This window comes from Mesorhizobium sp. M2D.F.Ca.ET.226.01.1.1 (assembly GCF_004022705.2).
GTDB lineage: Bacteria > Pseudomonadota > Alphaproteobacteria > Rhizobiales > Rhizobiaceae > Mesorhizobium.
The window spans coordinates 1-55,095 of record NZ_RZOY02000019.1 but is presented as its reverse complement, the minus strand read 5'-3'; the positions used below and the strand labels follow the sequence as shown (position 1 = coordinate 55,095).

Genomic DNA, 55,095 nt, shown 5'->3' with positions numbered 1-55,095 from the left:
CGACGCCAATTCGGAGGCGACCGAGCCGCAAATCGTCCAGACGGCCAATTTCAAGACCATCGACGAGGCGATCCAGGCGGCGGTGCTCAACCGCTCTTCCATCCAGCCGAATTCGGCGGTGCTGGCGATCGCAGGGCCGGTCGACGGCGACGAGATCCCGCTCACCAACTGCCCTTGGGTGGTGAAGCCGAGGCAGATGTTTCGCACGCTCGGCCTGAGCGAGGTCGTGGTGCTCAATGATTTCGAGGCGCAGGCGCTGGCCGTGGTGGCGCTCGGCGAGGAGCATATGGAGAAGATCGGCGGCGGCACGCCCGAGCCCAATGCCGGCCGCGTCGTGCTCGGCCCGGGAACCGGGCTCGGCGTCGCCGGGCTGATCTACGCGCTCAACCACTGGATCCCGGTGCCGGGCGAGGGCGGGCATATGGATATCGGCCCGCGCACGCCGCGCGACTTCGAAGTGTTCCCGCATATCGACAAGCTGGAGGGCCGCATTTCCGGCGAGCAGATCCTGTGCGGCCGCGGGCTGGTCAATGTCTATCGCGCCGTGGCCAAGGCCGACGCCAGGCCGGCGCCCTTCGCCACGCCGGCCGAGGTTACCGCGGCAGCGCTTTCGAAATCCGATCCGGTGGCTGAAGAGGCGCTGGCGCTGTTCGTCACCTGCCTCGGCCGCACCGCGGGCGACCTGGCGCTGGTGTTCATGAGCCGCGGCGGCGTCTTCCTCACCGGCGGCATCGCGCAGAAAATCGTGCCGGCGCTGAAGGCCGGCAATTTCCGCGCCGCCTTCGAGGACAAGGCGCCGCACAGCGCGCTGATGCGCGAAATGCCGGTCTATGTCATTACCCATCCGCTGGCGGCGCTGCTCGGGTTGGCCGCCTATGCCAGGATGCCGTCGCTGTTCGGCGTCAACACGGCGGGGCGGCACTGGCGGGCGTGATCGCGCCCGGTTTCGGGACGACGATCGGCCGCCGCGACGAAGTTTCGCCATAGGCAAGCCGTAGCCGGGGCGCTAAGAGGATGCCGGAATGCGGCCCATCCGACACGCGGATAATCACGAAGCGCCCCTGATTTGACTGTTCAAACTTCGCTCAAACTGAAAGTCCAGCCCACCGAGGTCAGCGCCGTGCTGCGCCGCATCCTGGCCGAGAACGGCAAGGAATACCGCTGGACCTATGTCGTTGCCGTCGCCTGCCTGCTGATTGTTTCCGGCACCACCGCCTTCACGGCGTGGATCATGGCCCCGATGATCAACCAGATCTTCTACGAACGGCGCGGCGACATGATCGTGTGGATCTGCGCCGGTTTCCTGGGAGCCTCCGTCCTGCGCGGCTTCGCCGGCTACGGCCAGGCCGTGGCGCTGGCCAGGATCGGCAACAACCTGGTCGCCCGCTACCAGAAGCGCAGCTTCGACCATCTGATGAAGCTCGGCGTCGACTTCTTCAACGAGACGCGTTCCGGCCGGCTGGCGGCACAGGTCAACGAGAATGTCGGCGGCATCCGCGACCTGCTGTCGCTGACGCTGACCTCCATCAGCCGCGACGCGGTCTCGCTGGTCGCTCTCGTCGGCGTAATGATCTACCAGGATCCGGTGCTGTCGCTGAGCTCGCTGCTGATCGGACCGCCGTTGATCTGGGCCGTCGTCTACATCACCGGCCGCCTGCGCAAGATCAACCGGGAATCGGTGCTCATCAACTCGCGGCTGAACGGGTCGGTGCAGGAAGCCACGCAAGGCATCGCCATCGTCAAGGCCTTCACGCTGGAGGACGAGCTGGCGCGCCGCATCGGCATCATGGCCGACATGGCCGAGCAACGTAACAACAAGATCGCCCGGGTCTCTGAGCGGCTGTCGCCGATTTCCGAAATTCTCGGCGGTCTCGCCGTCACCGCCGTGCTTGCTTATTCCGGCTATCGGGCGCTGGTGCTTGGACAGCCGCCGGGCGCGGTGTTTTCCTTCATCACCGCGCTGATCCTGGCCTATGACCCGGCAAGGCGCCTGGCGCGCACACAGGTCGGTATGGAACGTGCCCTGGTCAACGCGCGCATGATCTACGAGCTGCTCGACCTCGAGCCGAAGCAGAGCGACGCCCCCGATGCGGTCGAGGCCAGGATCACCACCGGCGAGGTGCGCTTCAACAATGTGACGTTCGGCTACAGCGCCGACACGCCGGTGCTCCGGGATTTGAGCTTTACCGCCGCGGCCGGCAAGGTCACGGCCATCGTCGGCGCATCGGGTGCCGGCAAGTCGACGATGGTGGCGCTGCTGCAGCGCTTCTACGACGTCGACCAGGGCTCGATCGAGGTCGACGGCCAGGATATCGCCAAGGTGACCAAGCATTCGCTGCGCCAATCGATCGCCTATGTGGCGCAGGCGCCCTATCTGTTCGAAGGCACGATCCGCGACAACATCCGCTACGGCCGGTTGTCTGCCACTGACGCCGAAATCGAGCAGGCGGCGAAGCTGGCTGCCGCCGACGAGTTCATCCGCCAGCAGCCGCAAGGTTACGACACGCCGGTCGGCGAAGGCGGCTCGACGCTGTCCGGCGGCCAGCGCCAGCGCGTCTCGATCGCGCGCGCCATCGTGCGCCAGGCGCCGATCCTGTTGCTCGACGAGGCGACCTCGGCGCTCGACAACGAGGCGGAAGCGCGCGTCCAGGAAGCGCTCGCCCATGTCATGGAAGGCCGCACCACCATCGTCATCGCGCACCGGCTGTCGACCGTGGTCAATGCCGACCATATCATCGTGCTTGAAGAGGGTCGGCTGGTCGAAGAGGGCACGCACGCCTCGCTGATGGCCGATCCGAATAGCATCTATGCCCGCTTCCACCGGATCCAGGGCAAGAAGGGGTTGGGGCTTGTCGACGACGTCAAGGCAAGCCAAACTTCGGCCCAGACCCCGGCGCCGCGTATGCGCGCAAAGAAGACCGTCAGGAGAAGCGCATGAGTGAAGCCGGCGATATGGGCCTGGTGGTGGTGGGCGCCGCCGGCCGCATGGGCCAGACGCTGATCCGCGCCATCCATACCATGCCCGGCGCGCGCGTCGCCGCTGCCGTCGAGCGGCCGGATTCGCCGCATCTCGGCAAGGATGCCGGCGAGCTCGCCGGTGTCGGCATCATCAACGTGCCGATCGTAGACGACCCGCTGCCGGCCTTCGCCAAGGCCGACGGCGTGCTCGATTTCACCGCGCCCGCGGCAAGCGTCGAATTCGCCGGCTATGCCGCGCAGGCGCGCATCGTGCACGTCATCGGCACCACCGGCTGCTCGGCCGACGACAATGCGAGGATCGCCGCCGCCGCGCGCCATGCCACGATCGTCAAATCCGGCAATATGAGCCTCGGCGTCAATCTTCTGGCGGTGCTGGTCGAACAGGCCGCGAAGGCACTCGACCCGGAGGATTTCGACATCGAGATCCTGGAAATGCACCACCGCCACAAGGTCGACGCGCCGTCCGGCACGGCGCTGCTGCTCGGCGAGGCGGCGGCGAAAGGGCGCGGCATCGACCTTGCCGCCAACAGCGTGCGGGTGCGCGACGGCCATACCGGCGTGCGCAAGGCGGGCTCGATCGGCTTCGCCACGCTGCGCGGCGGCTCCGTCGTGGGCGACCACAGCGTGATCCTGGCCGGCACCGGCGAGCGCATCACGCTCTCCCATCATGCCGAGGACCGAGCGATCTTCGCGCGCGGCGCGGTTAAGGCGGCGCTCTGGGCCCGCGGCAAGAAGCCGGGACTCTATTCCATGCGGGACGTGCTCGGCCTCAGCTGAGAGCGGCCCTTCCACAAAATCTCTAAGGAGCAAACATGTCGGGAACTCTCGTGCTCGTGCGCCACGGCCAGAGCGAATGGAACCTGAAGAACCTGTTCACCGGCTGGCGCGACGTCGACCTGACCGAGCAGGGCAATGCGGAAGCGCTCGCCGCCGGCGAGAAGCTCAAGGCGCGCGGCCTGAAATTCGACATCGCCTACACCTCGGCGCTGAAGCGGGCGCAAAGGACCTGCCAGCATATTCTCGACGTGGTCGGCCAGAGCGAGCTAACGACGATCCGCGACCAGGCGCTCAACGAGCGCGACTATGGCGACCTCTCCGGCCTCAACAAGGACGACGCGCGCAAGAAATGGGGCGAGGAGCAGGTGCATATCTGGCGCCGCTCCTACGACATCGCGCCGCCCGGCGGCGAAAGCCTGAAGGACACCGGCGCGCGCGTGTGGCCCTATTACCTGCACGAGGTGCAGCCGCATGTGCTGCGCGGCGAGACCGTGCTGGTCGCCGCGCACGGCAATTCACTGCGCGCGCTGATCATGGCGCTGGACGGCAAGAGCGGCGAGGAGATCGTCAAGCTCGAGCTCGGCACCGGCGTGCCGGTGATCTACAAGCTCAACGCCGATTCCACCGTGGCGAAGAAGGACGTGCTGGAGGGGTGAGGCCATTCGGCCACCCAAGGCGACCCACGAAAAAAGCGCGTTGACACATATCGTTTGCCCGCTTACATGAGCGCCCACCAGCCCAGATGGCGGAATTGGTAGACGCGCACGGTTCAGGTCCGTGTTCCGCAAGGAGTGGAGGTTCGAGTCCTCTTCTGGGCACCAAATTCCCGTTCGGACCACGTCGCGGTTCCAGAACGCAAAGAAGAAGCCCGGTTCGTCCGGGCTTTCTTTTTGAGCCACCCTCCCCTTCCGGCCAGTTCGCGAACAAACCGCTTCAAACCCGGCGTCCCTGACGCTACGGTCGCGCCATGGCCCCTTTCGTCAGCCCGACCATCGCCGCCCGGCGCGACCAGATGTTCCCCATCCTCACCGATGCGGACATTAACCGAATGCGCCGCTTCGGCGAGGCGCGCGCCTATGCCGCCGGCGAGCATATCGTGACGGCCGGCGCGGTTTCGCCAGGCTTGATCCTCATCCTGTCGGGCAAGGTCGACATCACGCAGGCCGGCGGGCTCGGCCAGCGCGAGACGATCGTCACCCATGGCGCCGGCAATTTCATCGGCGAGCTGGCGCAGTTGTCGAACCGGCCGTCGCTGGTCAACGCCGAGGCGATCGAGCCGGTCGAGGCTGTCGTCATTCCCTCGCCACGACTGCGCGACCTGATGGTGCAGGAGGCCAACCTCGGCGAGCGCGTCATGCGGGCGCTGATCCTGCGCCGCGTCGGCCTGCTCGAAAGCGGCGCCAGCGGGCCGGTGGTCATCGGCCCTCCGGGCAATGGCGACGTGCTGCGGCTGCAGGGTTTTCTGCGCCGCAGCGGGCTTCCTCATCGTGCTCTCGATTCCGACACCGACCCTTGCGCCAAGACGCTGATCGAGCGGTTCCATGTCGACCCGCACCATCTGCCGATCGTGCTCTGCCCGAACGGCAAGCTGATGCACAATCCGGGCGAGAACGAGCTTGCCCGCTGCATCGGCCTGCTGCGGCCGGTCGATGCCGACAAGGTCTATGACGTGGCGATCGTCGGCGCCGGACCCGCCGGGCTGGCCGCGGCGGTCTATGCGGCTTCCGAAGGCCTTTCGACCATCGTGCTCGACTGCCGCGCCTTCGGCGGGCAGGCGGGCGCCTCGGCGCGCATCGAGAACTATCTCGGCTTCCCAACGGGCATCACCGGCATGGCGCTGATGGCGCGCGCCTACAACCAGGCCCAAAAATTCGGCGTCGAGATGGTGATCCCCGACGAGGCGAAGCTGCTCGGCGCCGCTGAGGATACCTCCGGCGCCCGCTACCAGTTAGCCATCGGCGACGGCGAGAGCGTGCGCTCACGCGCGGTGGTGATTGCCAGCGGCGCGCGCTACCGCCGCCTCGACGTCGCCAATCTGGCGCAGTTCGAGGGCACGTCAGTGCATTACTGGGCCTCGCCGATCGAGGCGCGGCTTTGCCAGGAGCAGGAGGTGGCGCTGGTCGGCGCCGGCAATTCGGCCGGACAGGCGGCCGTCTATCTGGCGAGCCAGGTGCGCAAGGTGACGCTTCTGGCGCGCCGCGACAGCCTCGATGACACCATGTCGCGCTATCTGGTCGACCGCATCAAGGCACAGCCGAACATCGAGGTGCTGACCGAGACCGAAGTTGCGGCGCTGGAGGGCCATGAGGGCAATCTCGAGCGGCTGCGCTGGCGCAACCGGGTGACCGGCGAGGAGACGGAGCGCGCGATCCAGCACCTCTTCCTGTTCATCGGCGCCGATCCGAACACCGACTGGCTGGCAAACTGCAACGTGGCGCTGGACGCCAAGGGCTTTGTCCGCACCGGGCCGGACACGACCCCGGGACATGGGCTGATGGAAACCAGCCGCAGCGGCGTGTTCGCGATCGGCGACGTGCGCTGCGGCTCGACCAAGCGGGTCGCGGCCGCCGTCGGCGAAGGCGCGCAGGTGGTCGCGGCGTTGCATGCCTATCTGGCGCGGAGCGGCGCCGCCGCCGCCAACGAATAAATCAGCCCGAACCGGTAAGGAACCCGCGATGGACGAATGCAGGCACACCAAGGACATCAGAAAGGTCACGCCGAGCGCGCTAGGCTGCGAGGAATGCCTGAAGAACGGATCCTGGTGGGTGCATCTCAGGCTCTGCCGCACCTGCGGCCATGTCGGCTGCTGCGACGACTCGCCCAACCGCCACGCGACAAAACATTTCCACGCCACGCAGCATCCGATCATCGAAGGCTACGACCCGCCGGAAGGCTGGGCCTGGTGCTTCGTCGACGAGGTTTTTGTCGACCTCGAGGGCGATACGACGCCGCAGAACGGGCCGATCCCGAAGTTTGTCTGAGGCTGCCGACCGGGGGGCGCTTGGTCAGCGCACCGAACTCGTCACCGTCGGGTCGACGGGGTCCGGCACGGATTTGCGCTCATTGCCGGCGAAGATGCCGATGAGGAGAAGGCTGAGCACAACCGGCACAAACAGGATGGCGACGCGGGCCTGCACGTAAAAGATCGCACGCCATTCATTTCGCTTTTCGGGGCTGTCGTTCATCATGCTCGCTCTGTCTGCGCCTCCCGGGGCGGGAGAAAGAGACGAAGCGTTAAACATCTCCTTCCGATTCCGTTAACGGGGGCGATCTCGTTAATGGCAGAGGCAGCGCCGCCCCCTCTCCGGCCGCTACGTGGTCATCTCTCTCCCTATGTTCATCTACGCTATGCACACATCTTCTATGACTGGCGTGACTGATCGGGCCGAGGCTTGATGGCCAGGTGGTTCCCCCAATCCGTCGCTGCTTCGCAGCGCCACCTTTCCCCCCTCCGGAGGGAAAGGAAGGGAGACGAGCGTTGAGGCCAAAAAGCTCGGCGCCTTTCCTCTACCCCGTCGATCGGGGGAGAGGTGGCTCGGCGAAGCCGAGACGGAGTGGGGGTCGATCAGCGCTGCATTGGACAATGCATGACGGTCGCCTGAAAGTTCGCCGCGCTGATTACCGTGCAGGCAGCGCGAACAGCCTCCCACCCGCCGGCACGACGTCGTCGATGCCGGCGAGCCGCAGGCAGTGCCAGGCCATGGCGTGGTTGGAGGAGGTGACGGGAATGCCGATGCGCCGCTCCAGCTCCGCCACCGCCTCGGCAACCCGCAGGCTGGTGCAGGAGATGAAGATCGCCTCCACTCCCGGCACTTTTGCCATGTGTTCGGCCGCCGCCTCGATCGAGGCGAGCGAGATGCGGGCGGCCTCGCGGTCGTCGCGGCGGTCGAAAGTGGCGACGGCCGCGATGTCGAGGCCGCGTCCGGTGAAATAGCGCACCAGGCCCTGGTTGATCTCGGGCGCATAGGGCGTCAGCAGGCCGATGCCCCTGGCGCCGAGCGCCTTGAAGGCGGCCAAGGCGCCGGTGACCGGCGTGGTGCAGGCGACGCCCGGCCGCGCCTTCCTGATCTCGGCGAAGACGGCCTCCTCGCCGAGCGTCATGGTGGCCGAGGTGCAGCCGAAGCCGACAACGTCGAGCGGGATGCTGGGCAGGATGAGATCCACCGTCGGCGCGATGCGCGGGCCGATGGCGCGCAGCGTTTCCGGGGTGATGTCGTTGTCGTTGAAGAGGCGCGCCTCGTAGAAGGCGACGCCCGGAATGCGCACCAGCGCGCGGAACTCATGCTCCAGTGTCTGGTCGGTGGCGAGGATCGCCAGGCCGATCGCCGCGCGCGAGGCGAGGCCGCCGTCGATCTCGGATGGAAGGACGCCAAGATCCACGGGTCCGGAGGCGGGAAGGGGTGCAGCGGCAAGACTGGCGGACATGGCATTCCCTTTCTCGATCGGAGCGAGGACAGGTCTCGCTCAACAGGATCCTGCTCTCAGTTCAGAAGTCCATCCATTGAAATCGCCGGCTTGCGGCCGGCGATCAGGTCGGCGGTAATGCGGGCCGAGCCGTGCGACATGGTCCAGCCGATATGGCCGTGCCCGGTGTTGAGGTAGAGATTGCGCAGCCGCCGCTGGCCGAATTCAGGCAGGTTGTTCGGCGTCATGGGTCGCAGGCCCGCCCACATCTCGGCGCGGTCGTAATCGGCGCCTTCGGGATAAAGCTCCTCGGTCACGCCCTTCATGAAGGCGAAATCGGCCGGCTTGTGGCTGGTGTCGTAGCCTGCGAATTCCGCCGTGGCGGTGACGCGCAGCCGGTCGCCAAAGCGCGACACGGCGACCAGATTGTGCTCGTCGATCGCGGCGATGGTCGGCGGCGCCGGCCGGTTGCCGATCGGAATGGTTAGCGAATAGCCCTTGATCGGATAGATCGGCAGGCTGATGCCGACCGTCTTCGCGATCAGCGGGCTGTAGGAGCCGAGCGCCAGCACATAGGCGTCGCCCTTAACTGCCCCCTTGTCCGTCATCACCTGCGCGACGCCGTCGCCGGACGTCTCGATGCCGGTGATGGTGGTGCCGGTCCGGATCTCGCCGCCGCGCCCGATGACCTTGGCGGCCAGCGCCCGGGTGAACTTCGCCGGGTCGCCGGTCTCGTCGGTCGGGCAATGGATGCCGCCCGCGATCTTGTCCTTGGCCGAGGCCAGCGACGGATCGAGCGCGACGATGGCGTCGCGGTCGAGCACCTTGATCAGCTGGCCGTCGGATTCCAGCAGCCGCATATGCTCGACGCCTTTGTCGAGCGCCTGCTGGCTGCGGTAGAAATAGAGGATGCCGCGATCGTTGCGGTCGTATTCTATTGCCTCATCGGCAACCACCTCTTGCAGCACCGATTGCGAATAGACGGCGAGCCGATGCTTGAGCAGCGTGTTCCGCCGGGCCTTCTCGGCCGTGCATTCCATCAGGAACAGCCACGACCAGCTGTAGAGTCGGGGATCGGCCGACAGCCTGAAGCGCAGCGCCTGGTCCTTCAGCACCAGCGATTTCAACAGGATCATCGGCGCCCGGGGCGAGGACCAGACGAAGGAATGCCCCGGCGCAATCATGCCGGCATTGCCCCAGCTGGTCTCGGCGGCAACTTGAGGCTGCCGCTCGAGGACGACGACCTCGTGCCCGTCCTTCCGCAGCTGGTAGGCCGTGGTGACGCCGACCACGCCGCCACCCAACACGATCACGCGCATGACGCCTCCGGAGATCGCAAGCTGGCTCACTGTAAGGTGTAAGCTGCAGTGTGCAATGGCACACATGCAGAGATGTCGGCGGGACAGCACCCGCTCTGCCCTGCCGGGCATCTCCCCCGCAAGGGGGGAGATTAGCAGGTCCGCTGGCGGCGCCCTTCCTGCAACGTCGATGATTGGCGAAAGCGGTCGCGACATCCGATCTCCCCCCTTGCGGGGGAGATGGCCGGCAGGCCAGAGGGGGTGTGACGGAACTCGACGCCTGCCCCAAAAGCCTCACCCCGCCAGCGCCTGCTCCAGATCCGCAATCAGATCATCGCCGTCCTCTATCCCGCAGGACAGCCGCACCAAGGAATCGGTGATGCCGATCGCGCCGCGCTTCTCGGCCGGGATCGAGCCATGCGTCATCAGCGCCGGATGCTCGATCAGGCTTTCAACGCCGCCGAGGCTTTCGGCCAGCGTGAAAAGCTGGGTGCGTTCGAGGAAGCGCTTTGTCCCCGCAAGGTCGCGGTCGAGGTCGACCGAGATCATGCCGCCGAAGGCGTGCATCTGCTGGACGGCGATGGCATGCTGCGGGTGGCTGGCGAGGCCGGGATAGATGACGCGGCGGACATCTTTTCGCGTTTCCAGCCATTGCGCTATTTTCAAGCCGTTGGCCGAGTGACGCTCCATCCTGAGCGCCAGGGTCTTGATGCCGCGCAGGGCGAGAAAACTGTCGAACGGGCCGGAGATGCCGCCGATGGCGTTCTGCAGGAATTTCAATTGCGCGGTGAGGTCCTTGTTGTCGCCGACCACCGCCACGCCGCCGACCATGTCGGAATGGCCGTTGAGATATTTCGTCGTCGAATGCACGACGATATCGATGCCGAGCTCCAGCGGACGCTGGATATAGGGGCTGCAAAAAGTATTGTCGGCAACGGTAAGCAGACCCTTACGCTTTGCAAGCGCCGCAAGACCTTCGAGATCGACGATGCGCAGCAGCGGGTTGGTCGGCGTCTCGACCCAGAGCAGTTTCGTTTCCGGCCGGATCGCTGCCTCGACCTCCGCAAGGTCTGTGAAATCGGCGAAGCTCACCTGCAAGCCGGCCGAGCGCTTGCGCACCCGCTCCATCAGGCGGAACGAGCCGCCATAGATATCGTCGGTGGCGACGATATGGGCGCCGGCATCGAGCAGCTCGAGCACCGTCGAGATCGCGGCCAGGCCGGAGGCGAAGGCGAAGGCGGCCGAGCCGCTTTCGAGGTCGGCCACGGCGCGCTCGAAGGCGAAGCGCGTCGGGTTCTGGCTGCGGGCGTATTCAAAACCCTTGTGCACGCCGGGCGACTGCTGGCCATAGGTGGAGGTGGCGTAGATCGGCACCATCACCGCGCCGGTCAGCGGATCGTGGCTCTGGCCGCCATGGATGGTGCGGGTGGAAAAGGCCAGGCGGTTCTTGCCCAATTCGGGTCTTGGCGAAGTCATTTTGCGCGGCGCCTCAGATGGTTGATCAGGTCGATACGGGTTATCAGGCCGATGAATTCTTCGCCATCGAAGACGATGGCGACCTCGTTGCGGTCGAAGACCGGCAGCAGCGCATCCAGCGTCTGATTGGCCTGCAGCGTGTGCAGGTTCGAGGTCATGGCCGTGCGCACCGGCGCGTTGAAACGGTCCCAGCGGCCGTCATAGGGCCCGTCGACCTTGGCCAGGATGTCGCTCTCGTCGACGATGCCGATCAGCTTGCCGCCGTCCAGCACCGGCAGTTGCGAGACATCGGAACGGCGCATGCGGCCATAGGCATTGAGCAGGCTCTCGTCCGGGCCAACGGTGACGATGTCGCCGGTGCGCGGCGATCGCATGACGAGATCGCGCAGGTCGCCATGCTGTTCCTGGTCGGCGAGGCCCTGCTCGGCCAGCCAGATATCGTCGAACACTTTCGACAGATATTTGTTTCCGCTGTCGCAGACGAAGGTGACGACGCGTTTCGGCACCGTCTGCTCGCGGCAGTAGCGAAGCGCCGCCGACAACAGCGTGCCGGAGGACGAGCCGGCCAGGATGCCTTCACGCGACAACAGATCGCGCACCGCCAGCATGCTCTGCTTGTCGGGGATGGAATAGGCCTTCTTGACCAGCGAGAGATCGGCGTTGGGCGGCACGAAATCCTCGCCGATGCCTTCGACGGTCCAGCTGCCGGCCTCTTCCATCTTGCCGGTCTTGATCAGCGGCGCCAGCACCGAGCCGACCGGATCGGCCAGCACCATCTCGGTCTTCGGCGAATGTTTCGCGAAAAAGCGGCCGAGCCCAGTCAGCGTGCCGCCGGAGCCGACGCCGACCACCACCGCGTCGACGTGACCTTCGAGCTGCGAGAAGATTTCCGGCCCGGTCGTCGTCTCATGCGCCAGCGGGTTGGCCGGGTTGGCGAACTGGTTGGCGTAGAAGGCGCCGGGCAATTCTGCGGCGATCTTCTCGGCCATGTCCTGGTAATATTCGGGATGGCCCTTGCCGACATCGGAGCGGGTCATGCGCACTTCAGCACCGAGCGCGCGCAGATGCTGGATCTTCTCGCGCGACATCTTGTCGGGCACGACCAGGATGATGCGATAGCCCTTGGGAATGCCGACCTGAGCGAGGCCGAGGCCGGTGTTGCCGGCGGTGGCCTCGACGATGGTGCCGCCACGCTTCAGCCGGCCATCCTTCTCCGCCGCCGCGATCATCGACAGCGCGATGCGGTCCTTGATCGAGCCGCCGGGATTCTGGCTTTCGAGCTTGATGAACAGCCGGCATTTGCCGGTGTCGAATTTGGTCAGCTCGACGATCGGCGTCTGGCCGATCAGGTCGAGCACCGAGGCGTAAGGCGGGCGCAGTCTCGACAGATTGATGTCCGCGCCGCCGGGCGCCGGTTGTCTCTGCTCGCTCATCTGAGATGCTCCATGGAAGCAGACGCGGTTGTTGGCAATCTCGCGCATCGAGCCGCCGGAAGCCATTCCGGTTTCGCGGATCGCGCGATCCGTCTTTTCCAGCCCTTTGCCTTCGGAAAGAAGATAGATCGTGCCAATCCGGCGGCGAGTCGGGGAATGGAATTTCGCGAAGGGTCGCTGCACAGCGTCTCAATATTGAAGCCCGGCGCGAGGCCCCCCTCTCTGTCCTGCCGGACATCTCCCCCTCAAGGGGGGAGATCAGATGTCATCACCGCTTTCGCCAATCGCCAACGTTGCAGGAGAAGCGCCGGCGATCAAACCGCTCATCTCAACGAACCATCTCGTTCGTTGCCGCTGCCTTTTCCACCATGATAGCCAAACGTTGCGCGGGGCGAACAAGCAATCTCAAGGAGCGGCCGATGAAGATCCTTGCCTATGACAATTTCAAGTCCGGCGTCACGCTCGACGATCTCAGACCCTATCTGCGCGACGAGGTTTCCAATGTCTGGCGGCTGTGGAAGGCGGGCATCGTGCGCGAGAATTATGCGCGCGCCGATATCGGCGGCGTCATCATCGTCTTCGAGCTCGACAGCGTCGAGGAGGCGATGAGCTACACCGACGATTTCCCGCTTTCCAAGGCCGGGCTGCTGGAGTGGCACTTCATTGCCTTCGACGCGCCGCTGCCGCTCGAATTCCTGTTCGACCCGACGGTCGACATCGCCAAACCCTGGGATCGGACGGCGGCATGATCCGGTCGAGCGACGGCATCGAAATCCCCGCCACCTTGAAGGAATGGTGCGACCCGCGCCACATGGCGCTTATCGTCTACGACATGCAGGTCGGCATCTGCCGCCAGGTCGAGGGCGCGGCGGCGATCGTCGAGCGCACCGGCACGGCGCTGGAAGCGGCGCGGTCGGCCGGCATGCGGGTGGCCTTCACGCGCCATCTCTCGCTGCCGAAAAAATGGATGGGTACTACCCAACTACGCACCGCCATGGCCTGGCAGCGCCGCAACGATCCGGATGCGGTGCAGCCCTGGTTCCCGCGCGACGCCGAAGCAACGCGGATCGTCCCTGAACTCGCACCGCGCGCGGACGAGGCGGTGTTCGACAAGCTGACCATGTCGGCCTTCGATTCGACATCGCTTGGCTTCGCGCTGCGCGATTGCGGCGTGCGCGCAGTGGCGTTCGCCGGCATCGCCATGGAGATCGGCATCGAGCCGACCGCGCGCCAGGCGACCGACAACGGCTTTGTGGCCGTCGTTATCGAGGACGCCTGCGGCTTCGGCAACAAGGAAGCGCGTGATCGGTCGATGGCGACGCTTCGCTTCCTTGGCGAAGCAGTGGTCATCGATGTCGCCGGCTTCTGTGGCGCGCTTGCCGATGCCGGCTAATACTCTTTGTTTTTACACAATTCCGGACGGAAAACGGCTTAACACTTTTCCTGGAATTGCTTTAGGCAGCCGCCTCGATGTCGGTGCGGAAGCGCACGCCTTCGGTGCGGCCATGGATGCTGCCCCAGTCGTAAAGCGCCTGGAGCGCTGTGGCCAGATCGCGGCCGCGCTCGGTCACGGCATAGCGATCCTTGCCGTCGGGCGAGTTTTCGAGCGTGACGAAGCCGATCTCGACGAGATCGGCGAGGCGCTGCGTCAGCATCTTGTCGGAGAGCGAAGGGATCTGCCGGCGCAGCTCGGAATAGCGCAGCGGCTTTTGCTTGATGCGCGCCAGGATGACCGTCTTCCACTTGCCGCCCAAAGCGTCGAGCGCGAACTCGACCGGGCAGCCATAAAGTCTACCGCGTTGTGTCATGCGCCGATCCTAGGCAAGGGGCAGGCGCGGCGAAAGCGGAAATTGCCCCGCCATGTGGCGAGGCGACGGGCGACGGCGCCCGGCATAGACTTCACCAAGGAGGAGCGATCATGAGTGTGCGGGACCCGAATCCAGTCGACCGGCGCGAGCCGAAGCGCGTCGCGATCGTCATCGCCAATCCGGCCATCTCGACGACGACAGGGTGGCCGGTCGGCTTCTGGTGGAGCGAGCTTACCCATCCCTGGTTCGCCTTCACCGAGCGCGGCTACGAGGTGGAAATCTTTTCGCCCGAGGGCGGCAAATGCGAGGCCGACGCGCTGAGCGATCCGCGCGATCCGTCAGGCTATTCGGAGGCCGACCTCATATCGCTCGGCTTCATCTCGAGCCCGAAACTCAAGGTGCTTGTCGACGAGACGCGGCCGGTGGCCGAGATCGACATCGATCGCTTCGACGCCATCGTCGTCGCCGGCGGCCAATCGCCGATGTTCACCTACGAAGGCGCGACCGGTCTTCAGCAGGTGTTCGCCGCTTTTCACGAGGCGGGCAAGGTGGCCGCCGCGCTATGCCACGGCACCGCCATTCTGCGCTATGCCAAGCGCGCCGACGGAACGCTGCTTGCGGCCGGCAAGACGGTGACCGGCTTTGCCAACGTCGAGGAGGATTTCGCCGACAACGCCAGCTGGGCAATGGGCGCGCTCGAGCGCGGCAAGCACCTGATGCCGTGGCGGATCGAGGACGAGCTGAAGGCGGTCGGCGCCAACTATATCCAGGCCGGACTATGGCGCGGCTTTGCCGTGCGCGACGGCAACCTGATCACCGGGCAGCAGAATTTTTCCGGCGCCGAGACCGCGCGCGTGGTGTGCGAAGCGCTTGGCGGCTGAGCTTTAGCCGAGTAATTGCTTGCTCAGCTTGGCGCATTGCACGCGGATGTCGGGAATGGCGTCGATCTCGAAAAAGGTGCCGCGCGTCAGCGGTCCAACGGCGAGAAGCTTCGACGACACCGTGCCGTCGGCCGCGATCAGCTCGCATTTGGCGGTGACATCGAGGCCGAGGCGCAGCGGATCGGGCCGGGCCAGGCTACGCTCGATCAGCGAGCGCACGACGCCGTTCGACGTCCTCGAAATGTCGCGGGCAATGCCCATGCAATCATAGAGGCGGGCGACGTCGAGGGTCTCGACTTCCTGCGTGCCGCGCGGCTGGATCTTTACCACGAGGCCGTCGTTCGGCTCGACACTCACGACCCGGCCGGCGACGAGCCGCAGGCGGCCTGACCCGACCGCCTCGTTGACCCGCGCATAGACTTCCGGCGCCATGCGGTGGCGGTGGATGTCCCACCAGGCCTTGGTGTGCTCAACGAAGCGGCGTTTTGCCGAGGACGGCCAGTTCTGCCAGATCGTCTGGTTGAAGGGCCTCAAGCCGTCGACGACGTCGCGCCAGTCGCCGCCGGCCTTCTGGATCTCGCGAATCAGATTGCGGAACCAGCCGACGAAATAGGAAAGCTCGGTGCCGAGCGGAATGTCGGCGACATCGAGCTTGATCGGGTTGCCCTTGCGGTGCGGCGACGGCAGCAGGCCGCGCCGCGACACCGCGACGATTGGGCCGCGATGGCCACGCTGTTCCAGCGACAGGAAGGCATCGACCATGCTCAAGCCTGTGCCAAGCAAGAGGACACCGGCTTGCGGATCGAGCGCGGTGTCGGCCTCCGACCCCATGCGGATGGCATGACCCTGGAAGGCGCCGGGCTGCTCGTCATGGCCGGTGGCAAGCACGGCCAGATGGCCAACGACGCTGGTGCCGTTGGCGAGCACCACCTCGACACCAGCCGGCGTCGGCGAGATCGACAGGCTCTCCTCGGCAATCAGGCGCAACCGGCCGGTCTCCCGCTCACGTTCGACGAGATCGTCGAGCAGCTCCTTCAGGTAGCGCGCATAGAGGCTGCGCGGCGCATAGAATGGCCCCTGGTCGGGTTTGGCGAAGCCGCGCTCCAGCACCCAGCGTGCGAAATGGGTGGGGTCGTCGGCATAGGCGCTCATCCCGGAGGCTTTGACGTTGAGCACATGCGCCGACAGCAGAGTGGAATAGGCCATGCCCTGCCCGAAATGCGGACGCTTCTCGATCAGCGTGACGCGCAGATCGGGGTTTGATGACATCAGCAGATGCGCGGCCAACACGACGCCGCTGGCGCCGCCGCCGACAATGATGATGGAGTTGCCGCGTCCAACCATGGTTGCGAGCCGGAATTTCTGTCGAGCGATCAGTGCGCGGCGGTCGCCGCGGGCGGCCTCGGCCGCGGGCCACGAACGATCGCCGGAACGGTTTTTAGAAGGTTGCGCATCGTTCCCTCACTCCCAATGTTGATAAGATTACTATACTAAGCGAGCCAGGCACGAAACGGGCTTTTCAATTCGCCCGCGCTTTGAAGCATGAATTTGCCTGGATGAGCCGACTGGAGAATTTTCGTTCGCTGCGCGCATCCACGCGGTCGTCATTCTAGGGCGGAGCGACGCAAAGCGTCGCGCAGACTCTAGAATCCATTCCGTGACCTTGGCCGAGGGATGCGGCGGAGCAGAATTCTGCACGGTAGCAACGCCTTAGCGTAACGGAATGGATTCCAGGGTCTGCGCGCGTCGCTTCGCTCCTTGCTCCGCCCTGGAATGACGACGGACGGGGACGGCTTCGCCAGCCGGCAAGCGGCCGAGGCGCTGCGGGCGTCCGCCAGCCGGCGCCTATCCGCAACCATTCCTTTGCGCCCGTCCTGCCGTTACCCGGCGACACTTTTCCAACAAAGCCCGCTTGCTTGGAAGGATTTAACTCTACAAACCCGATAGAATTAACGGACGATAGAAAGGCAATCCGGTTTTCAGGGATTTATGGAGCCTTTCAATGTCAATCCTTTCACGACGCATTCTGCTGCTTTCGTCGGCCGCCGCTCTTGCTGGCGCAGCCCTGCTCGGCCCGGCCAGCGCCGAGGATCTCAAGATTACCATCGGCTACCAGACGGCGGTCGAGCCCTCGAAAGTGCCGCAGGCCGACGGCGCCTATGACAAGGCGACGAAGGCCACGATCGACTGGCGCAAATTCGATTCCGGCGCCGACGTCATCGCGGCGATCGCTTCCGGCTCGGTCGATATCGGCTATGTCGGCTCGAGCCCGCTGGCCGCGGCCGCCAGCCGCCAATTGCCGATCGAGACCATTTTCGTCGTCGGCCTGATCGGCCCGTCGGAAGCGCTGGTCGCCCGCAACGGCGCCGGCATCGAGAAGGTCGCCGACCTCGCAGGCAAGAAGGTCGCGGTGCCGTTCGTCTCGACCACGCATTACAGCCTGCTGGCGGCGCTGAAGCATGAAGGTGTCGATCCGAAGTCGGTCCAGATCCTCAATCTGAGGCCGCCGGAGATCGCCGCCGCCTTCGCGCGCGGCGACATCGACGCGGCCTATGTCTGGGATCCGGCGCTGGGCCAGGTCAAGACAACCGGCAAGGTGGTGCTGGATTCCTCGCAGGTGGCCGCCTGGGGCGCGCCGACCTTCGACGCCTGGATCGTGCGCACCGATTTTGCCGAAAAGCACCCCGAGGCCGTGCGCGACTTCGTCAAGGTGACCGGCGAAGCCTATGCCCGGTTCCTCGCCAAGCCGGAGGCCTGGTCGGTGTCGTCGCCGGAAGCCGGCAAGATAGCCAAGCTGACAGGCGCCAAGGTGGAAGAGGTGCCGGAGTTGCTGAAGGGCTATGTCTTCCCGCCGCTTGAAGAGCAGGCCTCGGACAAGTTCCTCGGCGGCGCGACCGTCAAGGCCGTCGCGGCAACATCCGCCTTCCTCAGGGAGCAGGGCAAAGTCGACGCCGTGCTGCCCGACTATTCGAAATATGTGACGGCGAAATATGCCAGCGAGGCGCTCGCCTCGAACTGAGCATTCTCCATGCAATTCCCGGAAGGATGACCGCCTTTCCGGGGATTGTTCGGCAGCGCGGCCTCCTTCCCTGGCCTTGCGCTTGCCTATCCCGAAGCCGCTTACGAGGCGCGGCTTCGGGGCAGGCACCTAATCCAACAGAGGCCAAAACGCCGATGTCGCATCTCATCCTCGACAAAGTCAGCGTTCTTTATGACGGCCAGAAAGCGCCCGCGGTCGAGCGCGTTTCGCTCGACATCTCTAAGGGCGATTTCGTCGTGCTGGTCGGCCGTTCCGGCTGCGGCAAGACCTCGCTGCTCAACGTCGCCGCCGGCCTGGTCGAGCCCTCGGGCGGCCTGGCAACGGTGGACGGCCGGCCGATCACCGGGCCTGGCTCCGATCGCGCCGTGGTCTTCCAAAACGACGCGCTGTTTCCCTGGCTGACGGCGCGGGAAAATGTCGCCTTCGCGCTTCGGCTGCGTGGCGTGTCCGCTGACAAAAGGGCGCGGCGCGCCGACGAGCTGCTGTCGCTGGTCAAACTCGGCGATGCCGGCGACAAGCGCATCTGGGAGCTTTCCGGCGGCATGCGCCAGCGCGTCGGCCTTGCCCGCGCCTTGGCCGCCGAACCCGAATTCCTGCTGCTCGACGAGCCGCTCGGCGCGCTCGATGCGCTGACGCGCGAGCGCATGCAGACGACACTGCTCGATCTTTGGGCAGCGGCCCAGGTCGGCGTGCTGATGGTGACGCATGGCATTGAGGAAGCGCTGGTGCTCGCCACCCGCATCGTCGTGCTGGCGCCCGGTCCCGGCCATGTGGTGCGGACTTTCGAGACCCATTTCGGCCGGCGCTACGCCGCCGGCGAGCCCATCCGCACTATTAAGGCCGATCCGGCCTTCGCCGCGGCCCGCGCGGATCTGACCGACGCGATCTTCGAAGGAGAGGCGGTATGAGCGTCAGCGCCTACAGCGAAAGACCCACCGCGAAGGCCGGGGAGAATGACGGATTTTCCGTGCCGTGGTCGCGGCCGCGGCCGAAACGGACATTTGTCTCGGCCAGGCTGGTCAGCGCGATCACCATCCTTCTCCTGCTGATCGCCTGGACGGCGTCGGCCTCGCTGCAGCTGGTGTCGCCGGTCTTCCTTCCCTCGCCCGCCGCTGTCTGGGCGAAGTTCGTGATCGTTGCCCGCGACGGCTTCGTCGATGCGACGCTGCTCCAGCACCTGCTTGCCTCGCTCTGGCGCGTGTTCGCGGCGCTGATCGCCGCGATCCTCGTCGGCGTTCCGGTCGGCCTGGCCATCGGCATCAGCCGGATCGGGCGCGGCGTGTTCGACCCGCTGCTCGAGTTCCTGCGGCCGATCCCGCCGCTCGCCTATCTGCCGCTGATCATCATCTGGTTCGGCATCGGCGAGCCGTCGAAAATCCTGGTCATCGCCATCGCCATGCTGGCGCCGGTGGCGCTGTCGACCGCTGCCGGCGTGCGCGGCGTTTCGCGCGAGCGCGTCGACGCGGCGCGTTCGCTGGGCGCCACCCGCGCCCAGGTCATCCGCCACGTGATCCTGCCAAGCGCCTTGCCTTCGATCCTCACCGGCCTGCGCATCGCGCTCGGCGCCGGCTGGTCGACCCTGGTCGCGGCCGAGCTGGTCGCCGCGACGCGAGGGCTCGGTTTCATGATCCAGTCGGCGGCGCAGTTCCTGGTCACCGACGTGGTGGTCATGGGTATCCTGGTGATCGCGATCATCGCGTTCGTGCTCGAATTCATCATCCGCCGGATCGAGCGCGTGCTGGTGCCCTGGGCGGGGCGGGAATGAACGGAGCGAAGGAGAAGGACTTGTGACCCATTCCACCGCCGTGCTGTTCGCCCATGTCGGCACGTGGCTGCTGCGCCTGCCGGCGGCCGACAAGCGTCTGGAGGACGGCCGACCCGAGGGCGAAGCGAAATCGCCGACGCCGGTCTTTTCGCAGGCGAGCGCGACCGCCTGCCGCCGCGTGACGAAAGTTTTTACTCGGCCTGGCAGTACTGGTCGCAGTGACCGATCCGACAACCCGCCGGCATCTGGCGTTTCCGTGAAACGGTGAAACGCTCCAGAGCAACTTGAGCGGTCAGGCTCGGCGACTTCGCCGTAGCCTTCCGTCCGGAAATTGCGCCAAAACCAAGAGATAGGGTGTTCGCCGTTTCCATGAAACGGTGAACCGCTCTAATGCATGTCGCCCAAAAGTGCGCAGCGGTTTTGGGACAACGACATGCATAAAAGCAACAACCTAAAGCGCGTCGCATGAGGCTGTTCAGACGCGACGCGCTTTAGACGCGCGAACGGTTCGCCCAACGGAGCCCGACGACGCCGACCAGCATGGTGACGAGCCCGATATAGAGCCATTGCCTCTGGCCGGTCATGAAGCTGCCCTGGACAAGGCCGAGGCCCTGCAGCGACCAAAGCGCGCCCAGCCCAAGCACAATCAGCGCCAGCACAAACCTGATCAATCGCATCGGCAAGACCCTCTCCGAAAGTCGATCCTGAACAGCGTTAGGGACACAACAAAAGACGCGGAGGAAGCGGAGCAGTTCCGTTCCTCTCTACTTGAATCTCGATGACCGATCTTGCCCGGAACAACCCGGATACCGGCCCGATATTCATCGAGAATACGCCAGTCCGGCTCCAGAAATATCATGACAAACTGTTTCGTGACGACTCCAAACGTGTGCCGTTGCCATGGAACCGCCAGATCAATGCCGCATTTCCCGCCTCATTCGGCACCTAACGGCGGGGTCTATTTCTAACGGAGCCCTCCCCAAAGCATGAAGAAAACCAACCAGACCGCGCTTGTCGCGGTAACGATCGCGGCTGGCCTGATGGCAGGCGCCTCCTCCGCCGCCGCGCAGTGCGGCCGCGCTTCCTGGTATGCGCTGCATTCCAGAACCGCCTCGGGCGAACGCATGAACCCCTCGGCTTTGACTGCCGCCCATCGCACGCTGCCTTTCGGCACCAAGCTGCGGGTCACCAACAAGAACAACGGCCGTAGCGTCGTCGTGCGCATCAACGATCGCGGTCCGTTCGTGAAGGGCCGCGTGCTCGACCTCTCGCGCGGCGCCGCCGGAGAGCTGGGCTTCATCGGTTCGGGCCAGACCGCCGTCTGCATGGCGCGCGTCTGAGGTCTCGCTTGGACCATGATCTTTTCCGAAAACCGGAATCCAGTTTTCGGGATCATGGTCTGGTGTCCGGCATGAGGGGCCGGACACATTTCGTTCACACTTCGGCAGCGCATATTGAGCCGGCTCGCCCGCTCAAGCCCGATTTTCAACAGGTTGAACGAAAGACGCATTCGTCAGACAAAATGACGTATTGCATCGCAACAATATCTTGTTAACCTCGCCAGGAGACATTCAAGGCTCGGCGCTGTTCGTCGTCGCTTTTTGTGGTCGGACGGCAGCGAGGTTCTCGATGTTCTATCAGCTTTACGAATTGAACCATGCGGCGCTGCAGCCAGCGCGCCTTTACGCCGATGCCGTCCGGCTGTTCTATTCGAACCCGCTCAATCCGATTTCCCACACGCCGATCGGCCGCTCGGTCGCGGCGGGCGCCGAGCTCTTCGAGCGCACCACACGCCGCTACGGCAAGCCGCAGTTCGGCTTGGACAAGGCCGTCGTCGACTGGAAGAGCATCGACGTCACGCAAAAGACCGTCTGGTCGAAGCCGTTCTGCAACCTCATTCGTTTCGAGCGCGCGCTGCCGGCCGGCCGCAAGCCCGATCCGAAGCTGTTGATCGTGGCGCCGATGTCGGGCCACTACGCGACGCTGCTGCGCGGCACGGTGGAGGCGATGCTTCCTCATGCCGACGTGCACATCACCGACTGGGTCGACGCCCGCATGGTGCCGGTGGCGCAAGGCAGTTTCGATCTCGACGACTATATCGACTATGTCATCGAGATGTTCCATGCGCTCGGGCCCGACACGCATGTGATGGCGGTATGTCAGCCTTCCGTGCCGGTGCTGGCGGCGGTGGCGCTGATGGAAAAGCGCGGCGATCCCTTCGTGCCCTCCACCATGACGCTGATGGGCGGTCCGATCGACACGCGCCGCAATCCGACGGCGGTCAATCTGCTTGCCGAGGAAAAGGGCATCGCCTGGTTCCGCGACAATGTCATCATGCAGGCGCCCTGGCCGGTGCCGGGTTTCGGCCGCGACGTCTATCCCGGCTTCCTGCAGCTTTCGGGCTTCATGAGCATGAACCTCGACCGCCACATCATCGCCCACAAGGACTTCTTCATGCACCTTGTGAAAAATGACGGCGACAACGCCGAGAAGCATCGCGACTTCTATGACGAATATTTGGCGGTGATGGACCTGACGGCGGAGTTCTACCTGCAGACGGTCGACACGGTGTTCGTGCGCCACGCCTTGCCGAAGGGCGAGATGAAGCATCGCGGCGAGACGGTCGATTGCACGGCGATCCGCAATGTTGCGCTGCTCACCATCGAAGGCGAGAACGACGACATTTCCGGCCTCGGCCAGACCCAGGCCGCGCATGATCTCTGCGTCAACATACCCGCCGACAAGCATGTCCACTACATGCAGCCGGCCGTCGGCCATTACGGCGTCTTCAACGGCTCGCGCTTCCGCTCCGAGATTGTGCCGCGCATCGCCGACTTCATTTCCAGCTATGGCCGCCAGCAGCGGGTGGCGGTGAAGCCGAAGCTGGTCCGCTCCGCCAGGAGTTGAGCGCTGGAGCAATCCCAGGAAAAGTGCGCAGCGGTCAAGCTCGGCGCCTTCGCCGTAACTTTCCGTCCGGAATTGCGCAACCACTCAGAGCCGTGCTGTCGTGCCGCCGCCTCGGCGGTCGCACGTGTTGCACTCGTGCCTGTGTTGCGAAACTGCCGCTACCGGATCGCGCAGGTAACCATGCCGTCAAACTGGCCGTCGTCTGTAATTGACACGGACTGTAAATCGCCTTTAACGTTTCGTTAATAAAGGAGAGGGCGGCGGGGACAATGACTTCCTCAGCGATGACGCGGATTCTGCGTTTGTGTGCAGCCGCAGGGCTGGCGATCTCTGCGCATTGGGCAGTACCCGCCTGGGCGGCCGGCGCGATGGCCACGGGCGGCCTGACCTCGCAGCCGATCGGCCATTATGATTTCTGCAAGGCGCATCCGAGCGAATGCAACATCCGCCCGGTCGATCTCGAACCGGCCAAGATGACGGATGCCCTGTGGCGCAGGCTGGTGAGCGTAAGCGCCAAGGTCAACGCGGTCGTCAAGCCGATGAGCGACCTCGATCACTACGGCAAGGACGAAGTCTGGGCCTATCCGGACGACGGCTTTGGCGACTGCGAGGATTATGTGCTGGAAAAGCGCCGCCAGCTTTATCGCATGGGCATGTCGCTCGCCGATCTCCTGATCACCGTTGTGCGCAAGCCGGACGGCGAAGGCCATTCGGTGCTGACGGTGCGCACCGACAAGGGCGACTACGTGCTCGACAATCTGACCGACAGGGTCAAGGCCTGGGACGCGACCGGCTATCGCTTCCTGAAGCGGCAGGCGATCGACAACACTGGACGCTGGGTGTCGATCCGCGACGGCCAGGCGGTGCTCGTCGGCTCAGTCCAGTAGGCGAGAGCCTCGGCCCGCGCGGCTCCGAAAGTTTTTTGCACGACTCCATGAACCGTTTCCGTTCGGCCGGCGACACACAGCCGTGGACAGAAACCCAACCATGGAGACTTCAAATGACTGCTTTCCTGCGCAATACCCTGCTTGCCGCCGCCGCGGTGTCGGCCCTGACCGGATCGGCCCTGGCGGACGAGACCTACAAAAGCTGCGCCGCGACCAACCTCAATGACCTGTGGAGCGGCCGTTGCTGCAGCGTCGGCTCCGCGAACTGCCTGGGCGGCGGCAATGGCGGCCGTGATCATCAAGGCCGTGAGGGCAAGGGCGGCCGCGGCAGCACCAACGGCGCCGGCAAGTTCTGATCTTCACAACCGCTGGCTGCCTGTGTCGCTTCAGGTGAAGCGAACGCAGGCACCAGCGGAAGCATTGCGATCCCCGCTGGCACGCAAAAGTCAGGGCCGTCCAAGCGCCGCGCGGATCGACGCGCTGAGGCGTTGCAGTTCCGCTTCATCAAGTTTTTCGATGCTTTCGGCCAGAAGATTGGCGAGTTCGGTCGCCGCCGGCGACAGGCCCGACGTGTCGATCCTCACCCTTGGATGCGAGCTCTCCGCGAGGCGGGCGAGATCCTCGGCATCGTCCCAGATGACGTTGAAATAGCCGATGATCTTCTGGATCAGCGTCCAGGTCGGCGCGCCACGGCGGCCGTGCTCGAGCGCCGACAGATAGGCGGCGCTGACGCCGATGGCCTCGGCCATCGCCTTCTGGCTGACGCCGCGTTCGGCGCGCAGTGCCCTGAGCCTTTCGCCGAACGGGGTCATTGACGCGTTCTCGTGGCCGGCTTGCTCATTGCCCGCATCCTCATGGCCGGGTCCGCCGCAGCCGCACATAGAGCGCGCCGGAGCCGCCATGGTTGCGCGCGGCGTGATCGTGGCTGGAAACCAGATGGCGGAAGGCCGGCGTCGACAGCCAGGCCGGCACGGCACGGCGCAGGATGCCGTCGCCGCCGGAGGACGACCCCTTGCCGGTGATGATCAGCACGTAGCGGATGCCGCCGGCATGCGCCCGGTGCAGGAAGGTGAGCAGCAGCGAATAGGCCTCGTCCTGCGTCATGCCGTGCAAATCGACACGGCCTTCGATCGGCAGCCGGCCTTTTTTCAGTTTCTGCAATGTCTGGTCGTCGAGGGCATGCGAAACGTGCGGCATCTTAGGCTTTGCCGCCACCACCGGAACGCCATTGGCGGGAGGACGCGGCGGTTCCGGCTTTGGCTCGACGACGTCGGGGATCTCGACGGCGGCCTTGCCCTTCAGCGGCCGGGCCGAACGCGCCACCAGGTTCCACAGAATGCGGTCGTCGTCGCTGAGATGATCATCGCGACGGCTCACCGGCGCGCTCCACCGAACAGCGCGCGGGGCACCAGCGCATAGAAGTCAGCCGCATTGCGGACCACGCCGGCGATCTCGCCGGCGGCGTCGCCCGAGCCGGCGAAAAGATCGCCGCGCGCGGGTCCGGTGATGGCCGAGCCGGTGTCCTGCGCAATCATCAGCCGCCGGAACGGTTTTTGGTCGAACGCAGTGAGCGTCGGCGCGTCGATATAGAAGGGCGTGCCGAACGTGTGCAGCAGGCGGTCGACCGCGACCGAGCGACCCGGCGTCAGCGGCACCTTGGCGGCGGCGATAGGCCCAAGCGCCGCATCGTCGACCGCGGCTTCGCGGAAGAAAATGTAGGAGCGGTTCTGCCAGAGGATCTCATCGACCCGGTCCGGACGCTCCTTGAACCAGGCGCGGATCGACTGCATCGTCACCTTTTCGAGCGGGATTTGGCCGAGCTCGCTCAAAATTTTGCCGGGGCCGGTGAAGCGTTGGCCCGACTTCGCGGCATAGGTGACGCGCTTCGGCCTGCCGTCGGTCATCTTCAGCCGCGCCGCGCCCTGCACATGGATGAAGAAGGCATCGACCTTTTCGGCCAGCCAGGCGATCTCGAGATTTTTGCCGGTGAGCGCGCCGCGCTCGATCGCGCCGCGGTCGAAATATTCGACGGGACCCTCATCCGTCCGGCGGGCGAAGGCCAGATAGGTGTCCATGCCAGCCGGCCGGTTGTCGTCGTCGATGTCGATCAGGTCGGCGGGGCGGGACAGCAGCGGCACGACGAACCGCTCCGTCCTGACCGGCGAGGCTTCGACTTCCGGTTCGTAAAAACCCGTCACAAGGCCGGCACCGCCATTATCGGGCATGACCAGAGCGGGAACGAAATACCGTTCGAAGAAGGAGCGCGCTTTCGACCGATTCGGTTCCGAAAGGGCGCGCGCCTCGGCATAGGCCTCGGCAAAGGCGTTGAAATCGACGCCGAGCGATCCGGTGCGATAAGGTTTTACGGGTGCATGGAAGGCGGAGCGGCGAAAGGCGGCGAAAGCCGCAAGATGGTCATCCTCGCCCCAGCCAGGCAAGTCGCTGAAAGATGTCTCGCTGAATGTGGGAGAGAGCGGCACGACCAGGCCCCGCCGCTTTATCTCAATCTTCTTCTTCGGTGGCGACGAGCTTCCAGTTCGGGTCGCGCGAACGGGTATCGCGGGCGAAGGTCCAGACATCCTTGACCTCGGCCACGGTTTCCGGGTCGCCGTCGATGACGGCGCCGGCCTTGTCGCGGGTCGCCGAGATCAGCTCGGAGACGACGCGCAGCGTGATGTGGGCTTCGGAGCCCTTCATCTCGGCCGCGACGATGTCGGCCTTGTCGATGCCGACGAAGGACGACTGGATCTTTTCCGACTTCGCCTCGCGTTCGCCGATCGCCGCGACGAAACCGTCATAGACTTCCCGCGACAAAAGGTTCTTCAGCGTTTTGCGGTCGCCGTCGGCGTAGGCCATGACGATCATCTCATAGGCCATCTTGGCGCCGTCGACGAAGGTCTTCGGGTCGAAGGACGCGTCATTGTCCTTGATGGCGCGCAAGCCCTTGTTGAGATCGGTGTCGGGCTTGGCGAAGGCGTCGATGTCGGCATAGGTCTCGGCCGCGGTTTCGCCCGGCATGCGCTTGCGCGGCAGCGACACCACGTTTTCGGGCTTTTGCGCCGCATCGGCCTCGCGCGTGCGGCTCGCCGAATAGGGATCGAAGGGCGGACGCTCGTTTCCGGTGCGACGTCCGAGCACGTTGCGCAGCTGAAAAAAGATCACAACCGCCGCAATCAGGAAGAAAATCGTGCCGAAGTCGAAAAAACCCATATTTTCCGCCAACTCGAACCCTGTTCTTGCCGGACCGGTCTGACCCCGTCGGGGACCGCGGTCGCGTAGCGTTCAACACTCAAAGCATATAGAACGGCAGGCGCAATCATTCAAATCAAAGGCAGCCATACCTATCTAAGGGCGCCAAGGCCAGTGGCGATTGTCCGCCGGGGCGCAAAAGAAGAAAGCGATCGGTCAAGACTTGCGCGTTTCGTTCATCCCGCTGTTCCTGCTCCTGCTGCCGCTGGCGGAGATCGCCGGCTTCGTGGTTGTCGGCCGCGAAATCGGCGCTTTGGCGACGGTCGGGCTGGTGATCCTGTCCAGCGTCGCCGGCAGCCTGCTGCTCAGGCATCAGGGTTTCGGCGTCATGACGCGGGTGCGGGCCGAGATGGATGCCGGACATGATCCCAGCCGGCAACTCGCGCATGGCGCGATGATCGTGCTGGCGGCGATCCTGCTGATCATCCCGGGCTTCATCACCGACATTTTCGCCATCCTTCTGCTGCTGCCGCCAGTGCGCGACTTCGCCTGGCGCCTGCTCAAGAACCGCATCGTCATGGCGACCAGCTTCAGCAGCGGCTTTTCGGCGCGGCGGCGCGACACTGTCATCGACCTCGACGACAGCGACTATTCGCGCGACGATTATCCGAACCGGCCGGATCACAATTCGCCCTGGCGGCGGCTCAAGAACGACTAAAGCGCGTCGCGCTTTAAGATTTTTGTTTTTTGCATGTCGCCTCCCGAAACCGCTGCCCACTTTTGGGCGACATGCATTAGTCCCGGACCTGTCGCCCGAAGGAGGCGGCAAAACTTGTTTTGTCCGGCCGAGCATGGTAGCGAACCCGCGATTTCAATCCGGTCAGCAGTGCTGCCCAGGCAAAAGGACTAAAGGCTCATGGCCAGCAACGATGACGCCACGACCGGCGCCGCCAACGGCAACGGCACCCAGAACCAGCCCTCGCTCAACGTGCTTGCGCAATATGTGAAGGACCTGTCCTTCGAAAGCCCCGGCGCGCCGAACTCGCTGCGCGGCCGCGACAAGGCTCCCGGCATCGCCATCAACGTCAACGTCAATGCCAACCCGCTTTCGGACAAGCAGTTCGACGTCAATCTGACGCTGAACGCCAAGGCCTCCTTCGACCAGGAAGTGCTGTTCAATGTCGAGCTGGTCTATGGAGGCGTCTTCGCCATTTCGGGCTTCCCGCAGGAGCACATGCTGCCGATCCTGTTCATCGAATGCCCGCGGCTGCTGTTCCCGTTCGCCCGCCAGATCATCGCCGACGCCACCCGCAATGGCGGCTTCCCGCCGCTGATGCTCGACCCGATCGATTTCGCGCAGATGTTCCAGCAGCGCATTGCCGAGGACCAGGCTGCAGGCAAGGTGCAGGTGAGCTGAGACCCATCGCTACAGCCATCAAGAGCCCGGCTTCCGCCGGGCTTTTTTTGTTGGAGATGCCGGCGGGACAGCGCCCCCCTCTGGCCTGCCGGCCATCTCCCCCACAAGGGGGGAGATCGATGTCTCACCGGCTTTCGCCAATCTCCGGCGTGGCGGGAAAAGCGCCGGCGGCGAAACTGCCAATCTCCCCCTTGTGGGGGAGATGCCCGGCAGGGCAGAGGGGGGCGCGAAGGATCGCTGCCTATGCGGCTAGCCGCTCACCCCACAGCCACCTTCAGCCACAGCGCCTTTTCGCCGAGCGTCGAGACCAGCCCGGCATGCGCGGCCCGATCCGCCTCGCTCAACCGCGACGGCAGGGCGATCGGCCTGGCGCCGATCGAGATGTCGATATCGGCCACCTCGCCGGCGCCGTTCATCTGCACAGCCACGGCCTCCAGCACCAGCGCCGCCTGCTTGCCGCCGATGAGCTCGATATAGACTTCGGCCAGCAGTTCGGAGTCGAGCAGCGCGCCGTGCTTGGTGCGGCGCGTGTTGTCGATGCCGTAGCGGCGGCAGAGCGCGTCGAGCGAGTTCGGGCCCATCGGATGCTTGCGGCGCGCCAGCGCCAGCGTGTCGATGATGCGGCCGGGGTCGATGGCCGGATGGTCGAGGCGGCTGTATTCGAGATTGAGGAAGCCAAGGTCGAAGGTGGCGTTGTGGGCGATCAGCTTGGCGCCGTCGGTGAAGGCCAGCCACTCATCGACGATTTCGGCGAAGGTCGGCTTGCCGACCAGGTCTGCGGCGCTGATGCCGTGCACGGCCTGCGCCTCGGCATGGATGGCGCGGCCTTGCGGATTGATGAATTTGTGGAAGGTGCGGCCGGTAGGGAAGCGGTTGACCAGTTCAACGCCGCCGAGCTCGATGATGCGGTCTTCGCGCAAATCGAGGCCCGTGGTTTCCGTGTCGAAGATGATCTCACGCATTCGAATCAATCCGCTCCAAGGAGCAGAATCACAAACCAGAACAAAATGGCAATGGGGACTGCTGACGGCTTGCCGTCAGGAGCCGGCTTTGCCGGACTTTTCCCCTGAGAGTTCGGCGATGATCGCGTCGACCGCGGCACGCGCGGCATCAAAACCTTGTCCGGTGTCGATGATGAAATCGGCCTGGCGGCGCTTTTCGGCGTCGGGCACCTGCTTGGCGAGGATCGAGGCAAACTTCTCCTCGCTCATGCCCGGCCTGGCGAGCACGCGGTCGCGCTGGATTTCAGGCGAAGCGGTGACGACCACGACCTTGTCGACGCGGTTGCGGCCGCCGGTTTCGAACAACAACGGGATGTCGAGCACGGCGATCGGTGCGCCGGCGGCGCGGTGTTTTTCCAGAAACGCATCGGCGTCGGCGCGCACCAGCGGATGCACGATCGCTTCCAGCTTCCTCAGCGCTGCGGGGTCGGCAAGCACTTGTTGGCCGAGCTTCGCGCGATCGACCACGCCGGCCTGCGTCGTGCCCGGAAAGGCCGCCTCGACCAACGGCACGGCCTTGCCGGCATAAAGGCGATGCACGGTCTCGTCAGAATCATGCACCGGCACGCCCGCCTCGGCGAACATTTTGGCCGTGGTGGACTTGCCCATGCCGATCGATCCGGTGAGGCCGAGCACAATCATGAAGTCAGTGACCTTCGATGTCGGCGACGATCATGCGCCGCAGCTCGGGCGTCACTTCCGGCTTCTTGCCGAACCAGCGTTCGAAGCCGGGTACCGCCTGGTGCAGCAGCATGCCCAGCCCATCGACCGTCTTCAGCCCGCGCGCCCTGGCGGCGGCAAGCAAAGGCGTCTCGAGCGGCACATAGACGATATCGGTGACGATTGCCTGGTCCGGCAATCCGGCCGGATCGGCGGAGAGCGTGGCGTCGCCGTGCATGCCGAGCGAGGTGGTGTTGATGAGCAGGCCGGCATCGGCAAGCAGATCGCCCACCGCATCCGGTTCATGCGCGGAAACGCCGGCACCAAAACGGTCGGCAAGGTCGCGCGCCCTCGGCAGTGTCCGGTTGACGATGCGAATATTCTTCACGCCGCGCTCTTTCAACGCGTGGATGACGGCGCGCGATGCGCCGCCGGCGCCCAATACCACGGCCGGGCCGTTCGCCGCCCAGCCCGGCGCATATTGGTCGAGATTGCCCGCGAAGCCGAGGCCGTCCGTGTTGCCGCCCCAGAGCACGCCCTCCTCCAGCCAGAGCGTATTGACCGCACCGATCGCCTCCGCCGCCTCGTCGCGGCGATCGACCAGGGCGAAGGCCGCTTCCTTGTGCGGAATGGTGACATTGCCGCCGCTGAGACCGCTTTGCTCCAGCGATCCCAGGAACGCCGCAAAATCTTCCGGCCGCACGTCGAGCGCCTGGTAGCTGCCGTCGATGCCGTATTTCTCGAGCCAATAGCCGTGGATCATCGGCGAGCGCGAATGGGCGATCGGATGGCCGGTGACAAAGGCCTTTTTCTCAGCCATCGATCGCTCCCAGGTCGCGCAGCTTCTTCAGCACCGCCAGCAGCGGCAGGCCGACGATGGTGAAATAGTCGCCCTCGATTTTCTCGAACAGCTGGATGCCTTCGCCCTCGACCTGGTAGGCGCCGACGCTGGACAGCGCCTTGGCGCCGGCCCGCGCCAGATGCCTGCCGATGAAGGCGGGGTCGAGATTGCGCATGGTGAGGCTGGCAACGCCGACATGGCGCCACAGCACCTCGCCGTTGCGGCAAAGCACGGCGGCGCTGTTCAACTGATGCGTCTTATCCGACAAAGCCAGGAGATGCCGCCGCGCGCCTTCCATGTCGGCCGGCTTGTGAAAGACCTCGTCGCCGAGCGACAGGGTCTGATCGCAGCCGAGCACCAGCGCGCCGGGCCTCCGCTCGCTGACCTGGGTCGCCTTGGCCTCAGCCAGGATCGAGGCGACATCTTCCGGCGAGACGCCGCTGTCCTTAAGCGGGGCCTCGAGCGCGCGCTCGTCGACATTTGCCGGCACCGCCTCGACATCGAGGCCGGCGTTGACGAGCATCGCCTTCCGGAACGGAGAGCCCGAAGCGAGGATGATTTTCTCGGCCATGATGGTTCATCCAACGGTTGCGATCCGTCCAGCACCCCTCATCCGTGTCGGCGCTGTCGCGCCGATCCACCTTCTCCCACAAGGGGAGAAGGAAGAGCGCGGCGCCGGCGTCCCGCAAGTACCACCAGACGGCGATTTGTTGCGGCGTTGGCGCTGGACTTCCCTTCTCCCCTTGTGGGAGAAGGTGGCCGAGCGAAGCTCGGTCGGATGAGGGGTGTTGGACGGAGTGCTCACTTACATCGACGCCCTAGCGCGTCTTGCCCCGCAGGGCAACGATAGCCGCCGCCGTTTCCTCGATGGAGCGGCGGCTGACGTCGATCATCGGCCAGCCATGTCGCGTGCAGAGCTGGCGGGCATAGGCGAGCTCCTCGTTGATCGCGGCGCGGTCGATATAGTCGGTCGGCACGAAGGCGGCGCTATTGCCCAGAATGCGGTTTTGCCTCACATGCGAGATGCGTTCGGCCGTGGCGATAAGGCCGACGACCAAAGGCGTCTTGGCGGCGATCAGGCTTTCAGGCAGCGGCACGCCGAGCACGATCGGGATGTTGGCGGTCTTGATGCCGCGGTTGGCCAGATAGATGCTGGTCGGCGTCTTCGAGGTGCGCGAGATGCCGATCAGCACGATATCGGCATCGTCCATATTGGCCGGCAGCTGGCCATCGTCATGCTCCATGGTGAAGTTCAGCGCATCGATGCGGCGGAAATATTCGGCATCGAGCACATGCTGGGCGCCGACGCGGCGGCCGGCCGGCGTGCCGAGATAAGACTGGAAAACGGCAAGCACCGGTTCCAGCACCGAGACGCAAGGCAGGCCCATGGTGGCGCAGCGCTCGTCGATCGAGCGCGCGAGCTTTTGGTCGACCACCGTATAGAGGATGATGCCTGGCTCCTCCTCTACGTCCTCGAAGACCTTGGCGACCTGCTTTTCGGTGCGGATCAGCGGATAGATATGCTCGATGGCGCGCGCATCCTTGTATTGCGCGGACGCCGCCCGTCCGGCCGCCAGCAGCGTCTCGCCGGTGGCGTCGGAGATCAGGTGCAGATGGAAGAAGCTCTGAGGTTTGTTCACAGGGGATGGGTCCAGGCTGTGGGCAATTGTGGACAAGGCTGGATGGGCAGGCCTCGGGTAAAAAAGCGAGTGTATCAGATGAACGCTTGTCCACAATTCGACCCGCTGTAGGCTTTGCCATGGCGCTGGGGACAAAACCGGGGATCGACTTTTCCTGGCCGGTTTCATCCACAGCGCGGCGTTCGGAGCGGGAAAGCCAAGCTGTTGACTCCAAAGTCTGAATCCGCGTCGTCCCCAGATCCCTCCAAATTGCGAAAGCGAGTACGCGACAATATGCTGACTGGCCTTTTCGGGCCGCAGGCTGGACAGGTCGCAACCATCACAACCAACAGACTCTTAGAATCAGAAAACTCTTTTAAAATAGATATTTGATTTAAGAGAACTGGAGAGGGCGGACGCTGGATGGCTGGGAAACGGAAGATGCTGGACGTCCTCAAGGGCGAGACGGTTTCACCGCCGCCGCTCTGGATGATGCGTCAGGCGGGCCGCTATCTTCCCGAGTATCGTGAGACAAGGAAGCGGGCCGGGTCCTTCCTCGATCTCTGCTACGATCCGGACCTCGCCGTTGAGGTGACGCTGCAGCCGATAGAGCGCTTCGGCTTCGACGCCTCGATTCTTTTCTCCGACATTCTCGTCGTGCCCAATGCGCTGGGCCGCGAAGTGCGCTTCGAAGAGGGCCGCGGACCGATCCTGAAGCCGATTACGGCGTCCGAGATCGCGGCGCTGAACGGCGATATGTTTCACGTGAATCTCGAACCGGTCTATGAGACCGTGCGCCGACTGCGCTCTGAACTGCCCGACGAGACGACGTTGATCGGCTTCTGCGGCGCGCCCTGGACGGTGGCGACCTATATGATTGCCGGCCATGGCACGCCGGACCAGGGACCGGCGCGGCTTTTCGCCTATCGCGAGCCCGAGGCCTTCGCGCGGCTCTTGAAGACGCTTGCCGATCACTCGGCCGCCTATCTCATCCGCCAGATCGACGCCGGCGCCGATGTCGTGCAGATTTTCGATTCCTGGTCGGGCGTATTGGACGAGGCATCCTTCGAGGCTTTCTGCGTCGAACCCGTGGCCGAGATCGTCCGGCAGGTGAAGGCGGTACACCCTGACGTCCCGGTGATCGGTTTTCCGAAGGGCGCCGGCGAGCGTTATCGCGATTATCGGGCAAAGACCGGCATTACAGGTCTCGGTCTCGACTGGACGGTGCCGCTGTCGACGGCGAAGGAGCTGCAGCGCGACGGGGCCGTGCAAGGCAATCTCGATCCGCTGCGTCTCGTCGCAGGCGGCAAAGCGCTGGCCGACGGCGTCGATTCCATTCTGAGGACCTTGGGTGGCGGGCCGCTGATCTTCAATCTTGGCCACGGCATCACGCCGGAAACGCCGGTGGCGCATGTCGAGGCGATGGTGAAAATGGTGAGGAGCCACCGATGAGCAGCAGTGAGAACAGTGCAAGCAGGGGGAACAGCACTGGCCAGGCGATGAAGCGCATGGCGATCGGCATTGTGGTTCTCGTGGTGGCGACCGCGCTGCTCTATTTCGTGGCGGGCGACGGTTTCTATCTCTGGGCCAAGGCTATCCATGTGATCGCCGTCATCGCCTGGATGGCGGGCATGCTCTATCTGCCGCGGCTCTTCGTCTATCATGTCGACGCCGAGAAAGGTTCGGTGCAGTCCGAGACCTTCAAGGTGATGGAACGCCGGCTGCTCAGGGGAATCATCAATCCGGCGATGATCGTGACCTGGATTTTCGGCCTTTGGCTGGCCTGGAAAGGCTTTGCATTCCAGGGCGGCTGGCTGCACGCCAAGATCGCCCTGGTGCTAGTCTTGTCGGGTCTGCATGGCTACCTCGCCGGCGCGGTGCGCAAATTTGCCGAAGACAAGAATGAAAAACCGGCAAGGCACTGGCGGATCGTCAATGAAATCCCCACATTGCTGATGATCGTCATCGTCATCCTGGTCATCGTGAAGCCGTTCTAGATGAGGAGCATGATCTCCTCCGAAAGCCGGTTCCCGCTTTTCGAGATCATGCTCTAGGCTTCCCCCGATCCCAGCAAGAAGGCCCAGCAAAAGGCGGCTTGCTCTTTCAGACGACCGACGATACAAGACGGGTCTTCCTTCCCGTCATGCGCCGCCCCTTTACTCGCTTTCGGCCGCGCCCGGCATTTGTCGTATCCAGCCGATTTTTCTCCCCAAAGCCTACCCAGAGTCTATCTAATGCAAGAAATGAAACTCGCAGAGTTCAAGAACAAGAAGCCGCCAGAGCTGATCGCTTATGCCGAATCGCTCGAGGTGGAGAACGCCAGCGTCATGCGCAAGCAGGAGCTGATGTTCGCAATCCTGAAGAAGCTCGCCGCCCAGGACATTGAGATCATCGGCGACGGCGTGGTGGAAGTGCTGCAGGACGGTTTCGGCTTCCTGCGCTCGGCCAACGCAAATTACCTGCCCGGCCCCGACGACATCTATATCTCGCCGTCGCAAATCCGGCGTTTTTCGCTCAAGACCGGCGATACGGTCGAGGGGCCGATCCGCAGTCCGAAAGAGGGCGAGCGCTATTTCGCGCTGCTCAAGGTCAACACCATCAATTTCGACGATCCGGAAAAGATCCGTCATAAGATCCATTTCGACAATCTGACGCCGCTCTATCCGACCAAGCGGCTGAAGATGGAGGTCGACAATCCGACCTCGAAGGACATCTCGCCGCGCGTCATTGATCTGGTCGCGCCGATCGGCAAGGGACAGCGCGCACTGATCAACGCGCAGCCGCGCACCGGTAAGACGGTGCTGATGCAGAACATCGCCCATTCGATCACTGCCAATCATCCGGAATGCTATCTGATCGTGCTTCTGATCGACGAGCGCCCGGAGGAAGTGACTGACATGCAGCGCTCGGTGAAGGGCGAGGTGATCTCGTCCACCTTCGACGAGCCGGCGGCGCGTCACGTGCAGGTGGCTGAAATGGTCATCGAGAAGGCCAAGCGCCTGGTCGAGCATGGCCGCGACGTTGTCATCCTGCTCGATTCGATCACCCGTCTCGGCCGTGCCTACAACACCGTCGTGCCGTCATCCGGCAAGGTGCTGACCGGCGGTGTCGACGCCAACGCGCTGCAGCGCCCGAAGCGCTTCTTCGGCGCGGCCCGCAACATCGAGGAAGGCGGCTCGCTGACCATCATCGCGACCGCGCTGATCGATACCGGCAGCCGCATGGACGAAGTCATCTTCGAAGAGTTCAAGGGCACCGGCAACTGCGAAATCCAGCTCGACCGCAAGGTGGCCGACAAGCGCATCTATCCGGCGATGGACATCCTCAAATCCGGTACCCGCAAGGAAGACCTGCTTGTGCCGCGCGCGGACCTGCAGAAGATCTTCGTGCTGCGCCGCATCCTGGCGCCGATGGGAACGACCGACGCGATCGAGTTCCTCATCGACAAGCTCAAGCAGACCAAGACCAACGCGGATTTCTTCGATTCGATGAATACGTGATTGGGCTTACCCTCCCCCTTGTGGGGAGGGTCGATCCGCGAAGCGGAGCGGGGTGGGGGTCGAAAGACTCTTTTGTCTCAACCCCCTCCCCGTCTCATGATCTACGCTTCGCTGCGATCGAGAGCCGACCCTCCCCACAAGCGGGAGGGTAAGTGGCGCTATCGCCGCAACAGCTTTTCCAACTCCCCCGCATCCGTCACTATCGGCAAACACACCTGCCCGGTGCAGAACCAGGCGCCTGCCTTGTCCGTCGGCGGCAGCACGCCACCCGGCAAAAGCGGCCGATTCGCCTCTGTGCCGATCGGCACGACGATATCAACCCGGCGTGGATCTGGATTCCGATTCGCAACCGGAACAAGGCTTGAATTCTCTGTGGACTCCACCAGCACCAGCTTCAGCGGTTCGAGCGCCAGCGCACAGGCATTGACGATGCCGGCCTGCCCGTAAGCCTGCTGCGCGCCGCGGCCCATGGCGTGCTCGGCGGTCGTCCAGGCTTTTTCCCAAAGATCGAGATCGCCGGTGACCGATGACAGCCGCAGAAGCGCCTCGACGATCTGGCTGGTGGCAGAGGGGATGGCCTCGTCGACATCGCCACGGATGCGGATCGGCACGTCGCCGCTGTCCGAGGCCGTCAGCCAGTAGCCGGTTTTTTCTCCGTCGAGATGCCAGCGGTCGAGCTCGTCGATGAAATGTCCCGCCTGTGCCGAATAGGCCTGATCGTCGGTCGCCTCGAAGAGCGCAATCGCCGCGTTGGTCATGGCGGCATAGTCACTCGATAGTGCCGGGAAAAGCTTCTTGGTGCCGAGCATGGAATGCGGCAGGCGGCCGTGCTCGCTGGCTCCAACAATATGCGCGAAGGCCTTGGCCGCGGCGTCGATCCAGTCGCCTTTGCCAAGAGAACGGCCGGCCTCGGCGAGCGCTGTGATCATCAAGCCGTTCCAGTCGGTGAGCGCCTTGGCGTCGCGGCCTGGCCTGACCCGGTGTTCGCGGACAGCCAGGAGCTTCGCTTTCAAAGGGGCAAGCTGAGCGTAATCAGCGATGCCCTGAGTTTGCTGTGCCTCGGTCTGGCGGATGATCGGCTTGCCTTCCCAGCCATGCGGCGCGGCGAGCTCGAAATAGCGAAAGAAGGTTTTGGCGTCGTCGCCAAGCGCTGCTTCGATCTCCTCGCGACTCCAGGTGTAAAAGAGCCCCTCCTCGCCGTCGCTGTCGGCATCGAGGCTGGCGGCAAAGGCGCCGCCTTCGACCCGCATCTCGCGCAGCAGCCAGGCAACGGTCTCTTCGATTCGTACCCGGAACAAGTTGCTTCCGCTGGCCGCATGGGCCCAGTTGCACAGGCGGATGAGCTGGGCGTTGTCGTAGAGCATCTTTTCGAAATGCGGCACCAGCCATTCGGCGTCGGTGGAATAGCGGCTGAGGCCGCCGCCGACATGATCGTAGATGCCGCCGGCGAGCATTTTTTCCAGGCTGGTGAGGACGGCGTCTCGATGCGCGGCCCGGCCATCGCGTAGCCAGGAGAGCCAAAGCGTATGCATGAAGGGCGCGTTGGGGAATTTCGGCGCGCCCTTCAAGCCGCCGAGATCGCGGTCGATCATGCCGTCGATGCGCCCGGCGAGATCGGCGAGCGAATCGCGGTCGAGCACCGCCTTGCCCTTGGCGCCGGCAAGCCGCTGCTCGACATGCGCGGTCAGGCCGTCGGCGCTTTCGGCGAGGCTCTGCTGCTTTTCGCGCCAGGCCTTGTCGACCGCTTCCAGCACCTGGATGAAACCCGGCCTGCCGTAACGGGCCTCGCGCGGAAAATAGGTGCCGCCCCAAAAGGGCTTGCCGTCCGGCGTCAGGAACATGGTCAGCGGCCAGCCACCCAGTTCACCCATGGCATGGAGCGCGGCCATATAGATCTGGTCGATGTCCGGCCGCTCCTCGCGATCGACCTTGATATTCACGTAGAGCCGGTTCATGACGGCCGCAACGGCGTCGTTCTCGAAGCTTTCATGCGCCATGACATGGCACCAGTGGCAAGCGGCGTAGCCGATGGAAAGCAGGATTGGCCGTCCGAGCTCCTTGGCCTCGGCAAGCGCTGCCGGCGACCAGCCCCGCCAATGCACGGGATTGTCGCTGTGCTGCTGCAGATAGGGGCTGGCCTCTTCGGCAAGCAGGTTTCGCGCGGGCAAGGTCACGATGGGCGGCTCGGCAGTTTTGGTTTCGACGCGGCAAAGGCTGAAGCATGATGGCGAAACAGGTGTGGCGGTTTCGACATGCTCTATCTTTTAATCTAGGCGGTTCGGCAGGTCCGGCAAATGGTTTCGCCAATGGCTTCGAAGGATTCGATCGTAGCGCTGTCGAGCGGCCGCCTGCCCGCCGGCATCGCGGTTATCCGGATTTCAGGCCCGAAGACTCGATTCGTGGTCGAAACGATCGCTGGGCCAATTAAGGCTCGGTTTACCACGTTGCGGACGCTCAAGGCGGCCGATGGCTCGACGATCGACCATGGGCTCGTGCTGTTCTTTCCAGGTCCCGGCAGCTTCACTGGTGAGGACGTCGCGGAATTTCAGGTCCATGGCAGCCGCGCGGTCGCGGCCAAGATGCTGGAGACAATCACCGGCATCGAAGGCGTCAGGCACGCCGAGCCTGGGGAGTTCACCAAGCGCGCCTTTCTCAACGGCAGGCTGGATCTGGTCGAGACCGAGGCGCTGGCCGATCTGGTGAATGCCGAGACTGAGGCGCAGCGCCGCTTTGCGCTCAGCAATGCGGAAGGCGCGCAGAGCGAGCTCTATTCGAGCTGGCGTCGCCGGCTGATCCATGCCCGGGCCATGATCGAAGCGGAGATCGACTTCGCGGACGAGGAGGAGGTCCCGGGTTCCGTTTCGGATGCGGTCTGGTCCGACGTGACGGCGATGATCGATGACGTCGGGCGGCACATTGAAGGGTTCAAGGCGGCGGAGATTATCCGCGACGGTTTCGAGGTTGTCATCCTCGGCGCGCCGAATGCCGGCAAGTCCAGCCTGTTCAACGCTTTGGCGCGGCGCGAGGCTGCGATCGTCACCGACGAGCCGGGCACGACCCGCGACCTGCTCGAGGTCGCCATGGATCTGAACGGTTTGAAGGTGCGCATCGTCGATACCGCCGGCCTGCGTGACGCCGCGGGCAAGGTCGAGTCGATCGGCATCGAGCGGGCGCGCGCCAGGGCTGGCGCGACGGACCTGGTGCTGCTGCTGGAGGACATGGCCGCGCCGGTTCCAGCGGGTGATATCCCAGGCGGGGTTCCTCTGCTCAGGATCGGTACGAAGTCCGACATTGCTCGTGCCGGCGCGGGCGGCGGGTACGATTTGGTGATCTCTACCAAGGATGGCACGGGGCTCGGGCGTCTTCTCGACGAAATCGGAATTCGTGCTGCCGCGGCTGTCGACGGTGCAGGTGATGTCCTGCCGTCGCGACTGCGTCACGTGGAGCTTCTCAACGAGACGCGAGATTTGCTGATGGCGGCGCTGTCGGGGCAAGGCCAGGAATTGCGCGCCGAGGAGTTGCGGCTGGCTTCCGACCGTCTTGGCCGGATCATCGGTGCGGTCGACGTCGAGGACTTGCTCGACGTCATCTTTTCGCAGTTCTGTATTGGTAAGTGATTCACGTGAAACACGAGGGGCGGTCGCTGCTCCCCAATGATTCACGTGAAACATCCGATGGACCGCCCAGATTTATGTTTCACGTGAAACGGCCTTCGTCCTTGACAGAGACGTGTCGCGGGGACATGTGTCGGGCGATCTCTGAAAGCGGATTCTTGGAAAATGACCGATCACTATGATGTGGTGGTGGTGGGCGGCGGCCATGCTGGATGCGAGGCGGCGAGTGCTGCCGCGCGCGCCGGCGCCAGGACGGCGCTGGTGACACTGCGCTTCGACACGATCGGCGTCATGTCCTGCAATCCGGCCATCGGTGGGCTCGGCAAGGGCCATCTCGTACGCGAGATCGACGCCATGGACGGATTGATGGGGCGTATCGCCGACGCGGCCGGCATCCAGTTCCGTTTGCTCAATCGTCGCAAGGGGCCCGCGGTGCGTGGTCCCCGCACCCAGGCCGACCGCAAGCTCTATCGGCTCGCCATGCAAGAAGCGATTCGGCAACAGAACAATCTCGATGTCGTGGAAGGCGAGGTTCTCGATCTCGAAATCGAAGACGGCCGCGTGGCTGCGGTGCTGGTCTCGGGTGATCGGCGGCTGGCCTGCGGTGCCGTCGTGCTAACCACCGGCACCTTTCTGCGCGGGCTGATCCATATCGGCGAAAAGAAGATCGTCGCCGGCCGCATGAACGAGCAGGCGAGCATGGGCCTGGCGGCGACAATGGCGCGCGCGGGCTTCAAGCTCGGGCGCCTGAAGACCGGAACGCCCCCTCGCCTCGATGGCCGAACCATCGACTGGGCGTCGCTGGAGAGCCAGGCCGCGGACGAGGATCCGGTGCCGTTCTCGTTGATGACGGACCGCATCGCCAATCCGCAAATCCATTGCGGAATCACGCGAACCATGCCGGCGACGCATGACCTGATCCGCGCCAATCTCGGCCGCTCCGCCATGTATTCCGGCTCCATCGAAGGTGTCGGGCCGCGTTACTGCCCGTCGATCGAAGACAAGATCGTCAAGTTCGGCGACCGCGAAGGCCATCAAATCTTCCTCGAGCCGGAAGGGCTTGACGATGACACCGTCTATCCGAACGGGATTTCGACCTCGCTGCCCGAGGACGTGCAGCTCGAGATCCTGAAGACCATTCCCGGCTTGGAAAAGGCGACGATGCTGCAGCCGGGTTATGCCATCGAATATGACCATGTCGATCCGCGCGAGCTGAAGACGACGCTGGAGACGAAGCGTGTCGCCGGCCTGTTCCTGGCCGGGCAGATCAACGGCACCACTGGCTATGAAGAGGCCGGCGCCCAGGGCCTGCTCGCCGGCATCAATGCCGCGCGCAAGGCGGCAGGCGGTGACGATGTCGTGCTCAGCCGCACCGAGGCCTATATCGGCGTGATGGTTGACGACCTGACCAGCCGCGGGATTGCAGAGCCTTATCGTATGTTCACCTCGCGGGCCGAGTTCCGGCTTTCGCTGCGGGCCGACAATGCCGATGAGCGTCTGACGCCGCTGGCTGAGAGGCTCGGCATCGCGTCATCGGGGCGGCTGCAGCGCTTTAGCGGGATGGCGCGGAAGCTCGACGAGGCGCGTAGCTTGGCGAAGTCGGTCGCCTGGACGCCGAACGAAGCAGCGCGGCATGGACTGGAGATCAACAAGGATGGCGTGCGCCGCTCGGCGTACGAGCTTCTGGCGCATCCGGGTGTCGACATGGCTTGGCTCACCCGCGTCGAACCGAGCTTTGCGGCACTCGACGCCAAGACGGCGGAGCGGCTTGAAACGGAAGCGAAATATTCCGTCTATCTCAATCGCCAGCAGGCTGACGTCGCGCAGATCAGGCATGAGGAGTCGCGACTTATTCCGGAAGTCATCGATTTCTCGGATGTGCCCGGGCTTTCGAACGAGCTGAAGCAGAAGATGAAACTGCGCCAGCCGCGCTCGATCGCCGACGCGCAGCGCATGGAAGGCATGACGCCGGCGGCGCTGGCGATCATCGTCGCGCATGTCCGCAACGCCGAGCTGGCCGCGCGAAGGGACGTTGCGTGAGCGCGGATGCCTGGGCGGATCTGCAGAAAGCAGCAGGTCCGGTTTCACGTGAAACATTCGAACGCCTCCAGGCTTTCGAACAGCTGTTCCTGAAATGGAACCGCAGCATCAATCTTGCTGCGCCATCGACGCTGGATGACGTCTGGCGCCGCCACATCCTGGACAGCGCCCAGCTCGTGCGAATCGCGCCGTCCGCAACACGCTGGGTCGACCTCGGCTCGGGCGGCGGTTTTCCCGGATTGGTGCTCGGCTTCCTGCTTGGCGAGCGCCCCAGCGCGTCGATCGACCTGGTCGAAAGCAACCGTAAAAAAGCGTCGTTCCTACAATCTGTGATCGGTCAGTTCGACTTGCCGGCGCGCGTTGTGGCAAAGCGCATCGACGACAGCTATGCGCTTGTTTCCACACCGGAAATCGTCACGGCCAGGGCGCTCGCCGCGCTGCCGGATTTGCTCGATCTGGCGGGACCCTGGCTCACCAAAGGGGCGCAGGCGCTTTTCCACAAAGGCCGGGATTACCGGGTCGAAGTGGAAGAAAGCACTCACCGCTGGGCCTTCGATCTGGTAGAACATTCGAGCATGACCGACCCCCACGGCGTCATCCTCGAAATCACCGAATTGCGCCCGGCGACAAGCAAATGAATTACTGGCACAGGCCCATGAGCACAGCACCGCGTATCATCACTGTCGCCAACCAGAAGGGCGGCGTCGGCAAGACGACGACGGCCATCAATCTGGCCACGGCGCTGGCCGCGATCGGCGAGCGCGTGCTGATTGTCGATCTCGATCCGCAAGGCAATGCCAGCACGGGGCTGGGTATCGATCGCAAGGACCGCACCACTTCGTCCTACGACGTGCTGACCGGTGAGCTCGAGCTGGAAGCCGCTGCGGTGCCGACCGCGGTGCCTGGACTGTCGATCATTCCCTCCACGCTCGACCTGCTCGGCATCGAGATGGAGATCGCCTCGGCGCCGGATCGGGTGCTCAAGCTGCGCAACGCGCTGCGCGCCGCGGCCGAGCGTTCGGCGCCGTTCGGCTATGTGCTGATCGACTGCCCGCCCTCGCTCAACCTTTTGACTTTGAATTCAATGGCGGCGGCCGATTCCGTTCTCGTGCCGCTGCAATGCGAGTTTTTCGCGCTCGAAGGTCTCAGCCAGCTGTTGGAGACGGTCGAGCAGGTGCGCAATACGATCAATCCGGATCTTACCATCCAGGGCATCGTGCTCACCATGTATGACGGGCGCAACAACCTCGCCAACCAGGTGGTGCAGGATGTGCGTACCCATATGGGCGACAAGGTCTATGAGACCATCATTCCGCGCAATGTTCGCGTGTCCGAGGCGCCGTCCTACGGCAAGCCGGCGATCCTTTATGATCTGAAGTGCTCGGGCAGCCAGGCCTATCTGCAGCTCGCTTCGGAGGTGATCCGCCGCGAGCGCAAGCTGCGCGCCGCCTGAGCCACAGGCAATCCGTCAGCCTTAGTTAATTAGCCGATTCGATTCCGAAACGATCTGGACAGTATAATGAGCGAAGACCAATCAAGAAAAAGACTGGGCCGTGGCCTCGCGGCGCTGATCGGCGAGATCGACCGTCCGGCGGCGCCGGAAAAGCCGAGTGCAACGGTGGCGGCCGACGGCAAGGTTCCGATCGAATTCGTCAGCCCGAACCCAAGGAATCCGCGCCGGCATTTCGGCGATGCCGAGCTGACCGACCTTGCCCAATCGATCCGCGAGCATGGCGTGGTGCAGCCGGTCGTTGCGCGCCCCTCGCCTTCGCAGGCCGGCCGCTATGAGATCATCGCCGGCGAGCGGCGCTGGCGGGCGGCGCAGCGCGCAGGGCTCACCGAAATCCCGCTGATTGTGCGCGATGTCAACGATCGCACTGCCCTTGAATTGGCGATCATCGAGAACGTGCAGCGCGCCGACCTCAATCCGGTCGAGGAGGCGCAAGGCTATCAGCAGCTCATCGACGAGCATGGCTACACCCAGGCCGATCTCGGTCAGGTCATCGGCAAGAGCCGCAGCCATGTCGCCAACACGCTGAGGCTGTTGAAGCTGCCTCCCGTCATCCACTCGATGCTGGTCGACGGCGATCTGTCGGCCGGACATGCGCGCACGCTGGTCACCGCGGAGGACCCGGCCGGGCTCGCCAAGCGCATCGTCAAGGAGGGGCTCTCGGTGCGCCAGGCCGAGGCTCTGGCGCAAATGCCCGCCGGCCCGACGCCGGCCAAGACGAAGTCGGCCGCAAGCGCACCCGAGAAGGATCCGGACACGCTGGCGCTGGAAAAACTGATGACGGACACGATCGGCATGATCGTCAGCATCGAGCACAAGGGCAAGGGCGGCGGCACGCTGCGGGTCAACTACCGCACGCTGGACCAGCTCGACGAACTCTGCCGGCGGCTGAAGGACGAGCGGTAGGCGGCTGCCTTGTAACGGTATTTGCCGGCATCTGAGGTTTTAGCTTAAGGCTGGATACGCCTGATATATCGGTGATAAACGAGAAAGGCTGGCGTTACGCTGGCCCCCTTTGTTGACGGCGATGGTTGGCGAAGGTGGCGGTGACGGCTAATCTTCCCCCTTGTGCGGGAGATGCCCGGCAGGGCAGAGAGGGGCGCAACGGAACGCCGGCTTCACAGCAGTTTATTGGCCGTAACCGACGTTTCGTCATCCTCGGACTTGACCCGAGGATCCATTCCGTGACCTTCAACTTAGATCGCGACGGTGCGGAATTCTGTAATCGCTGCAACGCCATAGCGTCACGGCATCGATTCTAGGGTCTGCGCGCGTCGCTTCGCTCCTTGCTCTGCCCAAGAATGACGATGGAGATGACGTTCCTTCGCGCCCGCCTCTGTCCTACCGGACATGTCCTCCACGAGGGGGGAGATTGGCCAATCGCCTATCGCTGCCCAACCTTGCGCCTTCGATCTCAAGCAAGGCAGGCGCTTCGCTTGACAGTGCCGGGTATCGGCGTAGCCTGCATTAGGTACAACTAAACTATATGCCCTGGCGTGCCGAGCAGTCGCGATGTCGGGCCATTTGCCGCTTCCACGATTTAAGCGGCACCACCTCGCCAAAGCGATCCGAGCCGACCCGCCTGACAGAGCCGGGAGGTGAAAATGGCAACCAGTTGGCAATTGTCTGGCAGTTACTTCGAAAACTGCAATTGCGATGTCGTATGTCCTTGCCTGGTGTCCACCAACGCGCAGCTGACATCGAAGCCGACGCAAGGTGTTTGCGATGTGGCCTTGGTCTTTCATATCGACAAGGGCAATTACGGCGACGTTCGATTGGATGGGCTCAACGTCGCGATGGTCGCGCACACACCGGGTCCGATGGCGCAAGGCAATTGGACGGCTGCCGCCTATATCGACGAACGGGCCGATGACAGGCAAACGGAAGCGTTGGGCGCCATCTTCACCGGCGCTGCTGGCGGCCCGATGGCTGCCTTCGCGCCGATGATCAGCACCAATCTCGGCGCGAAGAAGGTGCCGATCAAATACCAGATCGACGGCAAGAAGCGGTCGACGGACATTGACGGCGTGATGCACATGGCGGTCGAACCGCTGCCGACAATGCGTGAGGACGGTGAGATGTCGATGGCCACCGGCCATCCCGTCAATCCCGACTGGCTGGCCCTGGCGATGGGGGTGGAGGGCAGCACGTTCAACGACCATGGCATGAGCTGGGACAATTCCCGCCGCAACGGGCACTACGCACCAATCAATTGGTCCGGCCAGCATTAGAGGCTCGCCGCGCATAGCCGGAACGGGCTCGCCGATGCTGACGCTGCAGCGAAACATTGTCCTGGCGCTGCTGATCGCCGCCGCAGCGGCGGCGTGGGCTCTGCTTGTCCGGCAGCAGACCGGCATGGACGCGGGCATGCGCATCTACTCCCCCACCATGGGCATGACGGCGGCGCTGTTTCTTGCCGTCTGGTTGATCATGATGATTGCCATGATGTTTCCAACGGCCGCGCCCATGATCCTGACGTTCCACCAGGTCCAGAGCGGCAAACGAGGCCGCGGCCAGGCCTTTGTGTCGACCTGGGTGTTCGTAGCCGGCTACATGCTGGTTTGGACAGCTACGGGCGTCCTTGCCTTTGCCGGCGCGGAGGGCGCGGAAATGTTTGCCGCGCATGTGGGATTGTCCGCGGCGACGGGCGCCCGCATCGGCGGCGCGTTGCTGATGGTGGCGGGCGCCTATCAACTCTCGCCGTTGAAAGACCTGTGCCTCGCCAAATGCCGCACGCCGATCGGCTTCATCCTGACCTCATGGCGCGATGGGCGATGGGGCGCGGTGTGCATGGGCCTGCAGCATGGGCTCTTTTGCCTCGGCTGCTGCTGGCTTTTGTTCCTTGCGCTATTTCCGCTCGGGATCATGAATGTCGCCGCGATGGCCGTCGTCACCTTGCTGGTCTTTGCGGAGAAGACCTTCCCATCAGGCGAGCGGATCGCGAAGGTATCGGGCGTCGCCCTGCTCCTTTACGGCGCGGCGGTGCTGGTCTTTCCGCAGGCGTTGCCGACCTTCCAGCCGATGGACGCGATCATGCCGATGGACGGGATGATCATGAATTGAGCACGGGAAGCGGCTTTTGGCCGGGAAGGCGTCGGCGCTTCATGCTCTGTCGCCTTCGGCGACATCTCCGAGATCAGCCGCGCTGCCCGAGCCGCGCGCTTTCGATCGCAATGCCCAGCAGCGCCTGCCGTGCCAGCGCTTCCGACAGGTCCGGCCGCTTGCGGGTTTGCAGCACCGCCGTCTGCAGCCGGCCCAGCGCGCGGCCGAGCGCCTCGACATTCCAGCGCTCGAGCGTCTTCTCCACCAGCTTGCGACGCGAGAAGAAGACCGGCGGACGGGCGCCGGCGACAACCGAGGCGGCATTGCGGCCGCCGGATTCCATCTGGCCGCGCATCACCTGGATCGCCTGCAATTGCCGCATCGCCGAGGACAGCACCAGGAAGGGCTGGCCGCCGGACTGGCAGTGGCGGTTGAAGGCAATGTCGAAGTCGCCGACCTTGCCCTCCAGCATGGCGTCGACCGCGGCGTCGAAGGACGCGCCGGAGACATCGCCCGACAGCGCGTTGACGTCGTCGATGTCGATTGCCTTCTGCCCGTGCGCATAGAGCACCAGCTTCTCGATTTCGCCGCGCGAGGCGAGCCGGTCGCCACCGAGGTTGCGGCGCAGCGCCTGGCGGGCGTCCAGCGTCATCGACATGCCGGCCTTGCGCAGTTCGTCATCGATCACCGTATCAAGATCGCGGGCCTCGTCGGCGTAGCAAGGCAAGGCGATGGCATTGCCTGCGGCCTCGACGATGGCCCTGAGACCGGTGCCCTTCTTCAGGTCACCGGCCTCGATGAGGATGATCGCGTCTCGTGCGGGCTCGGTGGTCAGCGCCTTGATGTCGTCGGCCAGCGCCTTCTGGCCGCTGGCATTGCGCACCCAGAGCAGCCGCCGGTCGGAAAACATCGGCACCGTGCGCGCCTCGTCGAGCAGCCGGCCCTCATCGCGGTCGACCTCCGCGCCGTCGAGCTTGACCACGGAGAAGGGGTCGTCGAGCGGTAGGCCGGTCTTTGCCGCGAAGGTCTTCGCCCGTTCCGCGACAAGGCCGCGATCGGGACCGTAAAGCAGGACGATTCCCATGGAGGGATCTGGCCGCGCCAGCCACGAATCGACCTCGTATCCTTTCTTCTGTGCCATGCCGCGTGAGTTAGCATGGAGCGGGGGCGGAGTGAACGGCGAAGCGGCGGGCAGAGAGCGTGATCTCCCCCCTCGTGGGGGAGATGTCCGGCAGGACAGAGGGGGGCGCTGTCCCGCCAGCGTATCGATGTTTGATCCTTGGCGCTGACCGTGTCGACTTTCGGAACGGGTTTGCGCGCCACTATGCTCCTTATTTCCACCCTGTCGCTTATGATGACAATCACCACGGAGAGTTGGCGTTCTGTCACGCCCCCCTCTGCCCTGCCGGGCATCTCCCCCACGAGGGGGGAGATTAGCTGCTTCGGCCGACGCGCATATCCCAGTTACCTTTTCTGACGGCAACCGCCCCGCAAACTTCCGCCAAATTGCGCGCGGCGCGAAAACATCGACAAGAAATTTCGTCGCCATATCTGCATCTTGAGCCTGCGCGCCGCATCGGCTTGTCGAGGCCGGCGGCGGGGAGGAAGGCCGTGGCCAGACTCGGCGAATTGGCACTGGTGTGGCGGCGCGGATGTGCAAAGATCGCACCGGCAACATTGGAGGATGTGAGCTCATGGCCGATGCTGGAATGTTGCGCTTTCATGTGCCCGAGCCCGAGGTGCGGCCCGGCGGCACGCCCGACTTCTCCAATGTGACCATTCCCAAGGCGGGCTCGGTGCCGCGTCCCGAGATCGACGTCGATCCGCGCACCATCCGCGACATGGCCTTCTCCATCATCCGGGTGCTGAACCGCGCCGGCGAGGCCGTCGGGCCGTGGGCCGGGCTGCTCAGCGACGAGGAGTTGCTCGAAGGCCTGCGCAATATGATGCGGCTCAGGACCTTCGATGCGCGCATGCAGATGGCGCAGCGCCAGGGCAAGACCTCCTTCTACATGCAGCATCTCGGCGAAGAGGCAGTGAGCTGCGCTTTCCGCAAGGCGCTCAAGCCGGGCGACATGAATTTCCCGACCTATCGACAGGCAGGTTTGCTGATCGCCGACGGCTATCCGATGGTCACGATGATGAACCAGATCTATTCCAACGAGGCCGATCCGCTGAAGGGCCGGCAGCTGCCGGTGATGTATTCCTCGAAGGAGCACGGCTTCTTCTCGATCTCCGGCAATCTGGCGACGCAATATATCCAAGCGGTCGGCTGGGCGATGGCCTCGGCGATCTCCAACGATTCGCGGATTGCCGCCGCCTGGATCGGCGACGGCTCGACGGCGGAGTCCGATTTTCATGCGGCGCTGGTGTTTGCCTCGACCTACAAGGCTCCTGTCGTGCTCAACGTCGTCAACAACCAGTGGGCGATCTCGACCTTCCAGGGCATTGCACGCGGCGGTTCCGGCACGTTCGCCGCGCGTGGCCTCGGCTTCGGCATTCCTTCGCTGCGCGTCGACGGCAATGATTACCTTGCGGTGCATGCGGTGGCGAAATGGGCGGCCGATCGTGCGCGCGCCAATCTCGGGCCGACGCTGGTCGAATATGTCACCTACCGCGCCGGCGCGCATTCGACGTCCGACGATCCGTCGGCCTACCGTCCCAAGGCGGAATCGGATGCCTGGCCGCTCGGCGATCCGGTCATCCGGCTGAAGAACCATCTGATCCACAAGGGCGTCTGGTCCGAGGATCGCCACACCCAGGCGGAAGCCGAGATCCTCGAGACGGTGATCGCGGCGCAGAAGGAGGCCGAAGGTCACGGCACGCTGCATGCCGGCGGCAAGCCGTCGACCAGGGACATGTTCGAAGGGGTCTACGAAGACATGCCGCCGCATCTCAGGCGCCAGCGCCAGCAGGCGGGGGTCTGACCATGCCCAGACGTACCATGATCGAGGCGATCCGTGACGCCATGGACGTGTCGATGGGACGCGACGAACGTGTCATTGTCTATGGCGAGGATGTCGGCTTCTTCGGCGGCGTTTTCCGCGCCACGCAAGGCCTGCAGGCCAAATACGGCAAGAGCCGCTGCTTCGACGCGCCGATCAGCGAGTCCGGCATCGTCGGCTCAGCCATCGGCATGGCTGCCTACGGGCTGCGGCCCTGTGTCGAGGTGCAGTTTGCCGACTACGTTTATCCGGCCTACGACCAGATCGTATCCGAGGCGGCGCGGTTGCGTTACCGTTCGAATGGCGACTTCACCTGCCCGATCGTGGTGCGCATGCCGACCGGCGGCGGTATCTTTGGCGGCCAGACGCACAGCCAGAGCCCGGAAGCGCTGTTCACCCATGTCTCCGGCCTGAAGGTGATCGTGCCCTCCAATCCGCACGACGCCAAGGGGTTGCTGATCGCAGCGATCGAGGATCCGGATCCAGTGATCTTCCTCGAACCGAAGCGGCTTTATAACGGGCCGTTCGACGGCCACCACGACAAGCCGGTGACGCCGTGGTCGAAGCATGAGCTCGGCGAGGTCGCCGACGGCCACTACACGATCCCGCTCGGCAAGGCGGCAATCCGCCGGCAGGGTTCGGCCGTCACGGTGCTCGCCTATGGCACAATGGTCTATGTCGCGCAGGCCGCGGCCGAGGAGACTGGCATCGATGCCGAGGTAATCGACCTGAGAACGCTGCTGCCGCTCGACCTCGACGCGATCGTCGCCTCGGTGAAGAAGACCGGCCGCTGCGTCGTCGTGCATGAGGCGACGCTCACCTCCGGCTTCGGTGCCGAGCTGGTCGCGCTGGTGCAGGAGAATTGCTTCTATCATCTGGAAGCGCCGGTCGCGCGCGTCGCCGGCTGGGACACGCCCTATCCGCATGCGCAGGAATGGGACTATTTCCCCGGCCCGGCGCGGGTCGGGCGCGCCCTGATCGAAACGTTGGAAGCTTAGGGGGAGGCCTGAGATGGGCGAGCACGTCATCAAGCTTCCCGATGTCGGCGAAGGCGTCGCCGAGGCCGAGCTCGTCGAGTGGCATGTCAAGGTCGGCGACCTCGTGCGCGAGGACACGGTGCTGGCCGCCGTCATGACCGACAAGGCAACCGTCGAGATTCCCTCGCCGGTCGACGGCGAGATTCTTTGGCTCGGCGCCGAGATCGGCGACACGGTGGCGATCGGCTCGCCGATTGTGCGGCTGAAGGTGGCCGGCGAAGGCAATGTGAAGGTGGAAACCGGTGGCGACAGCGCGCCGAAAGCCGAGGCTCTCGCCAAGTCGGCCGAGCCGAAAGCGGAAGCTCAGCCGAGCACTCCGAAGCCCGCGTCAAAGCCAGCCGAGGCGCCGGCTAAGGTTTCGCCGGCCGCCGCACCGAAGGCGATGCGCCCTGCCTCCATCTCTGGCGCGCCGCGCGCGGAAGGCGAAAAGCCGCTGGCGTCGCCTGCCGTTCGTCTGCGTGCGAAAGAGGCCGGCATCGACCTGCGCCAGGTTCTGGGCAGCGGTCCGGCCGGGCGCATCAGCCATGAGGACCTCGATGCGTTCGTGGCGCGGGGCCCGCAGCTGGCCCGCGCCATCGGGCTTGCCCAGAAGGATGGCGTCGAGGACATCAAGGTCGTGGGGCTGCGGCGCAAGATCGCCGAAAAGATGTCGCTGGCAAAATCGCGCATCCCGCACATCACCTATGTCGAGGAGATCGACGTCACGGCGTTGGAGGAACTGCGCGCGACGCTGAACAAGGAGAAGCGGGGCGATCGCCCGAAGCTGACGCTGCTGCCTTTCCTGATGCGGGCGATGGTCAAGGCGATCGCCGAGCAGCCTAACCTCAACGCCTTGTTCGACGACGAGGCCGGCGTCATCCACCAGCATGAAGGCATCCATATCGGCATCGCCGCGCAGACGCCCAACGGGCTGGTGGTGCCGGTGGTGAAGCACGCCGAGGCGCGCGACTTGTGGGATAGTGCTGCGGAAGTCAACCGGCTGGCCGATGCGGCCAAGGCCGGCACGGCGAGCCGCGAGGAGCTGTCCGGCTCGACCATCACCATCACCTCGCTCGGCGCCATGGGCGGCGTGGCGACCACGCCGGTCATCAACTATCCGGAAGTGGCGATCGTCGGCGTCAACAAGATCATGGTGCGACCGGTCTGGGACGGCACGCAGTTCATTCCGCGCAAGATGATGAACCTGTCGTCCAGCTTCGACCATCGCGTCATCGACGGCTGGGATGCCGCGGTTTTTGTCCAGCGCATCAGGGCGCTGCTGGAAACGCCGGCGCTGATCTTTGTGGATTGAGGGATGACGATGGTCGCAAAGACCCCCTCACCCGGATTGCCAGCCGAATTGCAAAGGGCAATTCGGGGCAATCCGACCTCTCCCCGAGGGGAGAGGAGGTCGCCGGCGCCTCCGCTGTCCTCTTCTCCCCTTGGGGAGAAGGTGGCCGCGAAGCGGCCGGATGAGGGGGCCTCCAGGGAAAGCCGACGTCTCACTCCGCTGGAACACCCCTCATCCGTCTCGGCGCTATCGCGCCGATCCACCTTCTCCCACAAGGGGAGAAGGAAAAGGCGCGTCGCCACCTCCGCCAAAAGGAAGCAGCCGTCATGAAAGAAATCTCCTGCAAGCTGCTCGTCATCGGTGCCGGGCCGGGCGGTTATGTCTGCGCCATCCGCGCTGGCCAGCTCGGCGTCGATACGGTGATCGTCGAGGCGGGTAGGCCGGGCGGCACCTGCCTCAATGTCGGCTGCATCCCCTCCAAGGCGCTGATCCACGCGGCGGAGGAGTTCGAGAAAATAGCGCATATGGCTGATGGCAGGGATCCGCTTGGCATCAAGGTCGCCGCGCCGACGCTCGACCTGGCGAAGACGGTCAGTTGGAAGGACGGCATCGTTAGCCGGCTGAACAACGGCGTGGCCGGATTGCTCAAGAAGGCCAAGGTGAAGACCGTGCATGGCTGGGCGACGTTCCGCGACGGCAAGACCGTCGAGGTCGAAACCGAAATCGGGACGCAGGTCATCCGCGCCGAGACCGTCGTGATCGCCACCGGGTCGGCGCCTGTCGAGCTGCCGTTCCTGCCCTTCGGTGGTCCGGTGATCTCATCCACCGAGGCGCTGGCCCTCGGCGAAGTGCCGAAGAAGCTCGCGGTCGTCGGCGGCGGTTATATCGGGCTCGAGCTCGGCATGGCGTTCGCCAAGATGGGCGCCAAGGTCACGGTGGTCGAAGCCCTGCCGCGGGTGCTGGCGCAATACGACGCCGAGCTGACGAGGCCGGTGCTGAAGCGGCTCGGCGAACTTGGTGTCGAAGTGATGACTGGCGCCAAGGCCGAAGGCCTGTCGACCAAGGGCGATGCGCTCCTCGTCGAGACGGCCGACGGCAAGAACGCCAAGGTCGCCGCCGACAAGATCCTGGTCACGGTCGGCCGCAAGCCGCTCACCGAGGGCTGGGGACTGGAGCAGATCGACCTCGACAGGGCGGGCAAATTCATCCGCATCGACGACCAGTGCCGCAGCTCGATGCGCGGCATTTATGCCATCGGCGACGTAACCGGCGAGCCGATGCTGGCGCATCGCGCCATGGCGCAGGGCGAGATGGTGGCCGAGATCGTCGCCGGCCATAAAAGAAGCTGGGACAAGCGTGCCATCCCGGCGATCTGCTTCACCGATCCGGAGCTGGTCACCGCCGGCCTGTCACCGGAGGAGGCGAAAGCGCTCGCCGGCGAGATCAAGATCGGCCAGTTTCCCTTCGCCGCCAACGGCCGGGCGATGACCAAACAGGGCGAGGACGGTTTCGTGCGGGTCGTGGCGCGCGCGGACAATCATCTGGTGCTGGGCATCCAGGCGGTCGGGCAAGGCGTGTCGGAATTGTCGGCGGCCTTCGGCCTGGCGCTGGAGATGGGCGCGCGGCTGGAGGACATCGCGGGGACGATCCATGCGCATCCGACGCAGGGCGAAGGTTTCCAGGAAGCGGCGCTAAAGGCACTGGGCCACGCGCTGCATATTTAGGGAAGCGCCTCTTCCTTCTCCCCTGTGGGAGAAGGTGGATCGGCGCGATAGCGCCGAGACGGATGAGAGGTGTTCCAGCGGAGTGAGACGTCGGCTTTCCCTGGATCACCCCTCATCCGGCCGCTTCGCGGCCACCTTCCCCCACAAGGGGGGAAGGGGGGAGCCTGGCGCTCAGCTCGCCAGCCGGCTTACCATCTCGTGCTGGGCGTAGGCGCGGCCGAAGCGGTTGGCGAGGAAGGCGTCCAGCGCAATGTCTTCCTGGCGCACGAAACCTTCCGCCGGCAGCGAGCCGTCGGCCAGCATGTCGAGCACGGCGCAGATGCCGGAGGCGGTGGTGATCTGGATGGCACTGCGCACGATGTTGCCGACGCGATGCGAATAGATCTTGTTGGCATAGGTTTCTTGCAGCAGGCGGCCGTTGCGGCGGCCCGAGACGGTGACGAAGACGATGACCACGTCCTGCAGGGTTGCTGGCAGGGCGCTTTCAAAAATGTCCTTTAGCACGTCGCGGCGGTGGCGCAGCCCCAGGTCATTCAGCAGCGCCTTCATGATCGCGGCATGGCCGGGATAGCGGATGGTGCGGTAGTTCAGCGTGCGCACCTTGCCCTTCAGCGTCTCGGCCAAGGTGCCGAGGCCGCCGGAGGTGTTGAAGGCCTCATAGGTGACGCCGTCGAGCGAGAACTCCTCGCGCTCCTCCAGCGGCGGCACCTCGATCAGCTCGCCCTCGACGATCGCCTCGCAGGGTTCGCAATATTCGTTGATGACGCCGTCGGTGCTCCAGGTGAGATTGTAGTTCAGCGCGTTGGACGGATATTGCGGCAGCGCGCCGACGCGCATGCGCACGCTCTCCAGGGTATCGAAGCGGCTGGCGAGATCGTTGGCGACGATCGAGATGAAGCCCGGCGCCAGCCCGCATTGGGGGATGAAGGCGGTTTTGGCGTCACGCGCCAGCTCCTTGACGCGGCGGGTCGAGACGACGTCCTCGGTGAGGTCGAGATAATGCACGCCGGTGGCGGCGGCCGCCTCGGCGATGCGGGTGGTGAGATGGAAGGGCGCGGCGCTGAGCACGGCGAACTTGCCGGCAAGCACCTTCTCGAGTTCGCCGGTGGCGGCGATGTCGAGCTCCTGCGTCTCGACGCCGGCCGGCAGTTCGGCGGCGGCAAGCTGGGCGGCCGAACGGTCTACCAGTGTGACGCTATAGTCGCCCGTGGCGCTCAGCATTTCCGCGATGGTCGAGCCGATCTTGCCGGCGCCGACGACAACGATGTTCTTCATGATCAATTCCCCGCAATTTCAATTAGGCCAATTCGGTGGTGAGAATTTTCGCAGCTTGCCTGTCGAAAGGAAGCGTGGATTCTGGCAAAGTGAAGCATGACTTTGAGCAATTTGCCGAAAGGTTTCGTCAAAATGATCACTGAAGCCGAACAAGCCCTGCTTACCCTGCTGCGCGCCAATGCGCGCGCCTCGATTGCGGAACTGGCGCGCCAGCTCGGCGTGTCGCGCACCACGGTGCAGAGCCGCATCGAGCGGCTGGAACAGCGCGGCATCATCGCCGGCTATGGGGTCAGGCTGTCGCCCGATTATGAGCAGGGGCTGGTCAAGGCGCATGTGCTGCTCACGGTGACGCCGAAACTCGCCGACAAGGTGGTGCGCAGCCTCGCAGCGATGCCGCCGGTGCGCACCGTGCATTCCGTCAGCGGCAACTTCGACATGATCGTCATCGTCGACGCGCCGTCGATCCGCGATCTCGACGCGCTGCTCGACCGGATTGGGGCGATGGATGGCGTGGAGCGGACCTCGTCGTCGATTATCTTGTCGACGCGGGTGGATCGGTAGGCGAGGCTATTTGGAGATGTTGGCGGGACAGCGCCCCCCTCTGTCCTGCCGGACATCTCCCCCACTTGGGGCCTGTTGCGTAATTGGCTGGTTGTGATTCTCTGAGACGGAAGCTCGGAGGGAATCGCAATGGCGGTGAAGCAGACTGGTCAGTTGAGCCTGGCGGAAGCATTTTTGGGCCAGAAGCTTGCAGGT

Annotated in this window: 55 protein-coding genes and 1 tRNA gene (1 of these 56 only partly in view); 36 read left to right on the top strand and 20 right to left on the bottom strand. The window is 64.4% G+C overall.

Features of this window, described 5'->3' with window-relative positions; translation table 11 throughout:
* The 7 genes from EN869_RS30890 to EN869_RS30860 form a co-directional block, all read left to right on the top strand.
* Window positions 1–934, top strand: partial view of a glucokinase gene (locus EN869_RS30890; RefSeq protein WP_127230383.1) — the 3' portion only. 86 nt of this gene lie to the left of the window's left edge; 934 of the gene's 1,020 nt are visible here — the last part of the coding sequence; the start codon falls outside the window, past its left edge; it ends in the stop codon at window positions 932–934.
* Between the two features lie 132 nt (window positions 935–1,066).
* Entirely contained in the window at window positions 1,067–2,938 is a 1,872-nt protein-coding gene (locus EN869_RS30885; RefSeq protein WP_127230382.1) for an ABC transporter ATP-binding protein, read from the top strand.
* A complete protein-coding gene (dapB, locus tag EN869_RS30880; protein ID WP_127230381.1) occupies window positions 2,935–3,756 on the top strand; it encodes a 4-hydroxy-tetrahydrodipicolinate reductase in 822 nt (273 codons plus the stop codon). Before EN869_RS30885 ends, dapB begins: the two co-directional genes overlap by 4 nt.
* A gap of 35 nt (window positions 3,757–3,791) precedes the next feature.
* The gene (locus EN869_RS30875; RefSeq protein ID WP_127230380.1) at window positions 3,792–4,412 is read left to right on the top strand and encodes a 2,3-bisphosphoglycerate-dependent phosphoglycerate mutase; all 621 of its coding nucleotides are present in this window, start codon (window positions 3,792–3,794) and stop codon (window positions 4,410–4,412) included.
* An 80-nt stretch (window positions 4,413–4,492) separates the two neighbouring features.
* Window positions 4,493–4,577, top strand: a tRNA-Leu gene (locus tag EN869_RS30870).
* A 146-nt stretch (window positions 4,578–4,723) separates the two neighbouring features.
* Complete coding sequence (locus EN869_RS30865) at window positions 4,724–6,403, top strand: cyclic nucleotide-binding domain-containing thioredoxin-disulfide reductase (RefSeq protein ID WP_127230379.1); 1,680 nt, start codon at window positions 4,724–4,726, stop codon at window positions 6,401–6,403.
* 28 nt (window positions 6,404–6,431) lie between these two features.
* Window positions 6,432–6,737, top strand: coding sequence for a UBP-type zinc finger domain-containing protein (locus EN869_RS30860; RefSeq protein ID WP_127230378.1), 306 nt, complete (start codon window positions 6,432–6,434; stop codon window positions 6,735–6,737).
* A 24-nt stretch (window positions 6,738–6,761) separates the two neighbouring features.
* Here the strand turns inward: EN869_RS30860 and EN869_RS30855 are convergent, their stop codons facing one another.
* The 5 genes from EN869_RS30855 to EN869_RS30835 all read right to left on the bottom strand — a co-directional run bounded on the left by EN869_RS30855 (window position 6,762) and on the right by EN869_RS30835 (window position 12,367).
* Window positions 6,762–6,944: a hypothetical protein gene (locus tag EN869_RS30855; RefSeq protein WP_127230377.1), complete on the bottom strand. Its 183-nt coding sequence runs from the start codon at window positions 6,942–6,944 to the stop codon at window positions 6,762–6,764.
* Window positions 6,945–7,374: 430 nt separating this feature from the next.
* Window positions 7,375–8,181, bottom strand: a complete 807-nt coding sequence (locus tag EN869_RS30850) for an aspartate/glutamate racemase family protein (protein WP_127230376.1) — start codon at window positions 8,179–8,181, stop codon at window positions 7,375–7,377.
* A 56-nt stretch (window positions 8,182–8,237) separates the two neighbouring features.
* Window positions 8,238–9,479 carry a D-amino acid dehydrogenase gene (locus EN869_RS30845; RefSeq protein WP_127230412.1) on the bottom strand — a complete coding sequence of 414 codons (1,242 nt, stop codon included), beginning with the start codon at window positions 9,477–9,479 and terminating at the stop codon, window positions 8,238–8,240.
* 273 nt (window positions 9,480–9,752) lie between these two features.
* Complete coding sequence (locus EN869_RS30840; RefSeq protein WP_127230375.1) at window positions 9,753–10,934, bottom strand: PLP-dependent aspartate aminotransferase family protein; 1,182 nt, start codon at window positions 10,932–10,934, stop codon at window positions 9,753–9,755.
* Window positions 10,931–12,367 carry a pyridoxal-phosphate dependent enzyme gene (locus tag EN869_RS30835; protein ID WP_127230374.1) on the bottom strand — a complete coding sequence of 479 codons (1,437 nt, stop codon included), beginning with the start codon at window positions 12,365–12,367 and terminating at the stop codon, window positions 10,931–10,933. Before EN869_RS30835 ends, EN869_RS30840 begins: the two co-directional genes overlap by 4 nt.
* Before the next feature lie 419 nt (window positions 12,368–12,786).
* On the opposite strand from EN869_RS30835, the gene EN869_RS30830 reads away from it, so the two are divergent.
* Both EN869_RS30830 and EN869_RS30825 read left to right on the top strand, forming a co-directional pair.
* Window positions 12,787–13,116: a hypothetical protein gene (locus tag EN869_RS30830; protein WP_127230373.1), complete on the top strand. Its 330-nt coding sequence runs from the start codon at window positions 12,787–12,789 to the stop codon at window positions 13,114–13,116.
* Window positions 13,113–13,760, top strand: coding sequence for a cysteine hydrolase (locus EN869_RS30825; protein WP_127230372.1), 648 nt, complete (start codon window positions 13,113–13,115; stop codon window positions 13,758–13,760). The genes EN869_RS30830 and EN869_RS30825 overlap by 4 nt, the downstream gene beginning before the upstream one ends.
* A 61-nt stretch (window positions 13,761–13,821) precedes the next feature.
* Here EN869_RS30825 and EN869_RS30820 read toward each other — a convergent pair whose 3' ends face one another.
* Window positions 13,822–14,175: a helix-turn-helix domain-containing protein gene (locus EN869_RS30820; protein WP_127230371.1), complete on the bottom strand. Its 354-nt coding sequence runs from the start codon at window positions 14,173–14,175 to the stop codon at window positions 13,822–13,824.
* A gap of 110 nt (window positions 14,176–14,285) precedes the next feature.
* Here EN869_RS30820 and EN869_RS30815 point away from each other — a divergent pair, with 110 nt between their 5' ends.
* Window positions 14,286–15,056, top strand: a complete 771-nt coding sequence (locus EN869_RS30815; protein WP_127230370.1) for a type 1 glutamine amidotransferase domain-containing protein — start codon at window positions 14,286–14,288, stop codon at window positions 15,054–15,056.
* A 3-nt stretch (window positions 15,057–15,059) separates the two neighbouring features.
* Here the strand turns inward: EN869_RS30815 and EN869_RS30810 are convergent, their stop codons facing one another.
* Complete coding sequence (locus EN869_RS30810; protein WP_127230369.1) at window positions 15,060–16,400, bottom strand: FAD/NAD(P)-binding protein; 1,341 nt, start codon at window positions 16,398–16,400, stop codon at window positions 15,060–15,062.
* Window positions 16,401–17,058: 658 nt separating this feature from the next.
* Here EN869_RS30810 and tauA point away from each other — a divergent pair.
* The 4 genes from tauA to EN869_RS30790 all read left to right on the top strand — a co-directional run bounded on the left by tauA (window position 17,059) and on the right by EN869_RS30790 (window position 20,129).
* Entirely contained in the window at window positions 17,059–18,075 is a 1,017-nt protein-coding gene (gene tauA / locus EN869_RS30805; protein ID WP_127230368.1) for a taurine ABC transporter substrate-binding protein, read from the top strand.
* Between the two features lie 155 nt (window positions 18,076–18,230).
* Entirely contained in the window at window positions 18,231–19,004 is a 774-nt protein-coding gene (locus EN869_RS30800) for a taurine ABC transporter ATP-binding protein (protein WP_127230367.1), read from the top strand.
* On the top strand, window positions 19,001–19,861 hold the full coding sequence (locus tag EN869_RS30795; protein WP_127230366.1) for an ABC transporter permease subunit: 861 nt from the start codon (window positions 19,001–19,003) through the stop codon (window positions 19,859–19,861). Before EN869_RS30800 ends, EN869_RS30795 begins: the two co-directional genes overlap by 4 nt.
* A gap of 22 nt (window positions 19,862–19,883) precedes the next feature.
* On the top strand, window positions 19,884–20,129 hold the full coding sequence (locus EN869_RS30790; RefSeq protein WP_245489652.1) for a hypothetical protein: 246 nt from the start codon (window positions 19,884–19,886) through the stop codon (window positions 20,127–20,129).
* 223 nt (window positions 20,130–20,352) lie between these two features.
* Here EN869_RS30790 and EN869_RS30785 read toward each other — a convergent pair whose 3' ends face one another.
* Entirely contained in the window at window positions 20,353–20,538 is a 186-nt protein-coding gene (locus EN869_RS30785) for a hypothetical protein (RefSeq protein WP_127230365.1), read from the bottom strand.
* 101 nt (window positions 20,539–20,639) lie between these two features.
* Between EN869_RS30785 and EN869_RS34655 the strand changes: the two genes are divergently transcribed.
* The 5 genes from EN869_RS34655 to EN869_RS30765 all read left to right on the top strand — a co-directional run bounded on the left by EN869_RS34655 (window position 20,640) and on the right by EN869_RS30765 (window position 24,011).
* The gene (locus EN869_RS34655) at window positions 20,640–20,810 is read left to right on the top strand and encodes a hypothetical protein (protein WP_167507123.1); all 171 of its coding nucleotides are present in this window, start codon (window positions 20,640–20,642) and stop codon (window positions 20,808–20,810) included.
* 37 nt (window positions 20,811–20,847) lie between these two features.
* Entirely contained in the window at window positions 20,848–21,201 is a 354-nt protein-coding gene (locus EN869_RS30780; protein ID WP_127230364.1) for a septal ring lytic transglycosylase RlpA family protein, read from the top strand.
* A gap of 289 nt (window positions 21,202–21,490) precedes the next feature.
* Entirely contained in the window at window positions 21,491–22,768 is a 1,278-nt protein-coding gene (locus EN869_RS30775; protein ID WP_127230363.1) for a polyhydroxyalkanoate depolymerase, read from the top strand.
* Window positions 22,769–23,037: 269 nt separating this feature from the next.
* Window positions 23,038–23,655 carry a transglutaminase-like cysteine peptidase gene (locus EN869_RS30770; RefSeq protein ID WP_127230362.1) on the top strand — a complete coding sequence of 206 codons (618 nt, stop codon included), beginning with the start codon at window positions 23,038–23,040 and terminating at the stop codon, window positions 23,653–23,655.
* Between the two features lie 113 nt (window positions 23,656–23,768).
* Window positions 23,769–24,011, top strand: a complete 243-nt coding sequence (locus EN869_RS30765) for a hypothetical protein (RefSeq protein ID WP_127230361.1) — start codon at window positions 23,769–23,771, stop codon at window positions 24,009–24,011.
* 90 nt (window positions 24,012–24,101) lie between these two features.
* Here the strand turns inward: EN869_RS30765 and EN869_RS30760 are convergent, their stop codons facing one another.
* The 4 genes from EN869_RS30760 to EN869_RS30745 are packed head-to-tail and all read right to left on the bottom strand — an operon-like array spanning window position 24,102 to window position 26,865.
* Complete coding sequence (locus EN869_RS30760; RefSeq protein WP_127230360.1) at window positions 24,102–24,467, bottom strand: helix-turn-helix transcriptional regulator; 366 nt, start codon at window positions 24,465–24,467, stop codon at window positions 24,102–24,104.
* Window positions 24,468–24,507: 40 nt separating this feature from the next.
* Window positions 24,508–25,032, bottom strand: coding sequence for a Smr/MutS family protein (locus EN869_RS30755; RefSeq protein ID WP_127230359.1), 525 nt, complete (start codon window positions 25,030–25,032; stop codon window positions 24,508–24,510).
* Window positions 25,029–26,135, bottom strand: a complete 1,107-nt coding sequence (locus tag EN869_RS30750) for a murein transglycosylase A (protein WP_127230358.1) — start codon at window positions 26,133–26,135, stop codon at window positions 25,029–25,031. Before EN869_RS30750 ends, EN869_RS30755 begins: the two co-directional genes overlap by 4 nt.
* A 22-nt stretch (window positions 26,136–26,157) precedes the next feature.
* Window positions 26,158–26,865, bottom strand: coding sequence for a Tim44/TimA family putative adaptor protein (locus EN869_RS30745; protein WP_127230357.1), 708 nt, complete (start codon window positions 26,863–26,865; stop codon window positions 26,158–26,160).
* 202 nt (window positions 26,866–27,067) lie between these two features.
* On the opposite strand from EN869_RS30745, the gene EN869_RS30740 reads away from it, so the two are divergent.
* The gene (locus EN869_RS30740; protein WP_127230356.1) at window positions 27,068–27,562 is read left to right on the top strand and encodes an FxsA family protein; all 495 of its coding nucleotides are present in this window, start codon (window positions 27,068–27,070) and stop codon (window positions 27,560–27,562) included.
* A gap of 198 nt (window positions 27,563–27,760) precedes the next feature.
* Window positions 27,761–28,261 carry a protein-export chaperone SecB gene (gene secB / locus EN869_RS30735; RefSeq protein WP_127230355.1) on the top strand — a complete coding sequence of 167 codons (501 nt, stop codon included), beginning with the start codon at window positions 27,761–27,763 and terminating at the stop codon, window positions 28,259–28,261.
* A gap of 257 nt (window positions 28,262–28,518) precedes the next feature.
* Here secB and dnaQ read toward each other — a convergent pair whose 3' ends face one another.
* The 5 genes from dnaQ to EN869_RS30705 form a co-directional block, all read right to left on the bottom strand.
* Window positions 28,519–29,223, bottom strand: coding sequence for a DNA polymerase III subunit epsilon (gene dnaQ / locus EN869_RS30725; protein ID WP_127230354.1), 705 nt, complete (start codon window positions 29,221–29,223; stop codon window positions 28,519–28,521).
* Between the two features lie 75 nt (window positions 29,224–29,298).
* On the bottom strand, window positions 29,299–29,904 hold the full coding sequence (gene coaE, locus EN869_RS30720) for a dephospho-CoA kinase (RefSeq protein ID WP_127230353.1): 606 nt from the start codon (window positions 29,902–29,904) through the stop codon (window positions 29,299–29,301).
* A 4-nt stretch (window positions 29,905–29,908) separates the two neighbouring features.
* A complete protein-coding gene (locus tag EN869_RS30715) occupies window positions 29,909–30,742 on the bottom strand; it encodes a shikimate dehydrogenase (protein ID WP_127230352.1) in 834 nt (277 codons plus the stop codon).
* Window positions 30,735–31,334, bottom strand: a complete 600-nt coding sequence (locus EN869_RS30710; protein ID WP_127230351.1) for a Maf-like protein — start codon at window positions 31,332–31,334, stop codon at window positions 30,735–30,737. Before EN869_RS30710 ends, EN869_RS30715 begins: the two co-directional genes overlap by 8 nt.
* A gap of 247 nt (window positions 31,335–31,581) precedes the next feature.
* Window positions 31,582–32,403, bottom strand: a complete 822-nt coding sequence (locus tag EN869_RS30705; RefSeq protein WP_127230350.1) for a pyruvate, water dikinase regulatory protein — start codon at window positions 32,401–32,403, stop codon at window positions 31,582–31,584.
* A 402-nt stretch (window positions 32,404–32,805) separates the two neighbouring features.
* Between EN869_RS30705 and hemE the strand changes: the two genes are divergently transcribed.
* The 3 genes from hemE to rho all read left to right on the top strand — a co-directional run bounded on the left by hemE (window position 32,806) and on the right by rho (window position 35,882).
* A complete protein-coding gene (gene hemE / locus EN869_RS30700; protein ID WP_127230349.1) occupies window positions 32,806–33,834 on the top strand; it encodes a uroporphyrinogen decarboxylase in 1,029 nt (342 codons plus the stop codon).
* On the top strand, window positions 33,831–34,379 hold the full coding sequence (hemJ, locus tag EN869_RS30695; RefSeq protein ID WP_127230348.1) for a protoporphyrinogen oxidase HemJ: 549 nt from the start codon (window positions 33,831–33,833) through the stop codon (window positions 34,377–34,379). The genes hemE and hemJ overlap by 4 nt, the downstream gene beginning before the upstream one ends.
* Window positions 34,380–34,616: 237 nt before the next feature.
* A complete protein-coding gene (gene rho, locus EN869_RS30690) occupies window positions 34,617–35,882 on the top strand; it encodes a transcription termination factor Rho (RefSeq protein WP_127230347.1) in 1,266 nt (421 codons plus the stop codon).
* A gap of 158 nt (window positions 35,883–36,040) precedes the next feature.
* Here the strand turns inward: rho and EN869_RS30685 are convergent, their stop codons facing one another.
* Window positions 36,041–38,056, bottom strand: coding sequence for a thioredoxin domain-containing protein (locus EN869_RS30685; protein ID WP_127230346.1), 2,016 nt, complete (start codon window positions 38,054–38,056; stop codon window positions 36,041–36,043).
* 132 nt (window positions 38,057–38,188) lie between these two features.
* Between EN869_RS30685 and mnmE the strand changes: the two genes are divergently transcribed.
* The 7 genes from mnmE (at window position 38,189) to EN869_RS30650 (ending at window position 46,109) form a co-directional block, all read left to right on the top strand.
* Window positions 38,189–39,499: a tRNA uridine-5-carboxymethylaminomethyl(34) synthesis GTPase MnmE gene (gene mnmE, locus EN869_RS30680; protein ID WP_127230345.1), complete on the top strand. Its 1,311-nt coding sequence runs from the start codon at window positions 38,189–38,191 to the stop codon at window positions 39,497–39,499.
* Window positions 39,500–39,661: 162 nt separating this feature from the next.
* Entirely contained in the window at window positions 39,662–41,536 is a 1,875-nt protein-coding gene (gene mnmG / locus EN869_RS30675) for a tRNA uridine-5-carboxymethylaminomethyl(34) synthesis enzyme MnmG (protein WP_127230344.1), read from the top strand.
* Window positions 41,533–42,174 (top strand): 16S rRNA (guanine(527)-N(7))-methyltransferase RsmG, encoded by a 642-nt coding sequence (gene rsmG, locus EN869_RS30670; protein WP_127230343.1) that lies wholly within the window; start codon window positions 41,533–41,535, stop codon window positions 42,172–42,174. The genes mnmG and rsmG overlap by 4 nt, the downstream gene beginning before the upstream one ends.
* A gap of 17 nt (window positions 42,175–42,191) precedes the next feature.
* On the top strand, window positions 42,192–42,989 hold the full coding sequence (locus tag EN869_RS30665) for a ParA family protein (protein ID WP_112098354.1): 798 nt from the start codon (window positions 42,192–42,194) through the stop codon (window positions 42,987–42,989).
* 66 nt (window positions 42,990–43,055) lie between these two features.
* Window positions 43,056–43,952 (top strand): ParB/RepB/Spo0J family partition protein, encoded by an 897-nt coding sequence (locus EN869_RS30660; protein WP_127230342.1) that lies wholly within the window; start codon window positions 43,056–43,058, stop codon window positions 43,950–43,952.
* Window positions 43,953–44,650: 698 nt separating this feature from the next.
* Entirely contained in the window at window positions 44,651–45,277 is a 627-nt protein-coding gene (locus EN869_RS30655) for a DUF1326 domain-containing protein (protein ID WP_127230341.1), read from the top strand.
* 34 nt (window positions 45,278–45,311) lie between these two features.
* Window positions 45,312–46,109, top strand: coding sequence for a DUF2182 domain-containing protein (locus tag EN869_RS30650; protein WP_127230340.1), 798 nt, complete (start codon window positions 45,312–45,314; stop codon window positions 46,107–46,109).
* 73 nt (window positions 46,110–46,182) lie between these two features.
* Here EN869_RS30650 and holA read toward each other — a convergent pair whose 3' ends face one another.
* Window positions 46,183–47,229: a DNA polymerase III subunit delta gene (holA, locus tag EN869_RS30645; RefSeq protein ID WP_127230339.1), complete on the bottom strand. Its 1,047-nt coding sequence runs from the start codon at window positions 47,227–47,229 to the stop codon at window positions 46,183–46,185.
* Between the two features lie 553 nt (window positions 47,230–47,782).
* Between holA and EN869_RS30640 the strand changes: the two genes are divergently transcribed.
* From EN869_RS30640 to lpdA, 4 genes are all read left to right on the top strand, one after another.
* On the top strand, window positions 47,783–49,015 hold the full coding sequence (locus EN869_RS30640) for a 3-methyl-2-oxobutanoate dehydrogenase (2-methylpropanoyl-transferring) subunit alpha (protein ID WP_127230338.1): 1,233 nt from the start codon (window positions 47,783–47,785) through the stop codon (window positions 49,013–49,015).
* A 2-nt stretch (window positions 49,016–49,017) separates the two neighbouring features.
* Entirely contained in the window at window positions 49,018–50,031 is a 1,014-nt protein-coding gene (locus tag EN869_RS30635) for an alpha-ketoacid dehydrogenase subunit beta (RefSeq protein WP_127230337.1), read from the top strand.
* Window positions 50,032–50,044: 13 nt separating this feature from the next.
* Complete coding sequence (locus tag EN869_RS30630) at window positions 50,045–51,361, top strand: dihydrolipoamide acetyltransferase family protein (protein ID WP_127230336.1); 1,317 nt, start codon at window positions 50,045–50,047, stop codon at window positions 51,359–51,361.
* A 305-nt stretch (window positions 51,362–51,666) separates the two neighbouring features.
* Complete coding sequence (gene lpdA, locus EN869_RS30625; RefSeq protein WP_127230335.1) at window positions 51,667–53,064, top strand: dihydrolipoyl dehydrogenase; 1,398 nt, start codon at window positions 51,667–51,669, stop codon at window positions 53,062–53,064.
* Window positions 53,065–53,235: 171 nt separating this feature from the next.
* Here lpdA and EN869_RS30620 read toward each other — a convergent pair whose 3' ends face one another.
* A complete protein-coding gene (locus EN869_RS30620) occupies window positions 53,236–54,339 on the bottom strand; it encodes a saccharopine dehydrogenase family protein (protein WP_127230334.1) in 1,104 nt (367 codons plus the stop codon).
* A gap of 132 nt (window positions 54,340–54,471) precedes the next feature.
* Here EN869_RS30620 and EN869_RS30615 point away from each other — a divergent pair, with 132 nt between their 5' ends.
* Window positions 54,472–54,900, top strand: a complete 429-nt coding sequence (locus tag EN869_RS30615) for an Lrp/AsnC family transcriptional regulator (RefSeq protein ID WP_127230333.1) — start codon at window positions 54,472–54,474, stop codon at window positions 54,898–54,900.
* Window positions 54,901–55,095 lie beyond the last annotated feature (195 nt).

Excerpts from the sequence above, each read along its gene's own strand:
- dapB (WP_127230381.1), top strand. The coding sequence starts at position 2,935 with ATGAGTGAAGCCGGCGATATGGGCCTGGTGGTGGTGGGCGCCGCCGGC.
- EN869_RS30875 (WP_127230380.1), top strand. The coding sequence starts at position 3,792 with ATGTCGGGAACTCTCGTGCTCGTGCGCCACGGCCAGAGCGAATGGAAC.
- EN869_RS30865 (WP_127230379.1), top strand. The coding sequence starts at position 4,724 with ATGGCCCCTTTCGTCAGCCCGACCATCGCCGCCCGGCGCGACCAGATG.
- EN869_RS30860 (WP_127230378.1), top strand. The coding sequence starts at position 6,432 with ATGGACGAATGCAGGCACACCAAGGACATCAGAAAGGTCACGCCGAGC.
- EN869_RS30855 (WP_127230377.1), bottom strand. The coding sequence starts at position 6,944 with ATGATGAACGACAGCCCCGAAAAGCGAAATGAATGGCGTGCGATCTTT.
- EN869_RS30850 (WP_127230376.1), bottom strand. The coding sequence starts at position 8,181 with ATGTCCGCCAGTCTTGCCGCTGCACCCCTTCCCGCCTCCGGACCCGTG.
- EN869_RS30845 (WP_127230412.1), bottom strand. The coding sequence starts at position 9,479 with ATGCGCGTGATCGTGTTGGGTGGCGGCGTGGTCGGCGTCACCACGGCC.
- EN869_RS30840 (WP_127230375.1), bottom strand. The coding sequence starts at position 10,934 with ATGACTTCGCCAAGACCCGAATTGGGCAAGAACCGCCTGGCCTTTTCC.
- EN869_RS30835 (WP_127230374.1), bottom strand. The coding sequence starts at position 12,367 with ATGAGCGAGCAGAGACAACCGGCGCCCGGCGGCGCGGACATCAATCTG.
- EN869_RS30830 (WP_127230373.1), top strand. The coding sequence starts at position 12,787 with ATGAAGATCCTTGCCTATGACAATTTCAAGTCCGGCGTCACGCTCGAC.
- EN869_RS30825 (WP_127230372.1), top strand. The coding sequence starts at position 13,113 with ATGATCCGGTCGAGCGACGGCATCGAAATCCCCGCCACCTTGAAGGAA.
- EN869_RS30820 (WP_127230371.1), bottom strand. The coding sequence starts at position 14,175 with ATGACACAACGCGGTAGACTTTATGGCTGCCCGGTCGAGTTCGCGCTC.
- EN869_RS30815 (WP_127230370.1), top strand. The coding sequence starts at position 14,286 with ATGAGTGTGCGGGACCCGAATCCAGTCGACCGGCGCGAGCCGAAGCGC.
- EN869_RS30810 (WP_127230369.1), bottom strand. The coding sequence starts at position 16,400 with ATGGTTGGACGCGGCAACTCCATCATCATTGTCGGCGGCGGCGCCAGC.
- tauA (WP_127230368.1), top strand. The coding sequence starts at position 17,059 with ATGTCAATCCTTTCACGACGCATTCTGCTGCTTTCGTCGGCCGCCGCT.
- EN869_RS30800 (WP_127230367.1), top strand. The coding sequence starts at position 18,231 with ATGTCGCATCTCATCCTCGACAAAGTCAGCGTTCTTTATGACGGCCAG.
- EN869_RS30795 (WP_127230366.1), top strand. The coding sequence starts at position 19,001 with ATGAGCGTCAGCGCCTACAGCGAAAGACCCACCGCGAAGGCCGGGGAG.
- EN869_RS30785 (WP_127230365.1), bottom strand. The coding sequence starts at position 20,538 with ATGCGATTGATCAGGTTTGTGCTGGCGCTGATTGTGCTTGGGCTGGGC.
- EN869_RS34655 (WP_167507123.1), top strand. The coding sequence starts at position 20,640 with ATGACCGATCTTGCCCGGAACAACCCGGATACCGGCCCGATATTCATC.
- EN869_RS30780 (WP_127230364.1), top strand. The coding sequence starts at position 20,848 with ATGAAGAAAACCAACCAGACCGCGCTTGTCGCGGTAACGATCGCGGCT.
- EN869_RS30775 (WP_127230363.1), top strand. The coding sequence starts at position 21,491 with ATGTTCTATCAGCTTTACGAATTGAACCATGCGGCGCTGCAGCCAGCG.
- EN869_RS30770 (WP_127230362.1), top strand. The coding sequence starts at position 23,038 with ATGACTTCCTCAGCGATGACGCGGATTCTGCGTTTGTGTGCAGCCGCA.
- EN869_RS30765 (WP_127230361.1), top strand. The coding sequence starts at position 23,769 with ATGACTGCTTTCCTGCGCAATACCCTGCTTGCCGCCGCCGCGGTGTCG.
- EN869_RS30760 (WP_127230360.1), bottom strand. The coding sequence starts at position 24,467 with ATGACCCCGTTCGGCGAAAGGCTCAGGGCACTGCGCGCCGAACGCGGC.
- EN869_RS30745 (WP_127230357.1), bottom strand. The coding sequence starts at position 26,865 with ATGGGTTTTTTCGACTTCGGCACGATTTTCTTCCTGATTGCGGCGGTT.
- secB (WP_127230355.1), top strand. The coding sequence starts at position 27,761 with ATGGCCAGCAACGATGACGCCACGACCGGCGCCGCCAACGGCAACGGC.
- dnaQ (WP_127230354.1), bottom strand. The coding sequence starts at position 29,223 with ATGCGTGAGATCATCTTCGACACGGAAACCACGGGCCTCGATTTGCGC.
- coaE (WP_127230353.1), bottom strand. The coding sequence starts at position 29,904 with ATGATTGTGCTCGGCCTCACCGGATCGATCGGCATGGGCAAGTCCACC.
- EN869_RS30715 (WP_127230352.1), bottom strand. The coding sequence starts at position 30,742 with ATGGCTGAGAAAAAGGCCTTTGTCACCGGCCATCCGATCGCCCATTCG.
- EN869_RS30710 (WP_127230351.1), bottom strand. The coding sequence starts at position 31,334 with ATGGCCGAGAAAATCATCCTCGCTTCGGGCTCTCCGTTCCGGAAGGCG.
- hemE (WP_127230349.1), top strand. The coding sequence starts at position 32,806 with ATGGCTGGGAAACGGAAGATGCTGGACGTCCTCAAGGGCGAGACGGTT.
- hemJ (WP_127230348.1), top strand. The coding sequence starts at position 33,831 with ATGAGCAGCAGTGAGAACAGTGCAAGCAGGGGGAACAGCACTGGCCAG.
- rho (WP_127230347.1), top strand. The coding sequence starts at position 34,617 with ATGCAAGAAATGAAACTCGCAGAGTTCAAGAACAAGAAGCCGCCAGAG.
- mnmE (WP_127230345.1), top strand. The coding sequence starts at position 38,189 with ATGGCTTCGAAGGATTCGATCGTAGCGCTGTCGAGCGGCCGCCTGCCC.
- mnmG (WP_127230344.1), top strand. The coding sequence starts at position 39,662 with ATGACCGATCACTATGATGTGGTGGTGGTGGGCGGCGGCCATGCTGGA.
- EN869_RS30665 (WP_112098354.1), top strand. The coding sequence starts at position 42,192 with ATGAGCACAGCACCGCGTATCATCACTGTCGCCAACCAGAAGGGCGGC.
- EN869_RS30660 (WP_127230342.1), top strand. The coding sequence starts at position 43,056 with ATGAGCGAAGACCAATCAAGAAAAAGACTGGGCCGTGGCCTCGCGGCG.
- EN869_RS30655 (WP_127230341.1), top strand. The coding sequence starts at position 44,651 with ATGGCAACCAGTTGGCAATTGTCTGGCAGTTACTTCGAAAACTGCAAT.
- EN869_RS30650 (WP_127230340.1), top strand. The coding sequence starts at position 45,312 with ATGCTGACGCTGCAGCGAAACATTGTCCTGGCGCTGCTGATCGCCGCC.
- holA (WP_127230339.1), bottom strand. The coding sequence starts at position 47,229 with ATGGCACAGAAGAAAGGATACGAGGTCGATTCGTGGCTGGCGCGGCCA.
- EN869_RS30640 (WP_127230338.1), top strand. The coding sequence starts at position 47,783 with ATGGCCGATGCTGGAATGTTGCGCTTTCATGTGCCCGAGCCCGAGGTG.
- EN869_RS30635 (WP_127230337.1), top strand. The coding sequence starts at position 49,018 with ATGCCCAGACGTACCATGATCGAGGCGATCCGTGACGCCATGGACGTG.
- EN869_RS30630 (WP_127230336.1), top strand. The coding sequence starts at position 50,045 with ATGGGCGAGCACGTCATCAAGCTTCCCGATGTCGGCGAAGGCGTCGCC.
- lpdA (WP_127230335.1), top strand. The coding sequence starts at position 51,667 with ATGAAAGAAATCTCCTGCAAGCTGCTCGTCATCGGTGCCGGGCCGGGC.
- EN869_RS30620 (WP_127230334.1), bottom strand. The coding sequence starts at position 54,339 with ATGAAGAACATCGTTGTCGTCGGCGCCGGCAAGATCGGCTCGACCATC.
- EN869_RS30615 (WP_127230333.1), top strand. The coding sequence starts at position 54,472 with ATGATCACTGAAGCCGAACAAGCCCTGCTTACCCTGCTGCGCGCCAAT.